The following is a 56,552-nucleotide window of genomic DNA, read 5'->3' as shown; positions in this document are numbered from 1 at the left end:
CGAGGGCTTCGACTTCCTGCCCGAGTACAAGGAATGGCCGCTTCCCGCCGAGCCCGACCTGGTCGGCGAGCCCCCGAACCACCCCTCCGCGTTCACCTCCTACCCCGAGCCGGTCGAGGGCGTCACCGAGGTCGCCTCGGGCAGCGGCACCTACGAGATCACCGTCCCGTTCTGGGGCGAGGCCCCCTCCGGCGACGACCCGTACTTCGCTGCGCTGCGCGACGCGTGGGGCGGGACAACGATCAACCTGCGCCAGGCGGACGGCAACACGTACGCGGACACCTCCGTCCAGTGGCTCAACGCCAACGAGTACGGCGACGGCATGCTCCTGTTCAACTGGATGCTCGGCTCCCACTCGAACTTCCCCGAGACCGTCGTCAACACCTTCTACGACCTGACCGACATCGTCAAGGGCGACATCTCCGAGCGCTGGCCGCTACTCGCGAGCCTCCCGACCACCTCGTGGGCGCAGTCGGTGTGGTCGAAGGACCCGGCCGACCCCGAGACCGCGCGCATCTACGGCATCCCCACGACCTTCAACGGCGGCATCGGCAACGGCATCCTCGCCCGCACCGACCTCCTGGAGGAGGCCGGCATCGCCATGCCGACCACGGTGGAGGAACTCCTCGACGCCGCGCGCGCCTGGTCCGACGACGCGAACGGCCGCTGGGCCTTCCCCGGCATCGACTGGATCCTGCCGCAGCAGTTCGGCCTCGTCGGCTACGACGGCTGGTCCTGGGACGCCGAGCAGGAGAAGCTCGTCCACGACTCCGAGCGGCCCGAGTTCACCGAGCTCATGGAGTTCCGCCGCACCCTGTGGGACGAGAAGCTCATCCACCCCGACGCGCCCACCGGCACGCTCGACGGCAACGCCCTCCACGCGGCCGGTCAGGCCCTGTTCGCGCAGGTCAACCTCGTCCGCTGGTACGAGTACACGAACCTCGTCAAGACCGGCCAGGCCGAGGGCACGGTCGCGCCCCTCCCGCTGCTCGGCGCGAAGGGCCGCACCCCGGTCGCCACGGCGAACGCCTCTGTCGACGGCTGGACGTTCCTCAACAAGGACCTCTCCAAGGAGCAGGTCGAGGAGCTCCTCGACGTCGCCAACTGGTGCTCGGCGCCGTTCGGCACCAAGGAGTTCGAGCTCATGGAGTACGGCGTCGAAGGCGTCGACTTCGACTACGACGCCAACGGCACGCCCGTCCACACCGAGCACGGCGCGAAGGTCGTCCAAGCACCCGTCAACCTCAAGATGTTCTCCGGCAAGGTGCAGCGCTTCCTCACCGGCGACCCCGCCGTGGTCCAGGCGCACTTCGAGTGGAACGCCGCGGCCCAGCAGTACATCGTGCCGAACCTCTTCGAGGGCGTCCGCGTCGACGCCCCGGCCGCCGCGAAGTCCGCCGCGCAGACCTTCACCGACCAGCAGAACGACATCGCCTACGGCCGCGCCGAGCTCTCCACGCTCCCCGACGTCGTCGCGACGTTCCTGGAGAACGGCGGCGAGGAGGCCCGCACGTTCTACACCGAGGTCTACAAGAGCATCAACGAGTAGTCGCGCCGCTCCGGTCCGCCTGCTGGCCGGAGCGGCGGGGAAGCCCCGGGTCTCATCTCCCGGGACGGCCGCGAGTGCGATGTGAGGGTCGGGGGGTCGATTCGCTGTCGTACTGCTCGCGGCCAGGGCCTTCCGGTCGGGCATGGCAGCTGCACACTGCGCCCGGTGTCGGGAGGCCCGCTTTGCTTGACCCGCTCAACATAAAAGGTCCGATGATTCTTGCGGTTCGCAACCGGCTCGGCGATACTTGCACCCATGTCCCGCACGGACGATGTCGTCAACGGCATCAAACACATGATCCTCAACGGCGAGCTCCGACCCGGCGAGCGCCTGCCGGTGGAGAAGGAGCTCGCCGAGACCCTCGGCGTCTCCCGCGGCTCGCTCCGCGAAGGCGTCCGGGCGCTGTCGATCCTCGGCATCCTCAACTCGCGGCAGGGCGACGGCACCTACGTCACCGACCTCGACGTCTCGCAGCTCCTCGCCCCCATGGGCTTCGTCGTCGACCTCCAGGGCGACGGCCAAGCCCGCGAGGTGCACGCCATCCGCCGCCTCCTCGAGAGCGAGGCGGCCCGGCTGGCCGCCACCCGGATCACCGACGAAGCGCTCGAAGAGGCCAGGCTCCTCCTCGACGAGGCCGGGCGCCTCCTCGACGAGACGCCCGAGCAGCACGAGCGCATCATCGAGATCGACATCGCCTTCCACCGCATCATCGCCGCGCACACCGGCAACTCCGTGCTCACCGGCATGATCGAGGCGTTCGCCAGCCGCACCGTGCGGGCGCGGTTGTGGCGCAGCCTCCGCGAGGAGGGCATCGACCGGCGCACGCACGGCGAGCACTTCGCGATCTGGCGGGCCCTGTACTACCGCGAGCCCGACAACGCCCGCATCCGCATGGCCAACCACCTGCTCGGCGTCGAGGACTCCCTGCCGTTCCTCCCCGGCGAGGACGAAGAGCCTCCGGCGAGCTAACGCTGCACGCCGGCCTCGAGGACGGCCATGGCCGCGTTGTGCCCGGGGATGCCGCTCACGCCGCCGCCGCGGACCGCGCCCGCGCCGCACAGGAAGACGTTGGCGTGGCCGGTCTCCACACCCCAGCGGCCCGCGGCCTCGGCGGTCTTGAACGGCCAGGACAGGTCGCGGTGGAAGATGTTCCCGCCGGGCAGGCGCAGGTCCCGTTCGAGGTCGACCGGGGTCTTCGCCTCGATGCACGGCTCTCCGTTCGCGTCCTCGGCCAGGCAGTCGGCGAGCGGCTCGTCCAGGTAGCGGTCGAGCTGCGCGACCGTGGCCGCGAGCAGGCCCGGCTTCTCGTCCCCGCTGCCGTCGAACAGCCTTGCGGGCGTGTGGAGCCCGAAGAGCGTCAGCGTCTGGTAGCCCTGGCGCACCAGGTCGTCGCCGAGGATCGACGGGTCGGAGAGGGAGTGGCAGTAGATCTCCGAAGGCGGCTGCGACGGCAGCCGCCCCGAGGCCGCCTCGGTGTACGCGGATTCGAGCTGCTCGAAGGACTCCGAGACGTGGAAGGTCCCGGCGAAGGCCTCGCGCGGGTCGACGCCGGTGTCGCGCAGGCGCGGGAGGCGCTTGAGGAGCATGTTGACCTTGAGCTGGGCGCCTTCAGCGAGCGCCGGGCGCTCCTCCCCCAGCAGTTCGGCCAGCGCCTCGGGCGAGGCGTTGACCAGGACGTGTGCGGCTTCGACGGTGCCGGTCCCCTGCTCGTTCGCGTAGCTCACCGAGGCGCGGGTGCCGTCCGTCGCGATCCTTGAGACTTCATGGCCGGTGAGGATCTCTGCGCCCGCTTGCCTTGCGGCCCTGGCGAGTTCGTCGGTGAGGGTGCCCATGCCGCCGACCGGCACGTCCCAGTCGCCGGTGCCGCCGCCGATGACGTGGTAGAGGAAGCAGCGGTTCTGCCGCAGGTCTTCGGCCCAGGCGGAGGTGAAGGTGCCGATGAGTCCGTCGGTGAGGACGACGCCACGCACGAGGTCGTCGGCGAAGGTCTGCTCGATGGTCTCGCCGAGGGGCTGCTGGAAGAACATGCCCCAGGTCTGGTCGTCGCCGACGCGGTCACGCAGCTCGTGCTCTGTGGGCAGCGGTTCGGTGAGGGTGGGGAACACGCGTTCGGCGACGTGGGCGGCCCTCGCATAGAAGCCCTGCCACGCCTCGAATTCGCGCTCCGATCCGGTGAGCCGCGCGAACGACTCCCGGGTCCGTTCCGCGTCCCGCGTGACGAGCAGGCCCGTCGAGCGCCCGCCCCGCTCGGTCGGCGTGTACGAGGAGACGCTGCGCTTCCGCACCTCGAACCGGAGCCCGAGATCCTGGACGATCTTCCTCGGCAGGAGGCTCACGAGGTAGGAGTAGCGCGAGAGCCGGGCGTCGACTCCGGGGAACGCGGGTGCGGAGATCGCGGCGCCTCCGGTGTGCCCCAACCGTTCCAGGACGAGGACGCGCTTCCCGGCGCGGGCGAGGTAGGCCGCGGAGACGAGCCCGTTGTGCCCGCCGCCGACGATGACGGCGTCGTATGTCTGGTGCTGAGGCATGTCCATTCCTAACACGAGACCGTCGCGTCGTGGCCGAACCGTGATCTGGGTGTGGCCGGGTTGTTTCCGGGTGGCCGTAGATTCTCGGTTAATCGATTAACAACTTCTCGGGAATGCGCCTCGGCATTCCGGTTAATCGATTAACTCAGGAAGGGAGTCAACGGTGACCAAGCCCCGATTGGCCGATGTCGCGCAGGCGGCCGGCGTGTCCACTGCGACGGCTTCGATGGCGCTCAACGAGACCGGAGGCCGCCGGATCGGCCCCGAGACCCGGGAGCGGGTGCGCGCGGCCGCGGCGGAGCTGGGGTACCGGCCGAACTCGGTGGCGCGGGGGCTGCGGACCAGGCGGACCCAGATGATCGGGTTCGTCGGGGACGACGTGGCGACGACTCCCTTTGCGGGCCAGATGATCCGGGGCGCGCACGACGCGGCCCGCGAGGCCGGGTTCCTGCTGCTCATGGTCGACACCTCGGGCGATCCGGCCGAGACCGAAGAGGCGATCGGGGCGCTGCAGGAGCGCCAGATCGACGGCATCCTCCTGGCCACGATGTACCACCAGGTGGTGGAGGTGCCGAGCGCGATCGGCTCCACCCCCTGCGTCCTGCTCGACGCCCGCACGATCGACGGCTCGGCCTCCTCGGTCGTGCCCGACGAGCGCGGCGGCGCGCTCGGCGTCCTCGGCGAGCTGACCGCGGCCGGGCACACCCGGATCGGGCACGTCACCACCCGCGAGCAGGTCCAGGCCCGCGACATCAGGCTCGCGACCTGGCGCGAGGAGCTGCGCGGCAGAGGGATCGACCCCGAACCGCTGCTCGTCCAGGTCGAGCACGCCACCACGCAGCTCGGCTACGAAGGCGCGCTCGAACTGCTCGCGCGCCCCGACCGGCCGACCGCCGTCTTCTGCTTCAACGACCGGATGGCCATGGGCGTCTACCGCGCCGCCGCCGAACTCGGCCTCGCCATCCCCACCGATCTGTCGGTCGTCTCCTACGACGACCAGGAGCTCATCGCACCGGCACTGCATCCCGGGCTCACCTCGGCCGCCCTCCCCCACTACGAGATGGGGCGCTGGGCGGTCGTGGAGCTGCTGCGCCGCCTCGACGACCCCGAGGCCGCGCCCGTCCAGCAACTCATGCCCTGCCCGGTGGCGAGGCGACAGTCCGTCGCCGCGCCGCGATAACCCTTCTGCCCGAATCACATTGGAGTGAGCACCATGCAACGACGCCACCTCATCAAACTCGCCGCCGCCTCGGGCGGCGCGGCCCTCGCCGGTCCCGCCCTGGCCGCGTGCACCACCGCCTCGGGGTCCTCCGACGGCGAGCTGCTCCTCTGGAGCCACAACGCCGGGAGCCCCCTCGAGATCGAGGTCACCGAGGAGATCATCAAGGCCTTCAACGGGTCCCATGACGACCTGAAGGCCGCGCTCGAACCGTTCCCGCAGGACGTCTACAACGACTCCGTCAACGCCGCCGCCCTCTCCGGCGACCTCCCCGACCTGCTCACTGTGGACGGACCGAACGTCCCGAACTGGGCCTGGGCCGGGCACCTCCAGCCCCTGGACGTGTCCAAGGAGATCACCGACAAGTTCCTGCCCTCGACCCTCGGGGTCTTCCAGGACCAGCTGTACTCCGTCGGCCACTGGGAGGCCACCTGCTCGGTCTTCGCCCGCCAGTCGGTGCTGGAGACCGCCGGCGTCCGCATCCCCACGATCGAGTCCCCTTGGACCCGTGAGGAGTTCGACGACGCGCTGGCGGCGGTGACCGGCAAGGCCGGGTACCAGTACGCGATCGACTTCTCCACCGCCGACACCGGCGAGTGGTACCCGTACGCGTACTCGCCGTTCCTGCAGAGCTTCGGCGGCGACCTCATCGACCGCGAGACCTACCTCAAGTCCGACGGCGTCCTCAACGGACCCGAAGCGCTCGCCTGGGGCCAGTGGTTCCAGGGGATCTTCACCGCGGGCCTGGCCAACCCCGAGTCCCCCGGCGGAGCCGAGGACTTCATGCAGGGCAAGGCCGCCATGGCCTTCCACGGCAACTGGGGCGCGCTGGCCGCCATCGACCTGTACGACGACATGCTGTTCCTCCCGCCGCCGGACTTCGGCACCGGCCCCAAGATCGGCGGCGGCTCCTGGCAGTGGGCGGTCACCGCCACGGCCGACAAGGCCGGGGCGAACTCCTGGCTGGAGACCGCGCTCTCGGACGAGTACGTCGCCGAGTACGCCAACCGCACCGGCCTCATCCCCGCCACCGACGCCGCCGCCGAGCTCACCGAGCACTACGGCACCGACGGTCAGCTGCGCATGATGGTCGACTACTCCAAGGCCTACGCGACCCTGCGCCCCGAGACGCCCGCGTACACCGTCATCGCCTCCGTGTTCGGCCAGTACACCGGCGACATCATCCACGGCGGCGACATCCAGACCGCCCTGGACGCGGCCGTCGCCGAGATCGACGCGGACATCGACGCGAACTCCGGGTACGGGTTCTAGCGATGGTCGCACTCGAGGAAAGGGCCGCCGCGCAGGCGGCGGCCCCGCCGCCCGAGCGGAAGCGGAAGCGCCGCAGCCACTCCCGCTCCGAACAGCGCGCAGGCGCCGCGTTCGCGGTCCCCGGGATCGTGCTCCTGCTCGTGTTCGTCATCGGACCGGCGCTCGTGTCGCTGGTCCTGGCCTTCACCAACGCCAGGCTCATCTCCCCTACGCCGCCCGAGTTCGTCGGCCTGGAGAACTTCCAGCGCGCCTTCACCGAGGACGCCACGTTCCACCGCTCGCTGCTGAACACGTTCCTGTTCGCGTGCATCGTGGTCCCACTCCAAGGCGGGCTCGGGCTCGTCCTCGCGCTCCTGGTGAACCAGAAGCTGGCCGGGCGCAACGTCTTCCGCACCATCTTCTTCCTGCCCGTCATCACCTCCATGGTGGTCGTCAGCCTCCTGTGGCGCTTCCTCTACCAGGAGGACGGCCTCATCAACGCCTCGCTGTCGATGCTCACCGGCGGCGCTTGGGCCGGGCAGGCCTGGCTCGCCGACCCGTCGACGGCCATGGGCGCCATCGTGGTCATGAGCGTCTGGCAGGGCGTCGGCTTCCACATGATCATCTGGCTCGCCGGGCTCCAGACCATCCCCGAGGAGGTCTACGAGGCCGGGGCACTCGACGGCTGCACGCCGCGCCAGCGCTTCTGGCACCTGACGCTGCCGCTGCTCAAGCCGACGTTCGTGTTCGTGCTCATCACCATCACGATCGCCGCGATGAGCCTGTTCGTGCAGGTGAACATCATGACGAACGGCGGCCCGGTGGGCTCGACGAGCACCATCGTGCTCCAGATCGTCCAGAAGGGATTCCAGCAGCAGCAGATGGGCTACGGCGCGGCGCTCTCGCTCATCTTCTTCTGCATCGTGCTGACGCTGGCGCTCGTGCAGCGCCGCCTGACGAGGGACAAGGACTGTTGACTTCCTCCACTCTCCGAAGAGAGGGGATTCCACCTATCGCTAGGAGGAGTTTCCTGCTTCATCGACAGCTGCCCGCGCGCCTATCGGCGTTTGGGTCTGACACCGTCTCCACAGGCTGCAACGGCCAGCCCGGCCGCCAGAATGTTCTTGGCCGCGTTCACGTCACGATCCTCGACATGCCCGCACCTGGGACAGGCGAAGGTCCGGGCCGAAAGCAGCATCTTGTTCTTCAGTGCACCGCAGGCCGAGCACGTCCTCGACGATGGGAAGAACCGGTCGACGACGACCAGGGCTCGTCCGTACCATTCGGCTTTGTACTCCAGCAATCGCCGAAACGTACTCCAGGAAGCATCCGCTATCGCGCGGGCGAGTGTGTGGTTCCCCAGCATCCCCCGCACGTGCAAGTCCTCGACGCAGATCGTTTGGTTTTCGCGAACCAGTCGAGTCGTGAGCTTGTGCAGGACATCGTGACGCCGGTCGGTCACACGCGCGTGTGCACGGGCCAGCCGAACCTGGGCCTTGCGGTAGTTGGCAGAGCCTTTCTGCTTGCGCGACAGGTCTTGCTGTCGCTGCTTGATGCGGGCGCGGTCTCGGCGCTCGTGTCGCGGTTTAGTGACCTGTTCACCGGTCGACATGGTGAAGAGCGTGGTGAGCCCGGCGTCGATACCGACCGCATCGTCCCGCTCGGGCAGGGCGGGGATGTCTTGTTCGATCAGGAGAGACACGAACCAGCGTCCAGCCGCGTCACGTGTCACGGTCACCGTCGAAGGATCAGCACCATGCGGGAGATCCCGCGACCAGCGGATCATCAGTGGCGCATCGTGTTTGGCGAGTTTCAGTTCGCCGCCCCTGAAGGTGAACCCGGACTTGGTGTACTCCGCCGAACCAGCAAGGTGCCGCTTCCGCTTGAAACGCGGGTAGGCAGTGCGCCCTTCGAAGAACCCGGTATAGGCCTTCTGAAGATGCCTAAGTGCCTGCTGCAGCGGGACCGAGGAGACCTCGTTGAGGAACGCAAGATCGGAGCGGCGTTTCCAGACGGTGAGCAGCGCCGAGGTCTGGACGTAGTTGACCCGCTCCTTGCGCCGATACCAGGCTTTCTGGCGTGCATCGAGGGCCTTGTTGTAGACCAGGCGGGCACACCCGAAAGTCCGAGCCAGGTTCGCGGCCTGGGCCGGAGTCGGATAGCAGCGGAACCGGAACGCCCGGTGCCTCGCCACAACGTTCACGACTCAAATTCTAATCATCTAGTAGCTCAGCCAAGAGGAGGGCGCGCCGCATGACCACCATCTCAGGGGGCCGGAAGCGATGGACGTACGCGCCCATGACCGTGCTCGCGGCGTTCTTCCTCTTCCCGATCGTGTTCATGCTCGCCGCGAGCCTCAAGACCGACCACCAGATCTTCGCGGACATGGACTCCTTCAAGGCGTTCCTGCCAGTCGGGGACCTCTCGCTCGACAACTACGCGTCCGTGTTCGACCGGGTCCCGTTCTGGCGGTTCCTCGGGAACACCCTGTTCGTGACGTTCATGGTCACCGCCTTCGGCCTGGTCGTGAACTCCATGTGCGGCTACGCGCTCGCCCGGATGCGCTGGAAGGGCCGGGGCCTGGTCTTCGGCTTGGTCATCGCCACGCTCATCCTGCCGTTCGACACCACGATCGTGCCGATGGTGTACCTCGTGGCGAACCTGCCGTGGATCGGCTTCGACGGGCTCACGCCCGTCCTGGAGTTCGGGTGGCTCAACACCTACCGGGTGCAGATCATCCCGTTCATCGTGAACGCGTTCTCGATCTTCCTGTTCGCCCAGTACTTCAAGAGCCTCCCCAAGGGACTCGAGGAGGCCGCCGCGATCGACGGGGCCGGGTGGCTGCGCACCTACTGGCGCATCATCGTGCCCCTCTCGAAGCCCGTGTTCGCCACGGTCGCGATCCTCACCGTGGTCACCTCCCCGGCGACCTGGAACGCGTACCTGTGGCCGCTCATGACCGTCCAGAGCGAGGAGCTGCGCCCCGTCATGGTCGGCGTCCAGTACTTCTTCCAGCTCGACACCGCCTGGGGCGAGGTGATGGCGTACATCGCGATGATCACCGTCCCGATGGTGATCGTCTTCCTCGTCTTCCAGCGCGCGTTCATCCAGTCCATCGCCTCAGCGGGCATGAAGGACTGAACACTCCCCCACTAGTTAGGAAACCGATGCTCAAGCTCGCCGACCACTGGGTCTGGGACTCCTGGTACGCGATCGACGACGACGGGCGGCACCACGTGTTCTTCCTGCGCGCCTCCCGTGCGCTGCAGGAAGAGGGCCGCCGCCACCACCGGGCCACGATCGGCCACGCCGTCTCCCGCGACCTCAAGGACTGGACGCTCCTGCCCGACGCGCTCGTCTTCGCCGACGCCCCCGCCTGGGACGACCAGGCCACCTGGACCGGCTCTGTCGTGCGCGAGGACTCCGGCCGCTGGCGCATGTTCTACACCGGCGTCTCCCGCGCCGAGGGCGGGAACGTGCAGCGCATCGGCTCGGCCGTCTCCGACGACCTCCTCGTCTGGCACCGCACCCCCGGGCCGCAGGTCGAAGCCGACCCGGCCCTCTACGAGCGGCTCAACGACGACTGGCACGACGAGGCCTGCCGCGACCCGTGGATCGTCCGCGCCGACGACGGCTGGCACATGCTCTTCACCGCGAGGGTCGAAGGGCCCGAGCACACCCGCGAACGCGGCGTCGTCGGACACGCGCGCTCTGCAGACCTCGAGACGTGGGAGGTCCTGCCGCCGCTGAGCCGCCCCGACGCGCTCGGCTTCGGCCAGATCGAGGTCACCCAGCTGCACCGCGTGGACGGCCAGTGGCTGCTGCTCTTCTGCTGCGGCAAGGGCGAAGCGGCCGACGCGCGCCGCGCGCTCGGCGAGACCGGCGACAACTACGTGGTCCCGGTGGACGACCCTTCGAGCGGCTTCGACGGCGTCGCTTTCGACATCGCCAAGGCACGGCCGTTCGAGCATGAGAGCCTGTACGCGGCGAGACTGCACGATGTGGACGGCCAGACCGTCATCATCGGCTTCCGCAACATCGAGGACGGCGAGTTCGTGGGCGAGCTCGTGGACCCGATCCCGGTCCGCTGGGACGGAGAGAGGCTGGTGCGCAGATGATCGGTGTCATCGGGGAGGCCCTGATCGACCTCAAGGTCGACCACGAGGACGCCCGGCATCCGGTCGCGCACCCCGGCGGCAGCCCGATGAACGTGGCGGTCACCTTGGGGCGCTTGGGTTCCGAGGTCGTGTTCCTGGGGCGGCTCTCCGGTGACGCGTTCGGGAAGCTCCTGCGCACGCACCTCGCCGAGTCCGATGTGAACCTGCGTTGGATCGTCGACGCGGCCGAGCCCACGAGCCTCGCGATCGTCTCGGTCGCGCCGAGCGGCTCGGCGGAGTACGCGTTCCACGTCGAAGGCACCGCCGACTGGCAGTGGACCGACGCCGAGCTGCCGCACAACCCGGGCCTCGACGCGGTCCACGCCGGGTCGCTCGCGCTGGCCGTCGACCCTGGAGGGCCGGTCGTCGAGCAGTGGCTCGCCGGGCTCGGCGCCACGATCAGCCTCGACCCGAACGTCCGCCCGGCGCTGCTGGGCGACCGCGAGGCCTACCGGGAGCGCCTGGAGCGCTGGCTCGGCTTCGCCTCGATCGTGAAGGTCTCGGACGAGGACCTGGAGTGGATCTGGCCCGGCGCCGACCCGGAGGCGATCGCTGCCGAGTGGATCGCCAAGGGCCGCAAGCTGGTCGTGGTCACACGCGGCGGCGAAGGCTCGCTCGTGTGGGCGGGCGGCGAGGCGTTCGCGGTGCCCGCCGCGCCCGTCGACATGGTCGACACTGTCGGCGCGGGCGACTCCTTCAGCGGCGCGCTCCTCGACTGGCTCGACCGGAACGGGCGGCTGAAGCCCACCGACCTCGACCGGCTCACCGCCGCCGAGGCGCGGGACGCGGTCGCGTTCGCCTCGAAGGTGGCGGCGGTGACCTGTTCGCGCGCCGGAGCCAATCCGCCTTACCGCTCCGAATTGTAGCCAAGGGCATGCTGAGGGCCGTTCCGCGAATTGCGGAGCGGCCCTTTCGAATTAACCAAAATTAACTCGATATATTGATGGATTTAACTTCGATTAACTCTTTACGATGGCGTTCATCAATTGCACGAACCCCGGATCCTTGGAGCAACGATGCTGCAGACCTCACGAAGGAACCTCTTCCGCGCAGCCGCCACTGGAGGCGCGATCAGCCTGGTCGGACTCCCGGCGGCGGCGCAGGACGCCACCTATCGGCCCGTCTACCACTTCTCGGTCCCCGACCACTGGAAGAACGACCCGCAGCGGCCGATCTACGTCGACGGCAAGACGTACTACTACTACCTCTACAACAAGGACTACCCGAACCTCGGCACCGGCACGTCATGGCGACTGGCCTCGTCGACCGACAATGTCGCATTCACCGACCTCGGCACCGCTATTCCGAAGGAGACGAACCCGAACGGCTCGATCTGGTCGGGCTGCATGGTCGTCGACGAGCAGAACACGGCCGGATTCGGCGCCGGCGCGATCATCGCGATCGCCACCCAGGAGGACCGCTTCGCGACGGCCCCGAACCGCCAGGCGCAGTTCCTCTTCTACTCCACGGACGGCGGCCGCACCTTCGCCCGCCACGAGCCCGCCGTCCTCCCCAACCCCGGGGTCGTGGACTTCCGCGACCCGAAGGTCGTCTGGGACGCCGCCCGCTCGCAGTGGGTCATGGCGCTCGCCGAGAACGACAAGATCGGCTTCTACCGCTCCGCGAACCTCAAGAGCTGGACCTATACCGAAGGGTTCATCCGCGGCGGCATGGGCGTCTTCGAATGCCCCGACCTGTTCTACCTGGAGTCCGCCACCGGCCCCGGCCGCTGGGTGCTCGGCGCCAGCGCCAACACGAAGGGCTCGGGCGGGCCCGCGACCTACGCGTACTGGATCGGGAACTGGAACGGCACCACGTTCGTGCCCGACAACCCGGACCCGAAATGGCTCGACCACGGCTGGGACTGGTACGGCGCGGTCACCTGGGAGCGCCGCACCGGCGCGGTCCTCGATCCGCGCACCCGCTACGCGATCGGCTGGATGAACCACTGGGACTACTTCGGCACGACGCCGTCGTGGGACGCGGACGGGTTCAACGGCACCGACTCGATCGTGCGCGAGATCAAGCTGCACTGGTACAGCGCGACGGAGCCGGTGCTCCTGTCGACGCCTGTCCGCACGCTGTCCGGCCGCGCCTCGCGGACGGTGAGCCTCGGTGACATCACTGTGGACGGCACCGTGCCGCTGGACTACCGCGGCCGCGCCTACGAGGTCCGGACCAGGGTCACCTGGAACCAGCTGAACAACGTCGGGATGCAGCTGCGGTTGTCGGCGGACGGCTCGCGCCATGCCGACGCGGGTGTCTACCTGGCGGGCGGCTACGCGTACCTGAACCGGGGCTACACGGGGAACCCGGACTCGACGGGCCGGTGGCTGGAGAGCCGCACCCCGTTCGACTCCGCCAGGAAGGAGGCGACGCTGCGGATCCTGGTCGACAACCTCTCTGTGGAGGTGTTCGTGGACGACGGCCGCTACGTGCACTCGAGCCTCGTGTACGCCCAGCCGGGCGACGACCGCCTGGCGCTGTACACGGACGGCGGCGCGGCGGTGTTCAACGACGTCACGGTCACCGAGTTCGCCCAGATCTGAGCATTGGGGGCGCGCTCCACTTTCCCACCACAATGGCTCCACGCCGCCGAGCGAGACTGGTTCCGCTCCGCGCGGCAGTACCGCACCGCCGCTCCCCCCGGGCGGCGGTGCGGATCCCACTCGATGGGCCAGGAAGGGAAGACCCCATGCCAAGAACCGGTGCGAAACGCCTGAGTCTCAGGGCGATCTGCATCGCCGTCGTCACGTTCACCACGGTCGCCGTGACGGCGGGCGTCGCTTGGGCGGCCTACACGGACAACATGTACCCCACGCAGTATTTGACGGTGGGCTGCTTCAGCATCAACAGCCCGACCGGGCCGGGCTTCTGCCAGACGGACAACTCGGATCTCACGTACTACATGGACAGCAGCGGCACGAACATGCTCGAAGCCGTCGACCGCGCCGTCGTCAACAACGTCATGAACAACATCTACGAGCCGACCGACCTCAGCGTCACCTACGACTCGACCCCCTCGTTCTCCGGCAGCGCCGAGACCGACATCGTCTTCGAGGAGAGCGCCGTCGGCTTGTCCTCCACGATGGACGGCGGCACCTTCTGCAACAACTCCGCCTCGTCGATCAAGTGCGACCAGCAGTACATCCGCATCCGCGGCGGCGGGCACTACGAGCAGGGCCTCACCTGCCACGAGACCGGTCACGCCGTCGGTCTGACCCACGGCCAGGACGCGTCGCCGAAGAAGAGCAACTCCGACGAGAAGCTCGGGTGCATGGAGAAGCCGACCGACGCCGACGAAGTGCTCCAGGCCAACAACATCGAGAACATCAACGCCACTTACTGAGGAGGGCCCATGAGAAACCGCATCCGCATCGCGGCCGCCGCAGGCATCATCGCGGCCGCCTCCGTCACCGGCATCGTCATCGCGTCGATCGCCGCGCCCGCAGGGGGTTCCGATCCGCAAGGGGTCGCCGAAGCCCAGCCTGAGGTCATGCTGGGCGACGGCAGCGACCACCTTCCGAGCCTCACTGCGGCCGACTGGGTCACCTACGCCGACCACGTCGTCGTGGTCGAAGCCGTGGAGGAGCAGGCGATCGCGCCGACCGCAGAGGAGCTCGAACGCGGCGAAGGCGTCATCGGCCGTATCATCTCGCTCACGGTCGAGGACGTGCTGTGGTCGAGGGAAGGCGCCACGCAGGCGGCACCGGCCACCTGGGAGTACTCGGGCCTCGGCTGGTACTTCGTCGACGGCGACCTCGACAATGCCGTCGAGATGGCGTTCCTCGAGCTGCCCCGGATCGAGGTCGGCCACCAGTACGTGATGGCCATCCGCTGGGAGAAGGCCGTCTGCGACGAAGACGGCGAGTACACCCGGGCCCAGTGGCGCGGCCTCGGCGAGGGCTCGGAGATCCCCTACGACGGCGGCACTCTCGGCAACGGCGAGTCCGAAGGCACCATGCAGAGCGCCGCGGCCTTCGCGGCCGAGGCGGAGGACGAGGTCGACCAGGGCGTCGAAGAGGTCCTGGCAGGCGACACCGCTGACGCGCTCGTCAGCGCGCTGAACAGCGCCGTCCCGGACACCGCGGCGCAAGCCGAGCTGACCACCATGGACGCCGAGACCTCCTGCGTCTAGGAGTCGGCGACGACACGAGAGCGGCGGGAGCCATGCCCGGCTCCCGCCGCTCTCCATGGTCGTGCCGCTGCGAGTCCGTGGGTGAATATCGACCAGTGGACGGTGACTCTGACCCACGCGGAAACCGCCGCCGGTCTTTAGGCTCACGGCATGGCAACCACGCTTCGCCCCCGGCCGCTGCCCTGGAGCTGCGCATGAAGTTCTTCCCGCTCTCGCGCGTGCGCCTGCTGGAGAGCCCGTTCTCGCGTGCGGTGCGCACGGACCTGGATTACGTCCTGTCCTGGGAGCCCGATCGCCTGCTGGCCCCGTTCCTGCGCGAAGCCGGGCTCGAACCCCGCGCTGAGAACTACGGCAGCTGGGAGAGCACCGTCCTCGCCGGGCACATCGGCGGCCACTGCCTCTCCGCGCTCGCGCTCCTCGCGGCCGCGACCGGTGAGGCGGAGCCGCGCAGGCGGCTCGACTACATGGTCGCCGAGCTCGACCGCGCCCAGACCCACTGGGGCACCGGCTATCTCGGCGGCGTCACCAAGGGCGCGGCCTTGTTCGAGGACCTGCGCGGCGGCGGCATCGAGGCGGCGCGCGAACTCGGCCGCCACTGGGCGCCCTGGTACAGCGTGCACAAGACCTTCGCCGGCCTGATCGACGCGCACCGCCTCCTCGGCCACGAACAGGCGCTCGAGGTGGTCACCCGCCTCGCCGACTGGTGGCTGGACATCGCCGAGGGGATCGACGACGAAGCCTTCGAGGCGATGCTCGACACCGAGTTCGGCGGCATGAACGAGGCCTTCGCCGATCTCGCCGCGATCACCGGGCGCCGTGCGTACGCGGACATGGCCGTGCGGTTCTCCCACCGGGCGATCCTGGACCCGCTCCTCAAGGGCCGCGACGAGTTGACCGGTCTGCACGCCAACACGCAGATCCCCAAAGCCGTCGGTTACGCGGCCACGGCGGCCGTCCGCGGCGACGAAGCGCTGCTCGCCGCGGCCGAGTGCTTCTGGCGCGAGGTCGTGGAGCACCGCACGGTCGCCAACGGCGGCAACAGCGTCCGCGAGCACTTCCACGCCCGGGACGACTTCACGTTGATGATCGAGGACCGCACGGGCCCCGAGACCTGCAACACCTACAACATGCTCAAGCTGACGAAGGCGCTCGCCGAGTCCGCGTTCGATCCGTCCCAACTGGACTATGCGGAGCGGGCGGTCTACAACCACCAGTTGGCCTCCCAGCACCCCGAGCACGGCGGCCTGGTCTACTTCACCCCCATGCGGCCGCGCCACTACCGCGTCTACTCCCAGCTCGAAAGCTCCATGTGGTGCTGCGTGGGCACCGGCATCGAGATGCAGGCGAAGTACGGCGAGTTCGTCTTCGGCGAACACGACGGCGCCCTCGCGGTCAACCTGTACACCCCCGCCGTCCTCGACGCGCCCGAGTTCGGCGGCCGCTTCCGCCTGGAGACCGGCTTCCCCGCCGACGAGCATGTGCGCCTGACCGTGGACATCGAAGGGCCGCGCACCTTCCCGCTGCGACTGCGCGTGCCCGCCGGATGCGACGGCCCCGTCGACCTCACGGTCAACGGCAGACCGGTCGAGGCCGGACCAGTTCCGGGCGCGGTCGTGCTCGAACGGGAATGGCGGTCCGGCGACGTGCTCGCCTTCCGCCTCCCGCTGCGCGTGCGGGCCGAGCGCCTGCCCGACGGCTCCCCGTGGCAGGCGTACTTCGCCGGACCCGTCCTCCTCGCGTCCAAAGAGGGCACGGCGCATCTCACGGGACTGCGCGCCGACGACGCCGGGTGGTCGCAGATCGGCCACGGAGCCCTGGTCGGCGTCGCCGACCTCCCGATCATCGCGGATTCGGCCGCCGAGGACGTCCTCAGCCGCGAGGCACCACTGCGCTACCGCCTCCGATTCGCCGATCCCGCAGGCGAAGCCGAGCTGGTGCCGCTCTACGAGGTGCACGACAGCCGCTACACGGTCTACTGGCCCGTCGCCGCACCTGACAAGGTCGCCCGGCGCCGCGACACGCTGGTCGAGGCCGACCGCGGGCCCCTCGCCCTCGACGCCGCGACCGTTGACGCAGTCGCCTTCGGCGAACAGCAGCCCGAAACCGACCACGGCTTCCGCGGCGAAGCGACACTCGTCGCCGTCGACGCCCAGGGCCGCCGCGCCCGCACCACCACCGCCCGCATGTCGGTCGTGCTCAACGATCCCGAAAGGGCCGGGCGCGTGCTGCGCATCGGCTTCCGTCACGCGGGAGGATCCACCGGCATCACCGTGCACCTCGAAGGCATACGCATCGCCGAGGAGACTTGGGAAGACCGACACGGCGACACCGAGCTCGACTTCGGCCTGCTGCAGACGTCCCCCGCCTGCACCCTCGAAATCGCCGCGCCTGACGGCAAGGCGACACCCGGCATCACCACCGTGCGCCTCCTCCGCTGAGACGCACCGGACGAACCGGAGGTTCGACACACGCGCCATCGCCCGAATCGGCCCTCAGGCTTCCGTACAGGGGCGGGCTCGGCGTCGCGCGCGGCCAGGATCCCGTCGCGCTCCTCGTATGCGCTGGTCCGCAGGCACCGGGCTGGGGACGTGCGGCCTTTTCGGCTTCAGTCCCCTCCCGGCGCGCCAGTTGACTGCGGGTCCTCCCCTGCACCGATAGAATCGGGCGCTGGCAGCGCGCCGAGTTTGGCGCGGACCTTCTCGGCGTCGGGGTGGCCGACGTGTTCGAGGACCGCCAGCGCACGCCGCCAAGTCCGCTGGGCCGCAGCGACATCGCCGCTCGCGTGCTGGGCGTCGCCCAGGTTGACGAAGGTCTCTGCCTCGCCTTGGCTGTGGCCGAGGTCCCGGTAGAGGGCGAGGGACCGCCGGTAGAAGACGATGGCCTCGGCCTGCCGCCCGAGGCAGTGGTGGGTGTAGCCGAGGCTGTCGAGCGCGGCCGCCTGGCCGTGGCGGTCCCCGATCGCCTCCAGGAGTTCCACGGCCTGAGCACAGTAGCCCAGCGCCCCGAGGTGATTGCCGGACTGGGAGTGGGCCCACCCGATCGCGTTGAGCGCGTTGGCCTGCCCGACGCGGTGCTCTGACGCCCGGTACAGGTCGAGCGCGCGCTCAGCGCCTTCGAGCGCTTCGGCGGACCGCCCCTGCCGCATCCAGAGGCGGCCGTGCATGAGGTGGGCGTGGGCTTCGCCCGCGCGGTCGTTCATGCCCTGACACAGGAGCAGCGAGCGGTCGAGCAGCGCATGCGCGTCTTCACTGCGGCCGAGCTGGCTGTACGCCTCTGCGAGCAGGCGGCACAGGCGGGCTTCGGCATCGGAGTCGTCGAGCCTTCGGGCGGCCTCCATGGCGGTCTGCCAGATGTCGACCTGGTCCTGCCACGGGCCACGGTCGAGGTGGTCGCGGAGGGTGTAGGCCAATTGCCAGCAATGGCTGTCGAAACCGTGCTCGATCGCGTGATGGACGGCCGCCGCCAGCGCCGCCCCCTCGGACGCGAACCACGCCATCGCGGCCATGCCGTCGGCGAACGCGACGGGCGCGACGCCTGAGGCCATAGTGGAGAGTCGGAGAGGGTCCCGGGTCGGGTCCACCAGACGGCTGGCGGCGTGGGCGGTCTGGAGGTAGAAGTCCAGTAGCCGGCGGGTCGCCGCTTCGATGTCGTCACGGGTGTCGAGGGAGTCGGCCAGGTCGGCCGAGTACGCGCGCAGGAGGTCGTGGAAGGCGAAACGCCCGGGGGTCGGCTCGGTGAGCAGGTTGCCGCTCGTCAGTTCGGCGAGGAGCCGACTCGCAGCGGGAGCCGTGGTCCCGGCGACCGCTGCGGCCGCCTCGGGGGTGATGTCCGGTCCCGGATGCGCACTGAGGAGCCGGAACAGCCGGGCCGCGTCGACTGTGAGTGCCTGGTAGGACCAGGAGAAGACCGTGCGGAGGTCGACCGAGGGATCGGGGTCGGCGAACGCGTCGAGGCGGTCGCGCGCGTCGTGGAGCGTCGCGGCGAGGGACGCGAGCGAGAAGTCCGGCCGGGTCGCGGCGCGGGCGGCCACGATCGCCAGCGCGAGCGGGAGCCCGTCGCAGGCTTCGGCGATCCGATCGGCGGCTTCGGGTTCGGCGCTCGTTCGCCCGTCTCGGATGCGGCGCTCCAGGAACCGCGCGGACTCATCGGCGTCGAGGCCCGCCAGGGCGACCGGCCGGGCGCCGTGGGCGATCAGTCCGGAGATGATGTTGCGACTGGTGACCAGGACCAGGTTCGAAGCCGTGCCGGGCAGTAGCGAACGGACCTGGTCGAAGTCGCGGGCGTTGTCGAGGACCACCAGGATCTGCTTGTCGGCCACCAGACTGCGGTACAGGGCGGCTTGGGCGTCCAGGTCGCTCGGCATTTCGCTCGGCGGTGTGCGCAGTGCTTCGAGGAAGCCCCGGACGGCCTCGCCCGGGGCCACCGGCTGCCCGACCGGGTCGAAACCTCGGAGGTTCAGGTACAGCTGCCCGTCCGGGAACCGGTCGGCGACCTGGTGCGCCCAGTGGACGGCGAGCGCGGTCTTCCCGATCCCGGCGGGACCTGAGATGACGGCGACCCTCGCCGATCCGGTCGAGTCGGCGGGGGTGGTGAGCAGATCGTCCAATGCGGACTGCTGCGTTTCCCTCCCGGTGAAGTGGGCGACGGAGGACGGCAGCTGTCTGGGGACGGTCTGCACTGAGACGACCCCTCCGCCGGTTGCGTTCTGCTCCGGGGCCTTGAGGCGGGGGTCGTATCGCAGGATCTGCTGGTGCAGCTCTTCGATCGGAGGTGAGGGCTTGATGCCCAGTTCGGCGTCGAGCAGGCGGTAGAGGCGCTGGTGAGCGGAGAGCGCTTCGGCCTGCCGCCCGGCGCGGTAGAGGCCGAGCATGAGCAGTCGCCAGAGTCCTTCGCGGAGCGGATGGGTCGTTGTGAGCGCTTCCAGTTCGGCGACGGTGGTCGTGGAAGCGCCTGAGTCGAGGTCTACGGCTAGACATTGTTCGAGGACTTCGAGGCGCAGTTCGTCGAGCAGCCTGGCCTTGTCGCGCACGGCGGGAGCGTCGATGTCGACGAACGAGGCGGCACCGCGCCAGAGGCCGAGGCCTTCACGGAGCATGGCGAGGCCTTCGCCTGAGCTGTTGTCCTGCAGCGCCTGTCGGGCTTTCGCGGCGATGATCTCGAAGCGGTTCGAGTCGACCGCGTCGTCTGCGGCTTCCAGTGAGTAGCCCTTGCTCCGGCCGCGAAGCACTGGACTGTCCGCCTTGCCGCGCAGGCGCTTTCGGAGCTGGTACACGTACGAGCGGAGTGTCGCGTCGGCGGCATTGGGCGGGTGTTCGCCCCAGAGTTGATCGATCAGCCAGTCGTGCCGGACCGGCCGGTTCAGGTTCAGTAGGAGGAGCGCCAGCAGCGTGCGGGGCTTGGCGGCGCCCAGGGGCTCGGGCTGACCGTTCACCAGCAGTTGCACCGGCCCCAGCACCCGAAATTCCTGCGCATTGGCGGACAAGTCGACTCCCTGCGTGTGGATGCGAGCAGAGCAAGCGGTTCACTCTGGAGACAGACGCCTTGGCACGCACCCTGGTTGCACCGCCGAATGCATCAGAGCCGGGCGCGATGCACCCGGCCCCTGATGTTGCGTTCGCGGGCGTCTAAGTCGCGACCTGCCGCGCGCAAGAGACCGGTGAAGTCTGCCGTCTTCAGGTCGAAGAGCGGGGAGGCGTCACCGAGCTTGCTGTCTCTCACCTGGAAGTCAGCCGCGATGGCCCGGGCCTCGACGCATTGGGAGTCTTGCTGACCGCCACTCCGGCTGGACTTGCGCCACCCAGTCTGCCTCATATCTTGAACTCCTTAATTGACCTTGCCTGGCCTTCCGAGGCGTCAAGACCCGTCCGGTAGTACCGCACGGATTCGGCCTCCTCGAAGTATAGGTAGGCGTCCGGAGCCTCAACATAGACGATTTCGGCGTCGCCGTCGCTAGCGAAGGTGAGCAGGGTGAACGGCAGGTACAGCAGCGCAGACCCGCTCGAATACGGCAGGTACTTCACCGAGACGTGATCGAGCGTGTCAGCCTCGACCAGACGGTCGATCTGGGCCGCATCGCAGTCCGCTCGCAGGATCGCCTCGCTAAGCAGGAACTTGAACCTGCGGCCGCCACTGTTCTGCCAGAGCGGGGCTTGATTCCGCTTCCGCTTCTCGACCTGCTGATTGATGTCCGCGTCCGTGAAGTCCGGGTTGCGCGAGAAAATCATCCGCATGGTGCGCTCGGTCTGGAGGTAGCCGGGGACGAAGTTGACTTCGTACTGGTACACCTCACTGGAGTGGAGTTCGAGTTCTCGGTATGCGTCGTAGCCGAAGACGCTCCTTCCGCGCGGCTGGGTCCAGGTTGTGGCTTCCCGGAGTTCCCAGAGTCGCTGGAGCTCGAATTTCTCCTCCGCAGGGACCTTGTACAGGTCGCACAGGGCACCGATGATCGGGTAGGTCAGCCCGGTCGCCTCTCCGCCTTCCAACCGCTGGAGCGACCTTGTGGATCCGACGATCGCAGTGATCCCCGCGTGGCGCATGGGCAGACCTGACTGGAGCCTTCTCATTCGGAGTCTGCGCCCGATCAACTTGCGGCGCATCGATGTCTGGCGTGGTGGATTCGTTGCCATGCACTCAGTAAAGCAACCATCACCGAATCCACAACCCCCATCGCGAAGCAGTTCAGTGTGGCGTTCCGCGCAGGCCAACCAGCCGTGGCCAAGCGCCACACGCCCAGCGCCACGGCCACCTGCCACAGCGCACAGATACCCATCTACCTGCAGTTTCACCCTTGATCCAAGCTGCCCACCTGCCTAACCTTCGAAATGTCGCAAGAAGTGGCCACACGAACCATCCGAAGTGGAGGCATCTGTCATGAGCGATCGATATCGAAGCGGTGCAAGCCGAACCGACTCACTCGAACGGGGGTGGTTCCGGGATGACTACCGCTCCTACAGAGTCCGGGCTTCAAGCGCCGACGCACCGGACTCGTTCCAAGTCCTGACCGGCGAGCAGGAAGACATCGTGCTGATCGTCTCCGGGTTGAACTCCGGCGACCTGAAAGCCACGTGGGGCCCGTTCTGGCGCTCGTTCAAACCGACCTGGAAGATCTGGGTCGAGGAGTCGGCGTTCCGGGTGTTCCACAGCGGCCACGCCACCGTGCCCTCCGCGCCGCCGATGGTGAAGTTCTGCGATGGCTAGGACCGCCATGCCGCCCATGCCCGCCGAGGAACCCGGCGACCGTCCGTTTCGCCGCTCGGACGAGCAGCTCGCCAAGTACGGCTATCTCGGCGGCTTCACTCGCTACACCGCGCGCTTCTCCGTCTACGAACTCGGGCCGAGCCTCAACGGCTTCCCGGACTTCCCGAACCGGTTCCTGGTCGATGTCGACGACGGCGCGGGCCCGCGCGAGTGCTGCCGGTTCACCGACGCCGCCGATGACGAACCGGTCTGGAACGGCGCGTGGAACGGTGACGAGTGGTGCCCGTGGATCCTGGAGCAGTCCCGGGCCCTCATGCCCGACCTCGGGAGCGAGTGAAGACTGCGGCCCCGACCGGTGCCGGTCGGGGCCGCTCAGCGGGAATGAACGCGTTGTCCCGCTGGTCTATGGGGCCGTCAGGCTAGGCCTGAGGGTCGTGGCTCTCGCGGTTCGCGAGGACTTCGGCCATGTGCGTCTGCGCCCAATTCCTGAGCCCGCGAGTCATGTGGTGGAGCGAGAGCCCGAGGTCGGTCAGCTCGTAGGTGACAGTGACGGGGACGGTCGGCGTCACGGTCCGGGTGAGCAGGCCGTCGTGTTCCAGCGACCGCAGTGTCTGGGTCAGCATCTTCTGGCTGACCCCGGCCAGGAGACGGGCGATCTCGGAGTAGCGCATCGCCTTCGGGGCGTTCGCGTTCGCCCCAGGCTGGCCGGGGTGGGCGTCGCCGCCCAGCGCGCACAGGACCAGGACCACCCACTTGTCCGAGATCCGGTCGAGCAGCTGGCGGCTGGGGCATCCCGCCAGGAACGCGTTGTACTCCACCTTGGCCTGAGCCCGCTTCTGGGCCGCCTTCATCGTCGCCACTGCCGACGCCTCTCTCCGATAGGCGGGTTAGGCACTGCAAAGTGCCTACTTCCCGACAGGAAGTTTGGCTCCAATACTGATGCGGGGAGGCGGCAGTCGCCACCTCCGAAGGCGCGCAACGAAAGGCGACACGATGAGCACCACTTCCCTCTCGCTTCCAGGCGGCACCTGGACCCTTGGCGACCTGGAGGTCACCCGGTTCGGCTACGGGGCCATGCAGCTGGCCGGTCCGTGGGTCATGGGTCCGCCGGCCGATCGCAAAGAGGCGCTGGCCGTGCTGCGCGAAGCGGTCGACCTCGGGATCACCCACATCGACACCAGTGACGCCTACGGTCCGCGATTCACCAACGAGCTGATCCATGAGGCGCTGCACCCCTACTCCGACTCGCTGCGCATCGTGACCAAGGTCGGCGCGACCCGCGACGAACAGGGCGGCTGGCCCACGGCCCGGCGGCCCGAGGATCTGCGCCGCCAGGTGCACGACAACCTCAGATCCCTCCGGCTCGAGGCGCTCGACCTCGTCAACCTGCGGCTCGGCAATGCCGAAGGGCCCCAGCCCGGCTCGCTCGCCGAGTCGTTCGAGGCGCTCGTGGAGCTCCGGCAGGAGGGCCTGATCCGCCATCTCGGGGTCAGCAACGCCACCGAGGAGCAGGTCGTCGAGGCGCAGCGCATCGCGCCGATCGTGTGCGTCCAGAACATGTACAACCTCGCCCATCGCCACGACGACGAGCTCGTCGACCGGCTCGCCGCCGAAGGGGTCGCGTACGTGCCGTTCTTCCCGCTCGGCGGCTTCACTCCCCTGCAGTCCTCGGCGCTCGCGGCGGTCGCCGCCCGGCTGGAGGCGGCGCCGATGTCCGTCGCGCTGGCGTGGCTGCTGCGGCGGTCGCCGAACATGCTGCTCATTCCCGGCACGTCGTCGGTCGCGCACCTGCGCGAAAACATCGCCGGTTCGGGGCTCTCCCTCTCCATGGAGGACTTGGCGGAGCTGGACGGCATCGGGCGCTCGAACACTGTCTAGACCTCGATGTGGGAGCCGGTGATGACCGTGCGGTCGCGGGGCAGGCGGAAGTGCTCGGCCGCGTCGGCGGTGATGCGCGAGGTGGCGATGAACAGGTGCTTGCGCCAGGCCGCCATCGTCGGCTCCTTACCTGCCCGCAGCTGGATGGTGGAGAGGAAGTAGGCCGCGTGGTCGAGGTCGAGCGCGCGGCCTTCGCAGCGTTCGGGTGTCAAGAGCGCCAGCGCCTTCGGCACGTCCGGTGTCTCGGTGTATCCGAATCGGACTGTGACGTGCAGGATCGAGTCGAGGTCGTAGCCGAGTTCGTCGACCGTGACGCGGTCGGCCTCGGGGATGCGCGGGACGGGTTGGGTTTCGACCGAGACGATCACGATCCGGTCGTGCCGCACGTGGGCGTGTTCGACGTTGGCGCGCAGCGCGAGGGGCGCGGTGTCCTTGCCCCGGTTGAGGAAGACGGCCGTGCCCGGTACACGGGCGGTCTTGGGCTCGCCCGCGCGGAGCTTGTCGATGAAGGCCCGCAGTGAGCCTTCGGCGCGGGTGCGGGCGGCGGTGACGACCGCGCGGCCGCGCTGCCAGGTGACCATCACGGTGAAGGCCGTGATCGCGATGAGCAGCGGGAGCCACGCACCGTGGATGATCTTGGTGGTGTTGGCGGCGAGGAAGGCCAGGTCGATCGCGAGGAGCAGCCCGCCGCCGGTGAACACGAGCCATTTCGGTGTGCCCCAACGTGTGCGGGCGATGTAGAGGAACAGGATCGTGGTGATCGTGATGGTGCCGATGACCGCCATGCCGAACGCGAAGGCGAGCGCGCCCGAGGTCTGGAACGCGAAGACCAGGACCAGGACCGAGACCATCAGCAGCCAGTTGATCCAGGGCACGTACACCTGCCCGTACTGGTACTCCGAGGTGTGGGCGACGCGCAGGCGCGGCAGGTACCCGAGTTCGAAGGCCTGGGTGGCGACGGAGAACGCGCCGGAGATGACCGATTGCGAGGCGATCACCGTGGCGGCGGTCGCCAAGAGCAGCACGGGGATGCGGGCCCAGTCGGGGGCGAGGAGGAAGAACGAGCCGGTGACGTTCGCCGGGTCGTCGAGGATCATCGCGCCCTGGCCCATGTAGTTGAGCAGGACGGCGGGGAAGACGAGGAAGATCCAGGCGCGGGAGATGGGTCCGCGTCCGAAGTGGCCCATGTCGGCGTAGAGGGCTTCGGCGCCGGTGAAGGCGAGGACGACGGCGGCGAGGGCGAAGAACGCGATGGGGAACTCGCTGACCATGAAGTCGATCGCGTAGGCGGGCGAGAGGGCCTTGAGGACGCCGGGGTCGGTGGCGATGCCGCCGATGCCCAGGAACGCGATCATGAGGAACCAGGCGGTCATGACGGGACCGAAGGCGCGGCCGATGATGTGCGTGCCGCGCTTCTGGAACGCGAAGAGCAGCACGATGATCACGGCGGTCGCGGGGACGATGACAGGTTCGAGGCCGGGGTCGATGATCTTGACGCCTTCGACCGCGGAGAGCACCGAGATCGCCGGAGTGATCATCGAGTCGCCGAGGAAGAGGGCGGCGCCGAAGATGCCCAGTCCGGCCAGGGCCAGGGCGGTCTTGCGGCCGCGGGCGCGGTGGCGGCGCAGGAGGGTGATGAGGGCCATGATGCCGCCTTCGCCGTCGTTGTCGGCGCGCATGGCGAGGCCGACGTAGAAGACGGTGACGACGAGCATCAGCGACCAGAAGACGACCGAGATGATGCCGTAGACGTTGTCCGTGGTGACGGGGACGGGGTGCGGGTCGGCCGGATTGAAGACGGTCTGCAGGGTGTAGATCGGGCTGGTGCCGATGTCGCCGAAGACGACGCCGAGGGCGCCGACGACGAGGGCCAGGCGGGCCGTGTGTCGGATGGTCTGGGTGCGGTCCGGGGAGATCGCCTCTTGAGGCGTTCGAGCGGTCACTTGGTTGCTCCTTTCCGGTGCCGGACACTAGCGCCCCGGTCGGGCTCCGTCCGCCGCTTCGGGCCGCTCGGGCCGAATCCGTACGCGATCGTGACGGGCGCGGCCCGGAACTTGACGCCGCGTTGATGCGCGCCTCCCCGGCCCGGCCCGGGGTCGGGCGGCGGCGCCCGTTGACGGGTTCGCTACGCGGATTTGACGTCGCGCAGACGGACATCCGCAGCTCACGGGCCTAGGTTGGAGCCGTTTCATTACCTACGTCTTCAACAGGAGACACGATGACCCACCTGCCCGACGCCGTGACGCGCACCAGCGCCTGCGGCACCGTGACCGTGCACATCGGCCGCGACGGCGCCGCCCGTGTGCGGCTCGCGCCGACCGCCGATCATCTCGGGATGCGCGCACTCGCGGAGCTGGTGACCCGCACGTCCCGTGAGGCCGCCGACGCGGTCCACCGCCGCGCCTCGGACGAGGGCGCGTTCCCGGCTTCCGCTGTGCGCGAACGGTTCCCGCACCTGCCCGGCGGCGTCGACGCCTTCCCGGGCGGCGAGGACTGCACCGGTTCCGCGGTGAGCGCCGACGGCGGTGTCGCGGTGGACGCCACAGTGGAGTATCCGATCGCGCGGGTGCTGCTGACGCCGCGCGCCATGGACTTCGGGCCGGTCGTGCTCGGCGACGAGCTGACCCTCACTGCAGCGAGGGCGGCGGCCGACCTCGACGAGCAGCGCCGCGAGGGGATCCGTCGCCTCGCGATGTCGCTCGGTTCGGTCGGCCGGAGGTTCGCCCTCGAGTGGGAGGACCGCGACCGGGACGACCAGGAGGTCGTGCACCTGCGCGACCAGCTTGACGGACTGACCCGGCGCCGCGGCGCCGGCCGATGACGAGGTTAAGGAGCCACCGTGGAAGACGACATCGAGACCGAGCATAGGAGCGGCCTGGGCAGGCTCGTCGCCGTAGGGGTGACGGGCCTGGCCATGACCGCTGTATTCGGCGTCGGCCTGTGCGCCAACGGCAGTGCCCTCGCCGACGGCTACCGGGCGTCCGGCGGTTCCCTCGGGACGCCGGGCGAAGCGGTGGTCACGTCGGTCGAGGAGGAGCGGGACGGCCAGGTGTGCAAGGGCCGCTTCGCCCCTGAGGACGGCGGCGCCCTCGTCGAGGCCCGCATCGAGGTGCGGGGCGACTGCGTCGAAGGCCAGCAGGTCGAGGCGAACCTGGCCCCGGCGCACACCTCGCTGTTCGTGGGCGACGAGCATCCGCGGGCCTGGGCGCCGGGCGCGCAGGACTGGGGCCTGTTCGTGCCGTTCGTGGTCCTGTTCGCGGTCGTGTGCGCCATGGCGGCGGCCCTGGCGAGCGTGTCGCTCGCCAGGGCCGCCGTCATCGTCTGGGGCCGCTCACGGTTCGGTCGATGACATGCTGCGGGCCGCCGCTGCGGCCCGGTGGTAGGTGGCGAGGGTCGTGGCGGCCAGGGCATTGGGGGCCATGTCGTCGGCGGCGGGACGGAAGTCGATGCCGACGAGCAGGCCCGAGGTGGTCATGGTGACCGCGACCTCGCCTCCTGCCGATTCGACGCGGAAGCTGGTGGCCTCGATGAGGTGGCGGACGCGTTCGGCGCGTTCGTTGAGCGCCCGCATCTGATCGCGGAACTCGCGCATGGACGCGGCGAAGTCGAAGGTCTCGGGTAGCTCGGATCCGTTGTGGTGGTGCACGGGTCGCTCCTTTTTCAGTAGTGCAGGCGGGCGCGGAACTCGGTGAGCCGGGGCCGGTCGCGGGCCGGGATCGCGGTGATGTCGGCGGTGACGGTCAGTTCGGTGTTCTCCCCCGCCACGGTCCGGAACCGCGTGCGGAACTCGGCGGGTTCGACGAGCGTGCCCGCGTCGACCTGCTCCGGGGCGGGTCCAACCTTGACGGCCAGTTCGTGCTCGCCGGGGGCCAGCTGGGTCCACATGCGGGTCCAGCTCGCGTCGAGCGGTACGCCGTCCACTGTGACTTCGGGGACGGGAATCCAAGGGCGGCAGGCAGGAGCCTCGGGTTCGCCGATGCGGACGGTCCGCCAGCGCTGCATCAGGTTCGGCCGGATCCCTCCGCAGAGGGCGGCGAGCGCCTCGTCCGGGTACTGGTCGAGGTCGAATCGCAGGTGCAGGCCGAGCCCGGCCCAGCCGGGGGCGGGCGCGAGGCGGGGTCCGTCCGCGTCCAGGATCTCCAGGGTGCTCCGGTCGGGCGGCGAGGCGACGGTGACCCGCCGGGACCGGGCCTGCCGGGCCAAGGACGCGGCGGAGACGGCGATGCCGCTGCCCAGGCCGACCGCGACCGCGCCCCAGAAGGCGGTCGCGACGAGCGCCGAAGCGGAAGTCTGCGAGGCGACCACGGCCGCGAGGGCGGCGACAACGGCGGCTCCCGTGGCGATGAGCGGGATCCGGACCGGGCGGGCGGCCCGGCGCGGTCCGAACGAGGTGAGTTCGCGGATCCAGGCCCCGGGGAGGCGGTGGAAGTGCGCGGTCGCACCGAGGATGCTCGCGTAGTCGAGCCCGACCTCGTCGCCCGCGTTCAGGTGCACCACGCGGTACCAGCGGGAATGGCTGCTGGTGACCGCGATGAGGTGGCGTCCGGGCGGGAGGTCGAGCGCGACCGTGCCCCAGCCCCAGGCGGCCGGGCGGCCGTCGACGCTGAGGAGCGGGACGAGCGGACGGCTCGCGCGGAGTGAGGGGTGCAGGTCGCGTGAGTCCTGATTGGACCATGCGATCCGCACGACCACGGTGGCGTCCGCGCCGGTCCGCCGAGACGGGTTCACCCGTGTGAAGAACGGGCTCACGTCCGTCCGGCGTTCCGGTCGCGGCCGTCTGCCGGTGCGGACCCGCACGGCCGCATCGGGATGCGGCCGCGCGGCCCAGGCCCGGAACGGCGGGAAGGTCTTGAACCCGCCGAAGCGGCGCAGGCCGGGCAGCACCGGCCACGTCGCGAACACGGCGATCGCGGCCAGTCCCAGCGCGAGCGCTTCGGCGTCGTCGGAGGTCATCGGCGGAGGTCAGCTCCCGGACCAGGAAGGCGCGGGATCCTTCGCCCAGTCGGGCTTCTCGAAGGTGTAGGGCGGTTCCGGCTTGCCGTCGGAGGTCTCGACGTTCGGGATGAAGTCGAGGTTGCCCGGGTCGATGCCGTAGGTGGCCCTGGGGTCGTTCTTCCCGTCGACGGCGCCGTCCTGCGCGCGGTCGTTCAAGTTGAGGCCGAGGTTGTACGCGCCCTGGCCGCCGACGAACAGGTGGTTCAGGCCGGGGGCAACGTGTTTGCCCGCGCTCGGGGCTGCGGCGTTGCGCAGGGCCAGCTGCGCGAAGCCGTTCGCCATGTTGAACGCGGTGGGGCCCACCAGGTCGAGCGGGTTGACGACGTTGCCGGAGACGGCGAGGGTGGCCCAGGAGCCGACCATGCCGCCGCCGATGAACGCGGCGAGCGTGTTGCCGAGGGTCTTCAAAGCGGCGTCGAGCGACTGGAGGACGCCCAGGCCGGTCGCGGCGACGGTCATCGCGGCCGTCCGGACCGCGACGGCGGCCCCGGCGGTGAGCGGGAACGCCTGGAGCGGCCAGTACACGAGGGCCATGCCCATGAGGACGGTGGCCAGCGCGGCGTAGGCGGTGACCATGACCGCGAGGAGCGCGGCGATGGTGAACAGGCCCATGCCGACCTCGACGGCGAACGCGCCGATGGCGAACAGCTGGGCCCGGACCTTCCCGGACTGGTCGGTGAAGGCGTCGCAGTCGTCGCCCTCCCAGGACTCGGCGTCGAAGGCGTCGACCTTGTCGCCGAGGTCGAGCCCGGCCTTGATGTACTTCTCGGCCAGCTGGAGCCAGTACGCGCCGACCATCATGATCTGGCCGGGGTTGCACTGGTTCATGTAGATGATGCGGGCGATCTGGGTGCAGGCGGGCCCGAAGGTGAACGCGGGCAGGACGATCTCGACGGCGGCGGCCGGGGAGGCCATCGCGAACGCGTCCATCATCGGTTGGAATGACGCGGGGTCGGGTGCGCCGATTGACATGCGGTGCTTCCTTTTCCAGTGGGTCTATGCGAAGTCGGCTGCGGCTGCGGCGTCGGCGTCCTCCCAGGAGGTCGCGCAGCCGTCGAGGTTGTCGTTCATGGCGGTGAAGGTCTCCGCGGCGCCTTGGACCATCTCGTTCATGTAGGAGCAGGCGGTCGTGTAGGTCGCGGCGAGCGCGGGGGCCACGGAGGTGTAGAGGGCCTGGTCGATGCCGCGCAGGTTCGGGAGGATCGCGTTGGCCTCCTCCAGGACCGGGGTGACGTCGCGGTCGATCGCGGTGCCGAGGGCGCGGATCGCCTCGGGGTCGGCGTGGGTCATGGTGTCCTCACTGTCGCAGACGCCGCACGGCGTCTTGGTGGTGTCGTTGCAGGTAGGCGGCCTGGCCGGTGATCTTGTCGGCGTAGGCGCGCATCTGGTCCGGGAAGCCTTCGACCTGGTCCTGGGTGAAGGGCAGGCCGAGGGCGTCGATGTGGGCGCTCCGGTGCTTGTCGAGGTCGGCGGCGGCGCGGGCGGCCGTCTCGGTGATGCGTTCGGCGAGGTAGTCGGGGCCTTCCTCGCGGGCGTGAGGGCCGAGGACGACGCGGGCGATCGGGTAGCGGCCGGTCGCTTCGACGGTGACCTGCCCGTCGGGGCTGGTGGCGGTGCCCGTGGCGTCCTCGACCGGCTCGGCGGGGTGAGGATGCTCGAAGCGTTCGAGCAGGGCGATCGCGGCGTCGAGGCCGGCGGTCGGGTACGCGGCGTCGGTGGCGGGCCGGGCCGTGGCCCGCGGGTCGGTGCGGTCGAAAGCGGCGGGTTCGGAAGCGGCACTGTCGAAAATGGCGCTGTCGAGATGGGCGGTGTCGTTGCGGTCGAAGACGTCGGCGTCGTAGGCGGCGCGGCGGCGTTCGACGGTGGCGGCCAGGCCTTCTTCGTGCAGGCCGTCACGCAGGCGGCGCAGCTCGGCGAGCGCGGGAGCGGTCGAGCCGGTGTCCAGGGCGGCAGTGTCGGCGGCGGCGCGGGCGGTGCCCGCGACGAGGTCGGCGAGCTGGCGGACCGGGAGGCGGACCGCCGTGTGGGCGAGCCGCACGGTCGGCGCGGGGCCGCCTTCGATCGTCACGTTGCCGCAGGCGCTGGTGTAGGCGGGCACGGCGGTATCAAGGTCGGACATTGCGACTCCAAACCGAAGCGAGGAACATCGTTCGCCGACCAGACTTCCCGGCACACCAGGCGAAACCGTACTCCGAACGGACAGGCGGGCGCACTAGTGCGGGCCGTCAAGGCCTCGTCAAGCATTCGGGGGCTCACGTATGGGGGCCGTCAAGTGCCCTAGGCAAGCCTCTTCCGGCGGCGTTCACTCGGTCAGGCCGACGCACCCCGGTCGGCGGCGCGGCGCCCGCCGCGCCCTCCCAATTCGCTGAGAAGAAGGAAACAATGCCCGATCTCGCCTATCTGGCGCTGACGGTGGTCTGCTTCATCGTCCTCGCTCTGGTCGTCAAGGCGGTGGAGAAGCTGTGAGCGCCGTGAACGCCATCGGCCTCGTCCTGGCCGTCCTCATCGGCGCCTACCTCGTGTGGGCCCTGCTGAAACCGGAGCGCTTCTGATGAGCCCGACCGCAGCGGGGGTCCTCCTCGTCGCCGCGATGATCGCGGCGCTCGCCTTGAGCTTCAAGCCGCTCGGCGACTACATGTACCGGGTCGTCACCCGTGAAGAGCACCGCAAGGTCGAGCGCGGGATCTACCGCGTGATCGGCGTGCGCCCCGGCACCGAGCAGCACTGGGCCGGGTACGCCCGCAGCGTGCTGGCGTTCTCGGCCGTGAGCGTCCTGGTGCTGTTCCTGTTCCAGCGCGTCCAGGGCTGGCTGCCGCTGGACAACGGGTTCATCGGCGTCGAGCCGGCGCTGGCGTGGAACACCGCCGTCAGCTTCACCACGAACACGAACTGGCAGGCCTACTCGGGCGAGTCCACTATGGGCATCCTGATCCAGGCGGCCGGGCTCGCGGTGCAGAACTTCGTGTCGGCCGCCGTGGGCATCGCCGTCGCGGTCGTCCTGGTGCGCGGTTTCGCAAGGAAGGCAACGGACAAGCTCGGGAACTTCTGGGTCGACCTGACCCGCATCGTGCTGTGGATCCTCGTGCCGATCAGCTTCGTCGCCGCGATCGTGCTGGTCGCGGGCGGTGTGGTCCAGAACCTCACCGACTTCACGACCACCGCCGACGGCCAGACGATCACCGGCGGCCTCGTCGCGAGCCAGGAGGCGATCAAGAACCTCGGCACGAACGGCGGCGGCTACTACAACGCCAACGCCGCCCACCCGTTCGAGAACCCCACGACGTGGACGAACTTCCTGATCATCTACCTGCTGCTGGCCATCCCGTTCTCGCTGCCGCGCACGTTCGGGCGGATCGTGCGGGATAACCGGCAGGGCTACGCGATCGTCTCGGTCATGGGCGTCATCGCCCTCGTCTCGACCTCGCTCGTCATCACATTCGAGACCATCGGCGGCGGCACCGTGCCGCAGGCGATCGGCGCGGCCATGGAAGGCAAGGAAGTGCGCTTCGGCATCGCCGACTCAGGGCTGTTCGCCGCCGCGACCACGCTGACCTCGACTGGTTCGGTGAACTCGTTCCACGACTCGTTCACGTCCTTCGGCGGCGGCGTCCTCATGCTCAACATGATGCTCGGCGAGGTCGCCCCCGGCGGCGTCGGCGCGGGCCTCTACGGGCTGCTCGTGCTCGCCGTGATCACCGTGTTCATCGCGGGCCTCATGGTCGGCCGCACCCCGGAGTACCTGGGCAAGAAGATCGGCGCCCGCGAGATCAAGCTCGCGAGCCTGTACTTCCTCGTGACGCCCGCGCTGCTGCTCATCGGCGTCGCGGCCTCGCTGGCGGTGCCGGTGAACCTCGACTCCATGCAGGACTCGGGCCCGCACGGCCTCTCGGAGCTCTTGTACGCCTTCGCATCGGCGTCGAACAACAACGGTTCGGCGTTCGGCGGATTCGGCGCGAACACGCCGTGGTTCAACACCGCGCTGGGCCTGTGCATGCTGTTCGGCCGGTTCCTGCCGATCATCCTGGTGCTCGCCCTCGCCGGGTCGCTCGCGAAGCAGTCGCCGGTCCCCGCCACCGCGGGCACGCTGCCCACCCACAAGCCCCTGTTCGTCGGCATGGTCGTCGGCGTGACGATCATCCTCGTCGCGCTCACCTTCCTGCCCGTCCTCGCCCTCGGCCCGCTGGCCGACGGGCTGCACTAGGAGTCGTCAGCAATGGCATCTGCAAAGCCCCGGAACGGGCTCCTCGACCCGATGCAGTGGTGGAAGGCCACCCCGGCGGCGTTCCGCAAGCTCGATCCCCGCGTCATGTGGCGCAACCCGGTCATGTTCATCGTCGAGATCGGCGCGGCCTTCACCACGGTGATCGCCGCCCTCGACCCGAGCGTGTTCGCCTGGACGATCACGGTGTGGCTGTGGCTGACCGTGCTCTTCGCGAACGCCGCCGAGGCGATCGCCGAAGGCCGCGGCAAGGCCCAGGCCGACTCGCTGCGCAAGGCCAAGACCGACACGGTCGCCCGCAAGCTCGAGAAGCAGGACCCCGACATCACGTCGCCGAAGGTGGCGACGGTCGAGGTCCCCGCGCCCGAGCTCAAGCGCGGCGACTACGTCCTCGTCGAAGCGGGGCAGACGATCCCGGGCGACGGCGACGTCGTCACCGGTATCGCCAGTGTGGACGAATCGGCGATCACCGGCGAGTCCGCGCCCGTCATCCGCGAGTCCGGCGGCGACCGCTGCGCGGTCATGGGCGGCACGAAGGTCCTCTCGGACTGGATCGTCGTCCGCATCACCGCCGAACCCGGCAAGTCCTTCCTCGACCGCATGATCGCGCTCGTCGAAGGCTCCGAGCGGCGCAAGACGCCGAACGAGATCGCCCTGAACATCCTGCTCGCGGCCATGACGATCATCTTCGTGCTCGCCGTGGTCACGATGCAGCCAGTGGCGATCTTCTCCAAGGACTACATGGCAGCGGCCCCGGACTCGGCGGTCCTGAACCAGGACGGCGTGACCGGAATCGTCCTGATCTCGCTGCTCGTCTGCCTGATCCCGACCACCATCGGCGCGCTCCTGAGCGCCATCGGCATCGCCGGGATGGACCGGCTCGTGCAGCGCAACGTCCTCGCCATGTCCGGCCGCGCCGTCGAGGCCGCCGGAGACGTGGACACGCTGCTGCTCGACAAGACCGGCACGATCACGTACGGCAACCGCCGCGCTGGCTCGTTCCTGGCGGTGCCGGGCATCGCCGGGAGCCACCTCGCCGACGCGGCGCAGCTCTCCAGCCTCGCGGACGAGACGCCCGAGGGCCGCTCGATCGTGGTGTACGCCAAGGAGGGCTACGGTCTTCGCGAGCGGGACGCCGGGGAGCTCGCCCACGCCGAGTGGATCGAATTCACCGCGCAGACCCGTATGTCCGGTGTGGACATCGAGGAGCACGGTTCGGTGCACCGCATCCGCAAGGGCGCGGCCGCCGCCGTCATCGAATGGGTCAAGGCCGAAGGCGGCGACCCGAACCCGCGCGTCGACGAACTCGTCGACCAGGTCTCGCGCGAAGGCGGCACGCCGCTGGTCGTCGCCGAGCACCAGGAGGGCGAGACGCCCCGCGTCCTCGGCGTCATCTACCTCAAGGACGTCGTCAAGGAGGGCATGGCCGAACGCTTTAGTCGCCTGCGCGCCATGGGCATCCGCACAGTGATGGTCACCGGCGACAACCCGCGCACTGCGAAGGCCATCGCGGCCGAGGCGGGAGTGGACGACTTCCTCGCCGAGGCCAAGCCCGAGGACAAGATGGCGCTCATCAAGCGCGAGCAGGAGTCGGGCCGCATGGTCGCCATGACCGGCGACGGCACCAACGACGCTCCGGCGCTGGCCGCCGCCGACGTCGGCGTCGCGATGAACACCGGCACCTCGGCGGCCAAAGAGGCCGGGAACATGGTCGACCTCGACTCCGACCCGACCAAGCTCATCGAGATCGTCGCCATCGGCAAGCAGCTGCTCATGACACGCGGCGCGCTGACGACCTTCTCGATCGCCAACGACATCGCCAAGTACTTCGCGATCATCCCGGCGATCTTCGCCGTGATCTACCCCGGGCTCGACGCGCTCAACGTCATGCGCCTCGCCAGCCCGGAGTCCGCGATCGTCTCGGCGGTGATCTTCAACGCGATCATCATCATCGCGCTCGTCCCGCTGGCGCTCAAGGGCGTCGCCTACAAGCCGGGTTCGGCCTCGTCGCTGCTGCGGCGCAACCTCCTGGTGTACGGCCTGGGCGGCATCGTCACGCCGTTCATCGGCATCAAACTCATCGACCTCGCGGTCGCGCTCATTCCTGGGATGGCATAGCAATGGCACGTCTCCCCCGCTGGATCTTCCAGCACCTCGTGGCGGTCAGGGCACTGCTCGTCCTGACCCTGGTCACCGGCATCCTGTACCCGCTCGGGGTCCTCGCGGTCGCGCAGCTCCCGGGCCTGAACGACAAGGCCGAGGGCTCGCTCATCACCGATCGGGAAGGCAACGTCGTCGGCTCCTCGCTCATCGGGCAGTCCTACACGGACGCGGACGGCGAAGCGCTCCTGGCGTACTTCCAGTCCCGCCCGTCGATGGCCGCCGGCGACAACGGCGACTACGACCCGCTCGTGACCGGCGCTTCCAACCTCGGCCCCGAGAACGTCGTGGACACGCTGCCCGACCCGGCCCTCGGCTGGGACGGCGACGAGAACGCCGCGAAGAGCCTGCTCACGCAGGTGTGCGAGCGGTCGGTCCAGATCGGTGAGCGCGAAGGCGTGGACGGCTCCCGACCGTACTGCACCGACGCGGGGCTCGGCGCGGTCCTGGGCGTCTTCTACTCCGAGGGCACCTCGGGCGACGTCACCCGCGTGGTCAGCCTCAACGAGCAGTGCGGCACGGTCGACGCGCCGTTCCTCGCCGAGTACGAAGGCGTGCAGGTCGAATGCGCCGAATACGGCGAGGACTACGCCGCCGCGATCATCACGCCGATCGAGGGCGACGCCTCCGGCGAGCCCGAGGTCCCGGCCGACGCGGTCACCGCGTCCGGCTCGGGCCTGGACCCGCACATCAGCCCCGAGTACGCCGAGCTGCAGGCGGCCCGCATCGCGGCCGAGCGCGGCATGGACGAGTCCGAGGTCGCGGACCTCATCGAGGAGCACACCAGCGGCCGGTTCCTCGGCTTCATCGGCCAGCCCGCAGTGAACGTCGTGGAGCTCAACCTCGCGCTCGACGAGCAGTACCCGGTCGCTTAGGGCCGGAACGAAGGGCCGGAGGAGGCGGGATCTCCTCCGGCCCTTCGCTCACCTCAGGCCCGGAACCACTTCTGGGCGGCGTTGCCGTTGCAGACGACGATCTGGAGGTTGGTGCCGTCGGCCGCATTGGCCCAGGGCACGTCCAGGCACTTGCTCGCCTGTGGATTCACGAGGTCGTTCGCCCCGGAAAAGACCCACTGCTGCGCCCCGGACCCGTTGCACGTCCACAACCGCACCGGCGTGCCGTCGGCCGTCGAGCCGTTCGCCACGTCGAGGCACTTGCCGAGGGCGCGGAGCGTCCCGTCGCCGGGCGCGGTCCAGCGCTGCGCGTTGGTGCCGTTGCAGGTGTAGAGCTGCACGGGCGTGCCGTCGGCGGTGCCCGAGGCCTCCACGTCGAGGCACTTACCGGCGAGCCCGGTGATCGCCCCGGCCGAGCTGGTCGATCCGGAGTAGACGCGCACGTAGTCGATCTTCATCTGCTGCGGGAACTGCGTGGAGGCGTCGGGGTAGCCGGGCCAGTTCCCGCCCACCGCGACGTTGAGGATCATGAAGAACGGGTGGTCGAACACCCACTCGTCGCCGCCGATGTCGGCCGTGGTCTTGGTCTGGTAGTTCACGCCGTCGACCGACCAGGTGATCGCGTTCGGCGTCCAGTCGACGGCGAACGTGTGGAAGCCGTTCGCGAAGGGCTGCCCGATCGTGTAGGCGCCGCCGACGCCCGCGCCGCCGGAGTAGCCGGGGCCGTGGAGGGTGCCGTGGACGGTGTTCGGCTCGAAGCCGACGTTCTCCATGATGTCGATCTCGCCGCTCTGCGGCCAGCCGACCTGGCCGAGGTCGTCGCCGAGCATCCAGAACGCGGGCCAGATGCCCTGGCCGCGCGGGATCTGGATGCGGGCCTCGAAGCGGCCGTACGCCTGGGTAAACGTGCCCGAGGTGAGCAGCCGCGCGGAGGTGTACTGGCAGGCGCCGTACCAGCACTGGTAGTTCGCGGGGTTCTCTCGGCGGGCGGTGATGACCATGTTGCCGCTGCCGTCGTGGGCGGCGTTGGCGGTGCTGTTCGTGTAGTACTGGTGCTCGTTGTTGCCCCAGCCGGAGCCGCCGATGTCGTAGCGCCACTTGGCGGCGTTCGGGGCGGTGCCGGCGGCGGCGTTGAACTCGTCGCTCCAGGTCAGGGCCTGGGCCTGGACGGTGTCGGCTTGGACGGCCGGGGCCTCGGTCTCGGCGGCGGTGGCGATCCCGGCGGTGAGGGCGGAGGCGGCCGCCACGGTTGCGGCGGCGAGTGCGATGAGGCGGCGGGTCTTGCTGCCGCGCTTGCGGATCGGTACGGGATTGCTCGGTCTCACGGAAGCGTCCTCTCGTTCCGAGGGAGAGCGCCTTTCGCGCGCGCACTTCGAGAGAGCGCTCTCTCTAAATATTCCTTCCTTTTTAGCATCGGGATAGATCCATGTCAATGGGATGACTTCGGGCGCGAGGCCTGGCGCGGCCCGGCCGTGATCATCTTGACGGTTTCCTGATGGCCGATGCCCCCGTTCAAGGAAATGATGGTCCCGTGCCACGTGGACAGCTCCGTATCTACCTCGGCGCCGCTCCCGGCGTCGGCAAGACCTTCGCCGCGCTCGAAGAAGCCCACCGCAGGGCCGAGCGCGGCACCGACGTGGTCGTCGGCTTCGTCGAGACCCACGGGCGCGAGCGCACCGCCGACCTCGTCAACGGCCTCGAGACCGTCCCCCGCCACACCGTCGCGTACCGGGGCAGCGCGTTCGAGGAGTTCGACCTCGACGCGGTCCTGGCCCGCGCCCCGCAGGTCGCCCTCGTCGACGAACTCGCCCACACCAACGTCCCCGGCTCGCGCAACACCAAGCGCTGGGAGGACATCGACGAACTCCTCGACGCCGGGATCGACGTCATCTCCACGGTGAACGTGCAGCACCTCGAATCGCTGAACGACGTGGTCGCCCAGATCACCGGCGTGCCCCAGCGCGAGACCGTCCCCGACGAGGTCGTGCGCCGCGCCGACCAGGTCGAACTCGCCGACATCACCCCCGAGGCGCTGCGCCGGAGAATGCTCCACGGCAACGTCTACCCCGCCGAGAAGATCGACGCGGCGCTCGCCAACTACTTCCGGGTCGGGAACCTCACCGCGCTGCGCGAGATCGCGCTGCTGTGGCTCGCCGACAAGGTCGAGGACCAGCTGGAGCAGTACCGCGAAGACCAGCACATCACGGCCACATGGGAATCGAAGGAACGCGTCGTGGTCGCGCTGTCGGGCGGCGACGAGGGCGACACGCTCATCCGCCGCGCCGCGCGCATCGCGGCCCGCTCGGGCGGGGCCGACCTCAAGGCCGTCTACATCGCGTCCGGCGACGGCCTCACCAGCGCCCGCGCCGCACGGAACCTCGCCCGGCAGCGGCTCCTCGTCGAAGACCTCGGCGGCTCGTACCACCAGGTCATCGGCGACTCGATCCCCGATGCGCTGCTGGAGTTCGCGGTCGGCGTCAACGCGACGCAGCTCGTGCTCGGGGCCTCCCGGCGCGGCCGGTTCGCGCAGATGCTCTCGCGCGGCGTCGGGGTCACGACCACCGCGAAGTCAGGACCGATCGACGTGCACCTCGTGACCCACGAGCGGGTCGCGAGCGTCAAACACGGCCGCGCGGCGCGCGGCCTCATCGGCACCGGCCGCAGGCGGCTCGGCATCGCCTTGGCGCTCTTCGGCATCCCCGCGCTCGTGGCGGCGCTGAACCCGTTCCACGGGGAGCTCTCGCTCACCACGATGATCCTCATCGTCCTCACGGCGGTCATGGGCCTGACCCTCACCGGCGGCATGTGGCCCGCGCTGCTGGCAGCGCTGCTGGGGTTCGTGCTGCTCAACTTCTTCTTCACCGAGCCGTACTACTCGTTCAAGATCGACGACCAGGAGCAGGTCATCGCGCTGGTCATCTTCGTGGCGCTCGCGCTCGGCGGGGCGGCCGTCGTGAACGTCTCCGCCTCCAGGGCCCGGCTCGCCGCGCGCGCCAGCGCCGAGGCGCAGACCCTGGCGACCCTCGCGGGCGACGTGCTCCGGGGCCGCAACCGGGTCGCGGACCTGCTGGAGCAGCTGCGGGTGACGTTCGCGCTGGACTCGGTGACGCTGCTGGAGCGGATCGAGCCGGGCGCGGGCCCGGCCGAGCGGCAGGACGCGAGGCTGTGGCGGTGCGTGGCCAGCGCGGGCGAGCCTTGCGCGAGTCCCGGTGCGGCCGAGAACGACCTGCCGATCAACGACGACCTGGCGCTGGCGCTGCGGGGGCACACGCTGGCGGCGGGCGACCGGCGGATCGCGCAGGCGTTCGCGATGCACGCCGCCGCCGCGCTGGAGCGCGAACGCCTTGAGCGGCAGGCGGAGGCGGTGCAGCGGTTGACGGACACGGACAAGCTGCGGACGGCGCTGCTGGCGGCGGTGTCGCACGACCTGCGGTCGCCGCTGGCGTCGGTGCGGGTGGCGGTGAGCAGTCTGAAGTCGGAGGAGTCGCTGTTCACGGCTGAGGAGCGGTCGGAGCTGCTGGAGACGGCGGAGGCGTCGCTGGCGAAGCTGACGGGTCTGGTGGACAACCTGCTCGACATGTCGCGGCTCCAGGCCGGGGTGCTGGGCGCGCATCCGGTGCCGATCGCGCTCGACGAGGCGGTGCCGTACGCGTTGGACGAGCTGGGCGAGGTCGCGGCGGGGGTGCGGCTCGACATCGCCGGGGAACTGCCGCAGGTCGCGGCCGATCCCGGTCTGCTGCAGCGCATCCTGGTGAACGTCGTGTCGAACGCGCTGCGGTACAGCCCGGAGGACCGGCCGCCGGTGCTGCGCGCGGGCGTGTACGGCGACCAGGTGGAGTTGCGTCTCATCGACTACGGCCCAGGGGTTCCCGACGAGGACCGGGAGGCGATGTTCACGCCGTTCCAGCGGCTCGGCGACCGGGACAACACGAGCGGCGTCGGGCTCGGGCTGGCGTTGTCGCGGGGTCTGGCGGAGGCGATGGGCGGGACGCTGCTGTCTGAGGCGACGCCGGGCGGTGGGCTCACTATGGTGCTGACGCTGCCGCAGGCGTAAGAAAAGCGTCAAGATTCGGCGCGGCGGCTGCGGGTCGGCGGGAAGTTCCCCTGGTGGGGGGCGTCGTGTCGCGGGTGCCCGGCGTGTCGCGCGGATATCCTGCTCGCGGCGGCGCGGTCCCGCGCCGAGATCTCCGATCAGCTGAAGGCCTTTCCGTGCAACCTGTCCTGCGTGCTGTTCTCAACGGATTCGTGCGGCGGCCCGTGCGGATCGTCCCGGTGGCGTTCGCGGCGGCGATCCTGGCCGCTTCCGGGCTGCTGATGCTGCCTGCGGCGCAGGCCGATCCAGGGGACACGCGCTTTGTCGACGCGCTCTTTACCGGGACCTCTGCGATCTCGGTCACGGGACTGGTCACTGTGGACACGCCGACGCACTGGAGCGGTTTCGGCGAGGCGGTCATCCTCGTGTGCATGCAGCTCGGCGGCCTCGGCGTCATGACGACGGCGGCATTCCTGGGCATGCTGGTGAGCCGCAGGCTCCGGCTCCGGTCGAAGCTGATGACGCAGGCGGAGCTGCATCCGTCGATCAGCCTCGGCGACGTGCGGAGCGTGCTGCGGTTCGCGGCGACGTACACGTTCATCGTCGAGGCGCTGACGGCCGTGGTGCTGGCGCTGCGGTTCGGCCTGGGCTACGGGTTCGGGCCGGGCGAGGCGGTGTGGCACGGGGTGTTCCACAGCGTCGCGGCGTTCAACAACGCCGGGTTCGCGCTGTTCAGCGATTCGATCATCGGGTTCGCGACCGACCCGTGGATCAGCCTGCCGCTGGCGTTCGGGACGATCCTCGGCGGGCTCGGCATCCCGGTGGTCTACGAGCTCTCGCGGCGGCGCAGGAGTCCCCGCAAGTGGTCGATGCACACCAAGATGACGCTGTCGGGCACGGCGGTGCTGCTCGTCGGCGGCTGGTTCACGCTGCTGGCCCTGGAGTGGTCGAACCCGGGGACGTTCGGGCAGTTCGCCTGGCACGACCGGTTCCTGCCCGCGTTCTTCCAGTCGGCGGTGCTGCGCACGAGCGGGTTCAACTCGATCGACGTGGGGCAGCTGGGCGACGACTCGCTGCTGGTGTCGATGGTGCTCATGTTCATCGGCGGCGGCGCGGCGTCGACCGCCGGGGGCATCAAGGTCACCACGTTCTTCCTGCTGATGTGGGTGATCTGGGCCGAGATCCGCGGCGAGCAGGACGCCTCGGTGTTCCGCCGCCGCCTGCCGACGGCGGTGATCCGCGAGGCGCTCACGGTCGCGCTCGTCTATCTGGCGTTCAACGTCGCGGCCGTGATGCTCATGCAGCGGTTCGAGCCGGATGTCACCTTGGCGCCCATCATGTTCGAGGTCGTGTCGGCGGCGGCCACGGTCGGCCAGTCGACGGGGATCACCTACGACCTCGGCGACCCGTCGAAGTGGCTGCTCGCCGTCGTCATGTTCGGCGGGCGCATCGGCCCGGTCCTGTTCGCGACCTCGCTGGCGATGGCGACGCGCAAGCGGATGTACCGCTACCCGGAGACGCGGCCGCTCGTCGGGTTATCGACCGGGACCTCTGGGGAGTGCGGGGCGATCTCGTGCTGGCCGAAGCGGGTCCACACGGCGCGCTGGATGAAGAGCGTGACGATCCCGGCGAGGATCATCCCGGCGAGGTTGACGCCGAGCTGGATGAACGACGCGCCGACCTCCTCCCAGTGGGAGAGCGCGATGGCCACGGCGATGTTCCCGGCGGCGGGCACGGTGGTGACCGAGATGAAGACGCCGACGAGCGCGGAGGACTTGCGGGCGGTCATGGAGAGGATGCCCGCGATCCCGGCGAGGACGGCGACCACGAAGGACCACCGGTCGGGGTGGATGATGAAGCTGGTCAGCGGGCGGTCGTCGAGCATGGCCGGTTCGATCCAGCCCATGAGGCGGCTGGCGTACGCGCAGGCGAGGGTGACGGCGATGGCCGCCGCGAAGCCGAGGGCGAGGGTGCGGGCCGCGGCCCCGATGAGGCGCACGTTGCGTTGCAGCACACCGAAGCACATGGCGGCGACGGGTCCGAAGTCCGGGCCGAGGACCATCGCGCCGACGATGAGGATGGGCTGGTCGAGGAGCGCGCCGATCGCCGCGATCTGCACCGACAGCGCCAGGAACGCGAAGAACGACCAGGTCATGCGGGCTTCGGCGGCGGTGCGGGCGGACAGCTCCTCCCAGACGACGGCGTCCTCGGGGTCGCCGGGGGCGGCGTGCTCGGCCTGCTCGGCGGCGGTGGAGATAGACAGGTCGACCTGCTCGACGGTGATGCCGCCGGTGTCCTTAAGTCCCAGTTCGCGCAGGTCGGCGAGGATGGCGTTCGCGCCTTCCCGGGCGACGTCGAACTCGACGACGTCGCCTTCGGGATCGAAGGCGGCTCCGGGGAACCGGATCACGTTGACGACCGCCGGGCAGTCGGCGGCGATGCGCAGGACTTCGGGGGTGGAGGCGGCGGGGCTGATCACGCGGACATGCAACACGAGGAGCATTCTCTCCCACTCGCGCCAGTGCCGGGTCTACCGGGCCCAGCGGCGCAGGTACCGCCTGGGGGCGGCCTGCCACCGGGCCCGGACGACCATGGCCGCCACGCGGAACCGCCACATGCGGCTACTCGCTGAAGACGCGGACCGTGGCATCGCTCGAGTCGATGTCGACGGTGACCTCGTCGAGGTGGTTGACGAGTTCTTCGAGCTCGTCGGGCTTGAGCTGGCCGAGGTCGAAGTTCACGCCGTTCTTGGCCATCGCGGAGTTGGCCTCTTCGATGGCGCGCGGCGGGATGAGGGCGGTGAGCCGGACCCCGGCGCGCAGCAGGGCGATGGGGACGCGGACGTTGACGTTCGTGGGCTCGCCCTCGTCCTGGGCCTTGATGACGACCCGCAGGTACTTGGCCTTGCCCTTGGGGCGGGCCGGGTTCGGGGCGTCCTCGGGCTCGATCGCGGCGAGGAGGCGTTCGGCCTCGTCGGCGGTGATCTTGCCTTCGGCCAGCATGTCGAGGATGGCTTTGCGCTGTTCGTTCATGGCGGTTTCCTTGTCTCAGCGGATGATCACGAGCACGGCGGTGCGTCCGTGCTCGAAGTCGAAGCGGGCGCCGGACATGGCGGCGATGAGCCGTCCGATGCCGGCGAAGGTCGCGAGGACCTTCATGTCGAAGATCAGGCAGGCGATGACGCCGCCGATCACGGCGAGGAGCAGGAGCGGGGAGAGCACGATCGCGACGAGGAGCACGGGGATCCAGAGCCGGACGGTGCGGTGGCGGGGACGCTGGACCCGCACGGTGACGAGTTGGGGGATCACGTGGGGCCCTCCAGTTCGGCGAGTGCCTGCTCGGCGGTGATCTCGCCGCGCTTGAGGCGGTCGATGACCTCGGCGCGGGAGGGCGCCGGGTCGGTCTCGATGAAGTCGAGGGCCTGGCCGATCCGGTTGAGCCGGGACTTGATCGTGGGGTAGCTGACGCCGAAGGTCCGCTCCATCTCCTTGATGGAGCCGTGGCACCGCACGAAGGCGGTGACGAAGACCTGGTCTTCGGCGCTGAGTTGCGCGAGCTGCGGCAGCTCGAACGCGCCTTCGACCGCGATGCCGCTCTCTGCGAGCCGCACCCGTTCGACGGTGAACCGCTGGCCTCGGGTGAGGTTCGTCAGCTCCTGCCAGTCCATTGCCTCGTCTGTCATATATCAAGTTGTACTCGAGTAGATCTTAATTTTCAAGAGTTTGAGATTGATTTTTTTAATCTGAGGATAGACGGCCGGTTGAACCGATTCAACAACCGGGGCCGGATCGGCCCGTTCCGCAGGTCATTTCAAGCGAGTGCGTCCCGGTATTGACGGGAGGTTGATCGTTAACTATGGTGGCAACCACAGTTGAATCCTTTCAATCGAACGCGAGCACGGTGCCGCCCGGCGAGGCGCCGAAGGCCGCGGTCGGCCCTGGGGAATCGAACTGTTCGCATACATCGATGGAGATGGCAGGAGTGCGCATGACGACCTGGGCCACCCCCGGCGGGCCGTCCGCGACCGAGCGGGCCGCCACGCGCCTGGACCGCTGGTACGGCTGGGCCGACGCGGCCGCGTACGTCGGCCTGCTCAACCTCCTCATCATCGCCTTCACCCTCGCCGGCGGGGTCGTCCTCGGCTGGGCCCCGGCCCTCGCCGCGGCGGCCTCGTGCAGCCGCACCCGGCTGCGCGGCGACACGCAGCGGCTCGTGCGCGCCTTCGCGACCCGGTGGCGCCGCGACTTCCTCCACGCCAACCTGCTCGTTGCGCCCACGGCCGCCGCCCTCACCGGGCTCGGCCTCGGACTCCTCACCGCGGACGGCCCTCGCGCGCTCCAGATCGGACTGTGGGCGGCCGCCGCCGCCTGCGTCGCGCACCTCGTGCTCGTCCTCAACATGGACGCCCACTACGAGCTGCGCCGCGTCCAGTGCGCCCTGCTGGCCTGGACGTTCCTCGTGCGCTTCCCCGGCGCGCCGCTGCTCCTCATCGCGACCACCGCGCTCACGACCGCGCTCTGCGCGTTCGTCCCCGGCCTGGTGCCGGTAGTCGCCGTCGGGACGTGGACGCACCTGTGCACCGCGCTCTGCCTCTCCTTCTTCGCCGCGAACGACCGGAACGTCGCGGCCTGATCCCAACGGCGGCACCGGCACCGCCACAACGACCGAAGCGATCCCCTTCCGAAAGGACCCCCGATGCAACGCAAGCTCGCAAGAAAGCGCATACCGATCGCGGTGGCCGCCATCGGCGCCCTCGCCCTCGCCTCGTGCTCCGACGGCGGCGGAGGCAGCGACGAACCGCTCGAATCCCTCGACATCATGGCGCCGTTCTTCTCCCCCGTCCCGCCCGAGGAGGACGACCCGATCGACAAGGCGCTCAGCGACCTCGCCGGACTCGACCTCAGCGTCCAGTGGGTGCCCAACAGCGACTACGGCGCGAAGACCAACACCGTCCTCGCGGGCGACGACATCCCCGACGTCATGGTCATCCAGGGCAAGGACCAGGCGTTCGTCCAGACCGCCGAAGCGGGCGGGTTCTGGGACCTCACCGAGGCGCTCGGCTCCGGCGACTACCCCAACCTCGTCACCGCCAACCCCGAGGTGCAGGAGGCCGCCAGCGTCAACGGCAAGGTCTACGGCATCTACCGCGCCCGCGACGTCATCCGCCACAGCGTCATCATCCGCCAGGACTGGCTGGACAACCTCGGCCTCGAACTGCCCGAGACCACCGACGACCTCTACGAGATCGCCCGCGCGTTCACCGAGGACGACCCGGACGGCAACGGCCAGAACGACACCTACGGCATGATCAACCCCGCGTGGGGCGGCATCGGCAACGGCAGCCCCTACGACGCCATCGAGGTGTGGCACGGGGCCGGGAACCTCTGGAGCGACCAGGGCGGCGAACTCGTCCCGGCCTTTACCACTCCTGAGTGGACGCAGGCGCTCCAGTACGAGCGCGACCTCGTCCAGAACGGCTACGTCAACCCCGACTACGCCACCATGGACCCCGCCACCTGGAACGAGCCGTTCCTCAACGGCAAGGGCGGCATCATCATCGACGTGCAGTCCCGCGCGGGCGAGCTCACCAAGCTCTTCAAGGAGCAGGACCCCGAGGGCTTCGACCAGTACGTCGCCCTCGCGGGCCAGCTCGCGGGCCCCAACGGCACCTTCGCGATGCCCACCGCCGGGTACTCCGGGTTCCTCGCGATCCCCCGCTCCGGCGTCCAGACCGAAGAGCAGCTCGCGCAGGTCCTCACCGCCCTCAACGAGCTGAACTCGACCGAGGCGCAGAACCTCATGAACCACGGCATCGAAGGCGACAACTACACCGTCGAAGACGGCGGCGTCGTCTTCGACCCGGCCAAGCAGGACTTCACCGACCAGGTGACCGGCGCGTGGGCGCAGCTCGGCATGAACGTCGCCGGGTACAACGCCCACCCGATCAAGCAGGGCTCCGAGTTCGAAGCCGCGCTCTTCCAGCGCCGCCTCGACCTCCAGGCCGAAGACCTGCCGAACGCGGTCTACAACCCGGCGTCCGGCATCGTCTCCCCCACGTACACCACCAGCGGCGCGCAGCTCGACACGATCATCGCCGACGCCCGCATCCAGTACATCGCCGGCCAGATCGACGAGGCCGGGCTGCAGGCCGCCATCGACACGTGGCGCTCCAGCGGCGGCGACGACGTCGTCCAGGAAGTCAACGACCTCCTCTAGAGCAGTACCGATCCCCCTGTGCGGGAACGGCGCCGCGCGGCGCCGTTCCCGCACTCCGAACCCCCCGAGGAGACCGCCGACATGACACTCCTAGCGGCCCGGCGCGAGCCGCCGCCCGCCCCGGCGCGGACGCGCAGCCGCCCCGCGCGCCTCGTGCGCGACATCGCGCGCTACCGCTGGCTGTTCTTCCTGATGCTGCCCGGCCTGCTGTACTTCGCGCTGTTCCGCTTCTGGCCCATGTGGGGCGCGCGGATCGCGTTCAAGAACTACATTCCGTTCCTCGGCATCGACGGCAGCGAATGGGTCGGCCTGGCCCACTTCCGGGAGTTCCTGTCGAACCCCGACTTCGCGCGGCTGCTGGAGAACACGCTCATCGTCGCCGGGCTCAGCCTGTTCATCGCGTTCCCGCTCACCATCGTGCTCGCCCTGCTGCTCAACGAACTGCGGCTCCAGGTGCTCAAGCGGACCGTGCAGACCCTCGTCTACATCCCGCACTTCCTGTCGTGGACCGTGGTCGTCTCCATCACCGCGCTGCTGTTCGCGATCGGGACCGGCCCCTTGTGGACGTTCTTCTCGTGGATCTCCGGCACCGACGCGAACATGCTCGCCGACCCCGACTGGTTCCGGCCGCTCATCCTCATGCAGGAGGTCTGGAAGAACACCGGCTGGGGCACCATCATCTTCCTGGCCGCCCTCGCGGGCGTCGACCAGGAGCAGTACGAGGCCGCGATCATCGACGGCGCCGGGCGCTGGCAGCGGGTCTGGCACATCACGATCCCCTCGATCATGCCCACGATCGTCGTCCTGCTCATCCTCCACACCGGGCAGATCCTCAACACCGGGTTCGAGCAGATCTACCTGATGTCCAACTCCCTCAACCGGACCGTGGCCGACGTGTTCGACACCTACGTGTACTTCGCGGGCATCGAGCAGGGCGCGTACAGCTACGCCACGGCCGTGGGCCTGTTCAAGGCCATCGTCGGGCTCGTGCTCATCTTCGGCACCAACTGGCTCGCCAAGCGCTTCAACCAGCAGGGGATCTTCTGATGTCCGCCACCTCCACGCACAAGCGGTTCAACACCCGCGCCGGACGGGCCTTCGACGTCCTCAACGTCGCCCTGCTCACCGGCGTCGGCCTGCTCGCCGTCCTGCCGTTCGTGTACGTGCTCGCCGGATCGTTCGCCACCGAACTGGAGATCACGACCCGGCCGTTCTTCCTGTGGCCCAACGACTTCACGACGACCTCGTACGAGTCGATCCTGTCTTCGGACGTGATCCTGCGGGCGTTCGTCACCACCGTGGTGGTCACCGTCGTGGGCACGCTGATCCAGCTCGCGCTCACGGTGCTCATGGCCTACCCGCTGTCGAAAGTAGACCTTCCCGGACGGCGGACCGTGCTCAGCCTGGTCGTCTTCACCATGGTCTTCAGCGCCGGGCTCATCCCCACGTTCCTCGTCGTCAAGGACCTCGGCCTCCTCGACTCGTACTGGGCGCTCGTCCTGCCCGCCGCGATCAACCCGTTCAGCCTCATCATCATCAAGAACTTCTTCCAGCAGCTCCCCAACGAGCTCGAGGAGTCCGCAAAGATCGACGGGGCGAACGAACTCCAGATCCTGCGGCACGTCGTCGTCCCGCTGTCGAAACCCGTGCTCGCGACGTTCGCCCTGTTCTACGCCGTCGGCATCTGGAACGACTACCTCTCGCCGCTCCTCTACCTCAGCGACACGGGCAAGTGGACGCTCCAGATGATCCTGCGGCAGGTCACCGCCGCCGCGTCCCTCTCGGCCGACGAACTCAACTCCGACGTGCCGCCGCCCGCCCAGGGCATCAAGTTCGCCGTCGTCATCATCGCCACCATCCCCGTGCTCCTGGCGTATCCGTTCCTCCAGAAGCACTTCGCAAAAGGCATGCTCATCGGAAGCGTGAAAGGCTGACCATGATCCACCTCGCAGGCGACTCCACCCTCGCCCCCACCGACGACGGCGCGACCTCCGGCCACGCGGAGCTGCCGCTCCTCGGCTGGGGCGACGAACTCGCCGCGTTCCTCACCGAGCCGGTCGTCAACCGCGCCTTCGGCGGCGCGACCACGCGCAGCTTCCGCGAACAGGGCAACTGGAAGCTCGTCACCGACGCGCTCCAGCCCGGCGACACCGTCGTCTTCGGATTCGGCCACAACGACCAGAAGGAACCCGAGACCCTCGCCGCCGAAGGCGGCTACCGGGAGCGGCTCACCGCCTTCATCGAAGAGGTCCGCGCCGCCGGCGCGCGGCCCGTGCTCACCACCAGCGTCGAACGGCGCATGTTCGACGCCGAAGGGGCCCTGCGGTACTCGCACGGCCCGTACCCGGCCGAGGTCCGCCGTCTCGGGCACGACCTCGACGTCCCGGTCATCGACCTCAATGTGTTCACCCGCTGGCTCTACACGTGGCTCGGCGAAGGCGAATCGGCATCGCTCTTCGTCCACGGCGCCGCCGCCGACCGGGACATCGAGGTCAGCGCCGACCTCAAGAAGGACAACACCCACTACACGACCGCCGGAGCCGCCGCCGTGGCCCGCTTCGTCGCCCAGGCGCTCCTGGCACTCAATGGCGAAGGCAGCGGCGACGTCCCGGCGGGACTGGAGATGGTCCGCAAGTGACCCCGTACCGCAACCCGCTCGCCGCGCCTTCGGACCTCGACGGCTGGATCGCCGAAGGCCCCGTCGGCGCGGCGCACCGGGACGGCGGCCTGGTGCTCGCCAGCACCGCGAACGAGACCGCGCTGGCCGCCGCCGGGCGCGGCGACCACGCGCACTTCACGTACTGGTGCCCGGAGGTCTTCCCGGCGGACGTCGAGATCTCCTGGGACTTCAAGCCGATCGGCGGCGAAGGCCTCGCGATGCTCTTCTTCGCCGCCACGGGGACCGGCGGGCGCGACCTCCTCGACCCGTCGCTCGCGCCGCGCACCGGCTACTACCCGCAGTACCACTCGGGTGACATCGCGACCTTGCACGTCTCGTACCTGCGCCGCAAGTGGCCGACCGAGCGCCGGTTCCGCACGTGCAACCTCCGCAAGAGCCCCGGCTTCCAGCTCGTCGCACAGGGCGCGGACCCGCTGCCCGGGCCGGAGGACGCCGACGGGCACTACCGGGTCAGCGTCCGCAAGCTCGGCGCTGAGGTGCGCTTCGCGATCGACGAGCTGGAGCTGTTCGCCTTTCATGACCCGGAGCCGCTGGGAGCCGGAAGGATCGGCTTCCGCCAGATGTCACCGCTCAAGGCCCACTACCGCAACCTGGAAGTCAAGGAGCTGTCGTGACCACTGTCGACATTCCTCTGCGCTGGCTCGACGACGCCGCGCCAGACCTCACCCTCGGCGGCGTCACCTGCGGCGTGCCACTGGTGGCGGGAGCCGTCACCGACCCGGGCCGATTGGCGGTCCTCAACGAAGCGGGCAATACGGTGCCCGCCCAGACCTGGCCGCTCGCGACCTGGCCGGACGGCAGCGTGAAGTGGGCAGGAATCGCCCTCGCCGCCGACCACGAACCCGCCAACGGATACCGAGTCGTCAACGCCGCCAATACTTCCGATGCGGCTTTCGCCTCCGCCTCGACTGCAGTGTCACACCCCTCGGGCACCATTGATTCGGGGGCAGCTCAATCGCAACACGCCCGACCCCGGGTGACGGTGACCGCCGACGCCGCTGGCACCGCCCACACCGGCCTCACCGTCGACACCGGCGCCTGCCGCGTCCTCATTCCCGGCACCGGCCCCGACCTCATCGGCTCCATCGAGATCCAAGGCACCGAGGTCGCCTCATCCGGCCGCCTCGTCTCCAGCCGCCAGTCCCGCCCCGAGCCCGCCGCGCCCGACCGGATCGAGGCCACCGGCCACGTCACCGGCCGCGCCGTCGAACAGGCCGGCCCGCTGCGCGCCGTCGTGCGCCTCACCGGCATCCACCGCGACACGACCGGCCGCGAATGGCTGCCGTTCACCGTGCGCCTGATCTTCGCCGCCGGGGCCCCGACCTTCCGGCTCGTGCACTCCTTCGTCTGGGACGGCGACCCCGAGCGCGACTTCCTCACCTCGCTCGGCCTCGCCTTCACCGTGCCGCTCCGCGCGGCCCCGCACGACCGGCACGTCCGCATCGCCGGAGCCGAAGGCGGCTTCCTGCGCGAAGCCGTGCGCGGCCTCACCGGCCTCCGCCGCGACCCCGGACCCGAAGTGCGCGCCGCGCAGCTCGACGGCAGGGCCACACCGCCGCCGCCCGAGTGGGCCGCAGACGTCGAACGCCTCTCCAAGTGGATCCCCACCTGGGCCGACTACTCACTGCGCCAGCTGAACGCCAACGGCTTCACCCTCCACAAGCGAACGACTGCCGACCGGCCGTGGATCGACATCGCCCAGGGCACCCGCTCGGACGGCCTCGCGTACCTCGGCGACCCCTCCGGCGGACTCGCCGTCGGCCTCACCGGCTTCTGGCAGTCGCACCCGACCGGCCTCGACATCCGCTCGGCCGACACCGAAGCCGCCACCCTCACCAGCTGGCTCTGGTCCCCCGACGCCGCCCCCATGGACCTGCGGTTCTACCACGACGGCCTCGGCCAGGAGGACTACGCCGACCAGCTCGACGCCCTCGAGATCACCTACGAGGACTACGAACCCGGCTTCGGCACCGCCCACGGCATCGGCCGCACCCACGAACTCACCGTGACACCGTTCGCCGCGACACCGCCCGTCGAGGAACTGGCCCGCATCGCACGCGGCACCGCCGTCCGGCCGCAGCTCGTGCCCGCACCCGAAGCGCTGCACGCCGCCCGCGTCCTCGGCGACTGGGACCTCCCCGACCGCACCGGCGGACGCGCCGCCCTCGAAGACCGGCTCGACTTCCTCCTCGACTTCTATGTGGACCAAGTCGACCAGCGCTCCTGGTACGGGTTCTGGAACTTCGGCGACGTCATGCACGCCTACGACGCCGACCGCCACACCTGGCGCTACGACATCGGCGGCTACGCGTGGGACAACTCCGAGCTCTCCCCCGACCTGTGGCTCTGGACCTCGTTCCTGCGCACCGGCAGAGCCGACGTCTTCCGCCTCGCCGAGCGCATGACCCGCCACACCGGGGACGTGGACGTCTACCACGCCGGCCCCTGGCGAGGCCTGGGCACCCGCCACAATGTGCAGCACTGGGGTTGCAGCGCAAAGCAACTGCGCATCTCGACACCCGCCTACCGCCGCTGCCACTACTTCCTCACCGGGGACGAGCACACCCGCGACCTGATGCTGGAGCTGCGCGACTCCGACGCCACGTTCCTCGCCCTCGACCCCACCCGCAAGGTCCGCGCCGACGCCGCCACCTACAAGCCCGAGCGCCGCGCGCTCGCCGTGGGCCTCGGCACCGACTGGAGCGCGCTGGCCGCGACCTGGTTGGCGGACTGGGAGATCACCGGCAATGAGCACTCGCTCGACCGTCTCATAGGGACGATGCGCGACATCGGCTCGCTCCCCCGCGGCTTCTTTACCGGCGAGGCGCTCTACGACCTCGACACGGGCCGCTTCGACACGGCCCGCGACCGCGTCAACGTCTCGCACCTCTCGGCCGTGTTCGGCCTGGTCGAGGTCTGCAGCGAACTCGTGGCGCTCATCGACGCCGGGCAGGTCGACGCGCCTGGATTCCGCGAGGCCTGGCTCCAGTACTGTCGCCTCTACCTCGCCTCGCCGGAAGAGCAGCGGGCCGAGCTCGGCGAAGCGCCCTCGGGCATCCACCTCGAGCAGGCCCACTCCCGGCTCACGGCCTACGCCGCCGACCGGACCGGCAGCGCCACCCTCGCCGACCACGCCTGGCGGGCCTACTTCGCCGGAGGCGAGTTCATGGGAGAGGAGGCGTTCCAGGCGGTCCGCATCCTCCCGCCCCATGTGCTCTCCCCAGTGGACGAAGCCCGCACCCTCTCCACCAACGACGCCGCCCAGTGCGGCCTCGCCACGATCCAGAACCTCGCCCTCATCGGCCACAGGCTCGCCGAGTCCGGATAGCGAGCGGCCCGCCGCGAGCGCCAGGTGCGGTGCTCGCGGCGGGCCGGGTTCGCGCCGGTCAGACGCCGGTCAGCTCGTTCGCCGGGCTGGGAAGCTCCGCCTCGGCGGCGACCGTGCCGGAGGCGAGGTCGACGGCGAAGATCTTCGAGGTCGCCGGCTCGGTCACGTAGACCGTGCCGCCGCGCACGAAGACCGTCGGACGGGCCTCCTGCCACTCGATCGGCTCCTCCCACGCGCCGACGACCGGGATCGACTGTGTGACCGCCGCTCCGGCCATGTCGATGACGTGGAGCGCGCCGTCGGTGCCGAGCACCAGGCCCTCGCCCTGCGGGCCGCGGGCCAGCGAGCGGAAGCTGTAGCTGGTGCCCAGGTCGAGCAGCGTCATCTCGGCAGTCTCGGTGTTGATGATCGAGATCCGTTCGGGGCGTTCCAGTTCGGCCTCAGGGTCGACCTTGTAGTCGCCGAGGACGTACGGCGAGTCCTCGTGCCCGCGCGTGTTGCCGGTGCGGCCGTACTCGTCGGCGCTGGCGATCTTGGTGAACGCCCCGTCGCGGTAGACCAGGACGCCGTTCTCGCAGCCGAGGACGATCGTCTCGTTCGCGGCGGCCGACTCCCCGTGCACGCCCGGGCATTCCTCGCTGCGGGCGATCTCGTTGCGTTCGGCGTCGAGCACCAGTGCGCCGCTGCGGGTCTCCTCGTTGCCGAGGGTCACCACCAGCTCGCCGTTCGCCAGCTCGACCGCGACGCCGTGGTGCGGTTCGGCGGTGGTGTAGGTCTCGGCCTCGGGCAGGCCGTCGCCGAGGTCCTGCGGGTCGAAGAGCGTGACTTCGCCGCTGCCGTCGGCGAAGAGCACGGTCGTGCCCGCGTGGTCGACCACGTGGCCGGGTTCGGCGGCGGCGAACTCGTCTTCGGAGAGTGCCGCGGCGGTCGCGTCCAGGACGCGGAAGCCGGTCGAAGTCGAGACGAGGACGTGCTGCCCGTCGCCCGCGGCGTTGATCCGGTTGAAGCCCTCCAAGGGGATGTCCTGCTTGACTTCGAGGGTGTTGCCGTCGAGTACGTAGAGGCCGCCGTCGTACGTGACGACCACGGGGTCGGCGACCTCGATGGCCGGTCGGTCGTCTTCGGAGGACTCCTCGGCCGGCCCGCCGCATGCGGCGAGTACGAGGCCGGTGGCGAGGAGGGTGGGCACCCATAGTGTGCGGGTTCTCATGTGCATCCTTATTTCTCGGGGATTGACGGGAAGGGCGTCGGTCATTGCGGCGCGAGCGCTTCGGCGATCGCCTCGGCGTTGCTCGCGGCCATCTCGAGGTAGGTCCCGGCGCCTTGGCCGGGCTCGGAGAGCGATTCGGTGAACAGCGGGATGATCGCGATGTCGAGGCCGGTCTCCTCGGCCATGGCCTCGATGAGCCGTTCGGGCTGCGAGGAGTCCGCGAACACCACGGGCACGCCGGAGGCGGCGACGGCGTCGGCCAGGGACTTCAGGTCGGAGCTGCTGGGCGAGGCCAGCGTGGTCCCGCTCGGGATGACCGCGCCGATGACCTCGAAGTCGTAGCGCTGCGCCAGGTAGCCGAAGACGTGGTGGTTGGTGACGAGCTTGCGGTGCTCGGCGGGGATGCGGCCGAACTGCTCGGCAGTGGTCGCGTGCACCTGGTCGACCTGCGCCCGGTAGGCCTCGGCGCTGGCCCTGACCTCGTCGGCGTCGATGCCCGGGACGTGCTCGACCACCTGCTCGGCGATGATGTCGACGGCCTCGCCGACACGCACGGGGTCCGTCCAGAAGTGAGGGTCGGGCTGCCCGGCGGACTCGTCGGAGGTGTAGTCGATCGGGTCGACCAGCTCGCCCACGGCGAGGTCGGGCACGCCTGCGGCGACGGCCGCCTCGACGTGGCTGAGCACGCCCTCTTCGAGTCCGAGGCCGTTGTGCACCAGGAGCGCCGCCTGTTCGAGGGAGGCCGCCTGCTGAGCGGAGACGCCGAAGGAGTGCGGGTCGGCCCCGGCCTCCATGAGCACCGTGACCTCGGTCTGGTCGCCGACGACGTTGCGGACGAGGTCGCCGAGGATGTTGGTGGTGACGACGATGCCGGACCGATCGGAACCGCTTGCGGTGCAGGCGGAGGCGACGGCGAGGAGTGGGAGCGACACCAGTGCGCGTCGCGTGAGTGCGGCTACCATCCGGTCTCCACCATGGTGTCGGGCCGGAAGTCGAGGTCGAAGGTGCGGGCCAGGCGCAGGTCGTCGCGGTAGTCGATCTCGTGGACGGCCGTGCCGGTCGGGTCGTTGACGTAGGCGCGGGCCGTGTCGACCTGGATCGTCGGCGTGTCGCCTTCGCTGATCTGCATCAGCTCGGTCTGCGCGAGTTCGCCGCCCGTGGCGGGGTCGTAGGAGCGCAGCACGCCGTCTTGCGCGAGCACGAGGACCGGCGCGTCCTCGCCGGTCGCGGCGAGCGCGACCGGTTCGGGGGTGTCGAGCGCGGTCCATTGGCGCGCTTTGACATCGAGGACGAGCACGCCGCCGGATGCGGCGCGCGCGGCGAGCACCGGGGTGCCGGGGCGGTGGTGGAAGCCGCCTTCGACGCCGTCGCCTTCGGGGTACGGGATCTTCTCCGCCGTCAGCTCGCCTTCGCCGGTGATGAGCAGCGCGCCGTCGTCGCACGCGAAGACCGCGCCGCGGCTGGTGACCGCGGGCGAACGGGCCCCGGCGCAGGGCTCGGCCAGCTCGGTCTCGGCCGTGCCGTCGCGGCCGAGCACCTGGACAGCGCCGTCGGCGACGGCGAGGAGCCGCTTGTCGTACGGGAGCGCGACCTCCGCGGTGAGGTCGGCGGTCGGCTCGATCTCGCCCGCTTCGAGGGCTGCGCGGTCGAGCGGCATAGCGCCGTCTGCGCCGTTCATGACCGTGACGGCCGGGTCGCCGACCGGGGCGAAGCCGGTGCCGTCGAGTTCGCCGAGGTCGCTCGGGTCGGTCTTGTAATAGTGCACGTGGTCGCCGTGGTCGACGGTCCAGACGCCGCTGTCGACGACATGCGTTCCGGTTGCGCCCGTGAGGTAGACGAAGCGGCCGTCGGAGGCCGCCTGCTGCGGCGCGTCGACTCGGGCGAGCGCGGCGGGCTCCTCGGTGACCGGGTCGAAGAGGTAGACGTCCCCTGTGGAGGCTTCGGCGATGACGAGCCGCCATTGCGCTTCAGCGGCCTCTTCGGCGCCTTCGACGTAGCCGTGCGGGGTGGGCGAGGGCTCGGCGGCCGGTTCGTCGGCTCCGGCGGAGCAGCCCGCGAGGAGCGCGCATCCGCTGAGCGCGGCCACCGCTCGGGTTCTGGTGGACCGGGGCATTCAGTGTCCTTTCAGGGGGGGAGGGTCGGAACGGGAACCGGTCGCGCGCCAGCGCGGCCAGTGCGGAGGCGAAGAAGCAGGCGACGGCGAGCGCGGCGATGGTGGCTCCGGCGGCCGTCCCGTAGTGCCAGGAGATGAGGAGTCCGCCTGCGGTCGCGGCGGCGCCGAGGAGGGTCGCGCCGGCCATGATCACGGGGATCCGGTTGGCCCACAGGGTCATCGCCGCTGGCGGGGCGATGAGGAGGCCGAAGACGAGGAGGGTGCCGACGACGTGGAAGGACGCGGTGATGGCGAGGGTGAGGAGGGCGATCATGAGGGCTTGGGCGAGGCCGGGGCGCATGCCGAGGGTGGCGGCTTTGCGGCGGTCGAAGGCGAGGGCGGTGAAGGCCCGGTGGCAGGCGACGGTGAGGGCGAGTGCGACTGCGAGCGCGGCGGCGAGGACGAGGAGGTCGGCCGGTTTGACGGCGAGGACGTCGCCGAAGAGGAAGGCGGTGAGGTCGACGGCGAAGGACTGGGAGCGGGAGACGATGATGACGCCCACTGCGAGCATGCCGACGAAGAGGAGGCCGATGCCGGTGTCGTGGGTGAGGCGGCGGTTGCGGGTGAGGGCGGTGACGCCGAGGGCCATGGCGAGGGCGCTGAGGGCAGCGCCGATGAGGAGGTTGCCGCCGAGGAGTGCGGCGACGGCGACGCCGGGCATCATGCCGTGCGACATGGCGTCGCTCATGAAGGCCATGCCGCGCAGGACGACCCAGGTTCCGGCGAGTCCGCATATGGCCGAGACGAGC

General features: G+C 69.6%; 50 protein-coding genes and 1 pseudogene (2 of these 51 running past the window's edge). 30 read left to right on the top strand and 21 right to left on the bottom strand.

Annotated features, from left to right (window positions below; translation table 11 throughout):
* Together ACGGCP_RS14160 and ACGGCP_RS14155 are read left to right on the top strand one after the other, a co-directional pair.
* Window positions 1–1,549 carry the 3' portion of a hypothetical protein gene (locus ACGGCP_RS14160; protein WP_392965821.1) on the top strand. Its footprint begins 116 nt before the window's first position, so only the last 1,549 of its 1,665 coding nucleotides appear in the window; its start codon lies off the left edge, out of view; the stop codon is at window positions 1,547–1,549.
* Window positions 1,550–1,804: 255 nt separating this feature from the next.
* Window positions 1,805–2,518 (top strand): FadR/GntR family transcriptional regulator, encoded by a 714-nt coding sequence (locus ACGGCP_RS14155; protein WP_392965818.1) that lies wholly within the window; start codon window positions 1,805–1,807, stop codon window positions 2,516–2,518.
* Here the strand turns inward: ACGGCP_RS14155 and ACGGCP_RS14150 are convergent.
* Complete coding sequence (locus tag ACGGCP_RS14150) at window positions 2,515–4,077, bottom strand: phytoene desaturase family protein (protein WP_392965815.1); 1,563 nt, start codon at window positions 4,075–4,077, stop codon at window positions 2,515–2,517. The genes ACGGCP_RS14155 and ACGGCP_RS14150 overlap by 4 nt on opposite strands.
* A 163-nt stretch (window positions 4,078–4,240) precedes the next feature.
* Between ACGGCP_RS14150 and ACGGCP_RS14145 the strand changes: the two genes are divergently transcribed.
* Genes ACGGCP_RS14145 through ACGGCP_RS14135 form a run of 3 tightly spaced genes read left to right on the top strand, consistent with a single transcriptional unit; the run spans window position 4,241 to window position 7,524 of the window.
* Entirely contained in the window at window positions 4,241–5,257 is a 1,017-nt protein-coding gene (locus tag ACGGCP_RS14145) for a LacI family DNA-binding transcriptional regulator (protein WP_392965812.1), read from the top strand.
* 33 nt (window positions 5,258–5,290) lie between these two features.
* Window positions 5,291–6,568 carry an extracellular solute-binding protein gene (locus ACGGCP_RS14140; protein ID WP_392965809.1) on the top strand — a complete coding sequence of 426 codons (1,278 nt, stop codon included), beginning with the start codon at window positions 5,291–5,293 and terminating at the stop codon, window positions 6,566–6,568.
* 2 nt (window positions 6,569–6,570) lie between these two features.
* Window positions 6,571–7,524 (top strand): carbohydrate ABC transporter permease, encoded by a 954-nt coding sequence (locus ACGGCP_RS14135; RefSeq protein WP_392965806.1) that lies wholly within the window; start codon window positions 6,571–6,573, stop codon window positions 7,522–7,524.
* Between the two features lie 80 nt (window positions 7,525–7,604).
* On the opposite strand, the gene ACGGCP_RS14130 is transcribed toward ACGGCP_RS14135, so the two are convergent.
* The gene (locus tag ACGGCP_RS14130; RefSeq protein ID WP_392965804.1) at window positions 7,605–8,750 is read right to left on the bottom strand and encodes an RNA-guided endonuclease InsQ/TnpB family protein; all 1,146 of its coding nucleotides are present in this window, start codon (window positions 8,748–8,750) and stop codon (window positions 7,605–7,607) included.
* 50 nt (window positions 8,751–8,800) lie between these two features.
* Between ACGGCP_RS14130 and ACGGCP_RS14125 the strand changes: the two genes are divergently transcribed.
* The 7 genes from ACGGCP_RS14125 (at window position 8,801) to ACGGCP_RS14095 (ending at window position 17,280) form a co-directional block, all read left to right on the top strand.
* Window positions 8,801–9,688 carry a carbohydrate ABC transporter permease gene (locus ACGGCP_RS14125; RefSeq protein WP_392965801.1) on the top strand — a complete coding sequence of 296 codons (888 nt, stop codon included), beginning with the start codon at window positions 8,801–8,803 and terminating at the stop codon, window positions 9,686–9,688.
* 26 nt (window positions 9,689–9,714) lie between these two features.
* Window positions 9,715–10,665 carry a glycosyl hydrolase family 32 gene (locus tag ACGGCP_RS14120; RefSeq protein ID WP_392965798.1) on the top strand — a complete coding sequence of 317 codons (951 nt, stop codon included), beginning with the start codon at window positions 9,715–9,717 and terminating at the stop codon, window positions 10,663–10,665.
* Window positions 10,662–11,570: a carbohydrate kinase gene (locus tag ACGGCP_RS14115; protein ID WP_392965795.1), complete on the top strand. Its 909-nt coding sequence runs from the start codon at window positions 10,662–10,664 to the stop codon at window positions 11,568–11,570. Before ACGGCP_RS14120 ends, ACGGCP_RS14115 begins: the two co-directional genes overlap by 4 nt.
* Before the next feature lie 150 nt (window positions 11,571–11,720).
* Window positions 11,721–13,253, top strand: a complete 1,533-nt coding sequence (locus ACGGCP_RS14110; protein WP_392965792.1) for a glycoside hydrolase family 32 protein — start codon at window positions 11,721–11,723, stop codon at window positions 13,251–13,253.
* Window positions 13,254–13,399: 146 nt separating this feature from the next.
* Entirely contained in the window at window positions 13,400–14,053 is a 654-nt protein-coding gene (locus tag ACGGCP_RS14105; protein WP_392965789.1) for a hypothetical protein, read from the top strand.
* Window positions 14,054–14,062: 9 nt separating this feature from the next.
* Complete coding sequence (locus tag ACGGCP_RS14100; RefSeq protein WP_392965786.1) at window positions 14,063–14,842, top strand: hypothetical protein; 780 nt, start codon at window positions 14,063–14,065, stop codon at window positions 14,840–14,842.
* A 194-nt stretch (window positions 14,843–15,036) separates the two neighbouring features.
* Window positions 15,037–17,280 carry a beta-L-arabinofuranosidase domain-containing protein gene (locus ACGGCP_RS14095; protein ID WP_392965783.1) on the top strand — a complete coding sequence of 748 codons (2,244 nt, stop codon included), beginning with the start codon at window positions 15,037–15,039 and terminating at the stop codon, window positions 17,278–17,280.
* Between the two features lie 167 nt (window positions 17,281–17,447).
* Here the strand turns inward: ACGGCP_RS14095 and ACGGCP_RS14090 are convergent, their stop codons facing one another.
* The 3 genes from ACGGCP_RS14090 to ACGGCP_RS14080 all read right to left on the bottom strand — a co-directional run bounded on the left by ACGGCP_RS14090 (window position 17,448) and on the right by ACGGCP_RS14080 (window position 21,405).
* Window positions 17,448–20,324 (bottom strand): BTAD domain-containing putative transcriptional regulator, encoded by a 2,877-nt coding sequence (locus tag ACGGCP_RS14090; protein WP_392965780.1) that lies wholly within the window; start codon window positions 20,322–20,324, stop codon window positions 17,448–17,450.
* Window positions 20,325–20,416: 92 nt separating this feature from the next.
* Window positions 20,417–20,653, bottom strand: a complete 237-nt coding sequence (locus ACGGCP_RS14085) for a DUF397 domain-containing protein (RefSeq protein WP_392965777.1) — start codon at window positions 20,651–20,653, stop codon at window positions 20,417–20,419.
* Window positions 20,650–21,405 carry a DUF5753 domain-containing protein gene (locus ACGGCP_RS14080; protein WP_392965775.1) on the bottom strand — a complete coding sequence of 252 codons (756 nt, stop codon included), beginning with the start codon at window positions 21,403–21,405 and terminating at the stop codon, window positions 20,650–20,652. The genes ACGGCP_RS14085 and ACGGCP_RS14080 overlap by 4 nt, the downstream gene beginning before the upstream one ends.
* A 457-nt stretch (window positions 21,406–21,862) precedes the next feature.
* Here ACGGCP_RS14080 and ACGGCP_RS14075 point away from each other — a divergent pair, with 457 nt between their 5' ends.
* Window positions 21,863–22,039, top strand: coding sequence for a hypothetical protein (locus tag ACGGCP_RS14075; protein WP_392965773.1), 177 nt, complete (start codon window positions 21,863–21,865; stop codon window positions 22,037–22,039).
* Window positions 22,032–22,376: a hypothetical protein gene (locus tag ACGGCP_RS14070; protein WP_392965771.1), complete on the top strand. Its 345-nt coding sequence runs from the start codon at window positions 22,032–22,034 to the stop codon at window positions 22,374–22,376. The genes ACGGCP_RS14075 and ACGGCP_RS14070 overlap by 8 nt, the downstream gene beginning before the upstream one ends.
* A gap of 82 nt (window positions 22,377–22,458) precedes the next feature.
* Here ACGGCP_RS14070 and ACGGCP_RS14065 read toward each other — a convergent pair whose 3' ends face one another.
* Entirely contained in the window at window positions 22,459–22,890 is a 432-nt protein-coding gene (locus tag ACGGCP_RS14065; RefSeq protein WP_392966314.1) for a winged helix-turn-helix transcriptional regulator, read from the bottom strand.
* A 142-nt stretch (window positions 22,891–23,032) separates the two neighbouring features.
* On the opposite strand from ACGGCP_RS14065, the gene ACGGCP_RS14060 reads away from it, so the two are divergent.
* Entirely contained in the window at window positions 23,033–23,917 is an 885-nt protein-coding gene (locus ACGGCP_RS14060; protein ID WP_392965768.1) for an aldo/keto reductase family oxidoreductase, read from the top strand.
* On the opposite strand, the gene ACGGCP_RS14055 is transcribed toward ACGGCP_RS14060, so the two are convergent.
* Window positions 23,914–25,860: a potassium transporter Kup gene (locus ACGGCP_RS14055; protein ID WP_392965766.1), complete on the bottom strand. Its 1,947-nt coding sequence runs from the start codon at window positions 25,858–25,860 to the stop codon at window positions 23,914–23,916. The genes ACGGCP_RS14060 and ACGGCP_RS14055 overlap by 4 nt on opposite strands.
* Window positions 25,861–26,135: 275 nt before the next feature.
* Here ACGGCP_RS14055 and ACGGCP_RS14050 point away from each other — a divergent pair, with 275 nt between their 5' ends.
* Both ACGGCP_RS14050 and ACGGCP_RS14045 read left to right on the top strand, forming a co-directional pair.
* Window positions 26,136–26,738, top strand: a complete 603-nt coding sequence (locus ACGGCP_RS14050; RefSeq protein ID WP_392965763.1) for a hypothetical protein — start codon at window positions 26,136–26,138, stop codon at window positions 26,736–26,738.
* A gap of 18 nt (window positions 26,739–26,756) precedes the next feature.
* Window positions 26,757–27,266, top strand: coding sequence for a hypothetical protein (locus ACGGCP_RS14045; protein WP_392965761.1), 510 nt, complete (start codon window positions 26,757–26,759; stop codon window positions 27,264–27,266).
* Here ACGGCP_RS14045 and ACGGCP_RS14040 read toward each other — a convergent pair.
* From ACGGCP_RS14040 to ACGGCP_RS14020, 5 genes are read right to left on the bottom strand one after another with little or no spacing between them, the layout of a single operon-like run.
* Window positions 27,249–27,563, bottom strand: coding sequence for a YbaB/EbfC family nucleoid-associated protein (locus tag ACGGCP_RS14040; protein WP_392965758.1), 315 nt, complete (start codon window positions 27,561–27,563; stop codon window positions 27,249–27,251). The genes ACGGCP_RS14045 and ACGGCP_RS14040 overlap by 18 nt on opposite strands.
* 14 nt (window positions 27,564–27,577) lie before the next feature.
* Window positions 27,578–28,870, bottom strand: coding sequence for a hypothetical protein (locus tag ACGGCP_RS14035; protein ID WP_392965755.1), 1,293 nt, complete (start codon window positions 28,868–28,870; stop codon window positions 27,578–27,580).
* 9 nt (window positions 28,871–28,879) lie between these two features.
* Complete coding sequence (locus tag ACGGCP_RS14030) at window positions 28,880–29,884, bottom strand: hypothetical protein (RefSeq protein ID WP_392965752.1); 1,005 nt, start codon at window positions 29,882–29,884, stop codon at window positions 28,880–28,882.
* A 24-nt stretch (window positions 29,885–29,908) separates the two neighbouring features.
* Complete coding sequence (locus ACGGCP_RS14025) at window positions 29,909–30,202, bottom strand: hypothetical protein (protein WP_392965749.1); 294 nt, start codon at window positions 30,200–30,202, stop codon at window positions 29,909–29,911.
* 7 nt (window positions 30,203–30,209) lie between these two features.
* Complete coding sequence (locus ACGGCP_RS14020; protein ID WP_392965746.1) at window positions 30,210–31,031, bottom strand: YbaB/EbfC family nucleoid-associated protein; 822 nt, start codon at window positions 31,029–31,031, stop codon at window positions 30,210–30,212.
* A 343-nt stretch (window positions 31,032–31,374) separates the two neighbouring features.
* On the opposite strand from ACGGCP_RS14020, the gene kdpF reads away from it, so the two are divergent.
* Genes kdpF through ACGGCP_RS14000 form a run of 4 tightly spaced genes read left to right on the top strand, consistent with a single transcriptional unit; the run spans window position 31,375 to window position 36,166 of the window.
* Window positions 31,375–31,464, top strand: coding sequence for a K(+)-transporting ATPase subunit F (gene kdpF / locus ACGGCP_RS14015; protein WP_392965743.1), 90 nt, complete (start codon window positions 31,375–31,377; stop codon window positions 31,462–31,464).
* Window positions 31,464–33,113 carry a potassium-transporting ATPase subunit KdpA gene (gene kdpA / locus ACGGCP_RS14010; protein WP_392965740.1) on the top strand — a complete coding sequence of 550 codons (1,650 nt, stop codon included), beginning with the start codon at window positions 31,464–31,466 and terminating at the stop codon, window positions 33,111–33,113. The genes kdpF and kdpA overlap by 1 nt, the downstream gene beginning before the upstream one ends.
* Before the next feature lie 12 nt (window positions 33,114–33,125).
* Window positions 33,126–35,249, top strand: a complete 2,124-nt coding sequence (kdpB, locus tag ACGGCP_RS14005) for a potassium-transporting ATPase subunit KdpB (protein ID WP_392965738.1) — start codon at window positions 33,126–33,128, stop codon at window positions 35,247–35,249.
* A gap of 2 nt (window positions 35,250–35,251) precedes the next feature.
* Window positions 35,252–36,166, top strand: coding sequence for a potassium-transporting ATPase subunit C (locus ACGGCP_RS14000; RefSeq protein ID WP_392965735.1), 915 nt, complete (start codon window positions 35,252–35,254; stop codon window positions 36,164–36,166).
* 53 nt (window positions 36,167–36,219) lie between these two features.
* On the opposite strand, the gene ACGGCP_RS13995 is transcribed toward ACGGCP_RS14000, so the two are convergent.
* Entirely contained in the window at window positions 36,220–37,485 is a 1,266-nt protein-coding gene (locus tag ACGGCP_RS13995) for a ricin-type beta-trefoil lectin domain protein (protein WP_392966310.1), read from the bottom strand.
* Between the two features lie 230 nt (window positions 37,486–37,715).
* Here ACGGCP_RS13995 and ACGGCP_RS13990 point away from each other — a divergent pair, with 230 nt between their 5' ends.
* Window positions 37,716–40,238: a DUF4118 domain-containing protein gene (locus ACGGCP_RS13990; protein ID WP_392965732.1), complete on the top strand. Its 2,523-nt coding sequence runs from the start codon at window positions 37,716–37,718 to the stop codon at window positions 40,236–40,238.
* 260 nt (window positions 40,239–40,498) lie between these two features.
* Window positions 40,499–41,611 (top strand): annotated as a pseudogene (locus ACGGCP_RS13985) (TrkH family potassium uptake protein); the annotation flags it as partial.
* A gap of 113 nt (window positions 41,612–41,724) precedes the next feature.
* Here ACGGCP_RS13985 and ACGGCP_RS13980 read toward each other — a convergent pair.
* From ACGGCP_RS13980 to ACGGCP_RS13965, 4 genes are all read right to left on the bottom strand, one after another.
* Entirely contained in the window at window positions 41,725–42,711 is a 987-nt protein-coding gene (locus tag ACGGCP_RS13980) for a DUF389 domain-containing protein (protein WP_392965729.1), read from the bottom strand.
* Window positions 42,712–42,838: 127 nt separating this feature from the next.
* Complete coding sequence (locus ACGGCP_RS13975; RefSeq protein WP_392965726.1) at window positions 42,839–43,249, bottom strand: hypothetical protein; 411 nt, start codon at window positions 43,247–43,249, stop codon at window positions 42,839–42,841.
* Between the two features lie 15 nt (window positions 43,250–43,264).
* Window positions 43,265–43,525 (bottom strand): hypothetical protein, encoded by a 261-nt coding sequence (locus tag ACGGCP_RS13970; RefSeq protein WP_392965723.1) that lies wholly within the window; start codon window positions 43,523–43,525, stop codon window positions 43,265–43,267.
* A complete protein-coding gene (locus ACGGCP_RS13965) occupies window positions 43,522–43,884 on the bottom strand; it encodes a DUF2089 domain-containing protein (protein ID WP_392966307.1) in 363 nt (120 codons plus the stop codon). Before ACGGCP_RS13965 ends, ACGGCP_RS13970 begins: the two co-directional genes overlap by 4 nt.
* A 320-nt stretch (window positions 43,885–44,204) precedes the next feature.
* Here ACGGCP_RS13965 and ACGGCP_RS13960 point away from each other — a divergent pair, with 320 nt between their 5' ends.
* The 7 genes from ACGGCP_RS13960 (at window position 44,205) to ACGGCP_RS13930 (ending at window position 52,441) form a co-directional block, all read left to right on the top strand.
* Window positions 44,205–44,849 (top strand): DUF624 domain-containing protein, encoded by a 645-nt coding sequence (locus ACGGCP_RS13960; RefSeq protein ID WP_392965720.1) that lies wholly within the window; start codon window positions 44,205–44,207, stop codon window positions 44,847–44,849.
* Between the two features lie 63 nt (window positions 44,850–44,912).
* Window positions 44,913–46,433 carry an extracellular solute-binding protein gene (locus ACGGCP_RS13955; protein ID WP_392965717.1) on the top strand — a complete coding sequence of 507 codons (1,521 nt, stop codon included), beginning with the start codon at window positions 44,913–44,915 and terminating at the stop codon, window positions 46,431–46,433.
* A gap of 81 nt (window positions 46,434–46,514) precedes the next feature.
* A complete protein-coding gene (locus ACGGCP_RS13950; RefSeq protein WP_392965715.1) occupies window positions 46,515–47,480 on the top strand; it encodes an ABC transporter permease in 966 nt (321 codons plus the stop codon).
* Window positions 47,480–48,367, top strand: coding sequence for a carbohydrate ABC transporter permease (locus ACGGCP_RS13945; protein ID WP_392965713.1), 888 nt, complete (start codon window positions 47,480–47,482; stop codon window positions 48,365–48,367). Before ACGGCP_RS13950 ends, ACGGCP_RS13945 begins: the two co-directional genes overlap by 1 nt.
* 2 nt (window positions 48,368–48,369) lie before the next feature.
* Entirely contained in the window at window positions 48,370–49,071 is a 702-nt protein-coding gene (locus ACGGCP_RS13940) for a rhamnogalacturonan acetylesterase (protein ID WP_392965710.1), read from the top strand.
* A complete protein-coding gene (locus ACGGCP_RS13935; protein WP_392965707.1) occupies window positions 49,068–49,727 on the top strand; it encodes a DUF1961 family protein in 660 nt (219 codons plus the stop codon). Before ACGGCP_RS13940 ends, ACGGCP_RS13935 begins: the two co-directional genes overlap by 4 nt.
* Complete coding sequence (locus ACGGCP_RS13930) at window positions 49,724–52,441, top strand: Tat pathway signal sequence domain protein (protein WP_392965706.1); 2,718 nt, start codon at window positions 49,724–49,726, stop codon at window positions 52,439–52,441. Before ACGGCP_RS13935 ends, ACGGCP_RS13930 begins: the two co-directional genes overlap by 4 nt.
* A gap of 58 nt (window positions 52,442–52,499) precedes the next feature.
* On the opposite strand, the gene aztD is transcribed toward ACGGCP_RS13930, so the two are convergent.
* The 4 genes in view from aztD to aztB are tightly spaced (at most 41 nt apart) and all read right to left on the bottom strand, a layout consistent with a single transcriptional unit that may run on beyond the window.
* Window positions 52,500–53,651, bottom strand: a complete 1,152-nt coding sequence (aztD, locus tag ACGGCP_RS13925) for a zinc metallochaperone AztD (RefSeq protein ID WP_392965703.1) — start codon at window positions 53,649–53,651, stop codon at window positions 52,500–52,502.
* Window positions 53,652–53,692: 41 nt separating this feature from the next.
* Entirely contained in the window at window positions 53,693–54,613 is a 921-nt protein-coding gene (gene aztC / locus ACGGCP_RS13920) for a zinc ABC transporter substrate-binding protein AztC (protein ID WP_392965700.1), read from the bottom strand.
* Entirely contained in the window at window positions 54,607–55,737 is a 1,131-nt protein-coding gene (locus ACGGCP_RS13915; protein ID WP_392965697.1) for a hypothetical protein, read from the bottom strand. Before ACGGCP_RS13915 ends, aztC begins: the two co-directional genes overlap by 7 nt.
* On the bottom strand, window positions 55,619–56,552 hold the 3' portion of the coding sequence (gene aztB / locus ACGGCP_RS13910) for a zinc ABC transporter permease AztB (protein ID WP_392965695.1). Its footprint extends 62 nt past the window's final position; the window shows 934 of its 996 coding nt (coding positions 63–996); its start codon lies beyond the right edge, outside the window; it ends in the stop codon at window positions 55,619–55,621. Before aztB ends, ACGGCP_RS13915 begins: the two co-directional genes overlap by 119 nt.

The organism is Glycomyces sp. NPDC048151, from assembly GCF_043202775.1.
Taxonomy (GTDB): Bacteria; Actinomycetota; Actinomycetes; order Mycobacteriales; family Micromonosporaceae; genus Glycomyces.
Note: the sequence above shows the minus strand (reverse complement) of the source record. Positions and strands in the feature narration are given on the sequence as shown.

What these genes read in the sequence shown, in the direction of transcription:
- ACGGCP_RS13950 (WP_392965715.1), top strand. Translation starts at nt 46,515, where the DNA reads ATGACACTCCTAGCGGCCCGGCGCGAGCCGCCGCCCGCCCCGGCGCGG.
- ACGGCP_RS14150 (WP_392965815.1), bottom strand. Translation starts at nt 4,077, where the DNA reads ATGCCTCAGCACCAGACATACGACGCCGTCATCGTCGGCGGCGGGCAC.
- ACGGCP_RS14060 (WP_392965768.1), top strand. Translation starts at nt 23,033, where the DNA reads ATGAGCACCACTTCCCTCTCGCTTCCAGGCGGCACCTGGACCCTTGGC.
- ACGGCP_RS14140 (WP_392965809.1), top strand. Translation starts at nt 5,291, where the DNA reads ATGCAACGACGCCACCTCATCAAACTCGCCGCCGCCTCGGGCGGCGCG.
- ACGGCP_RS14035 (WP_392965755.1), bottom strand. Translation starts at nt 28,870, where the DNA reads ATGACCTCCGACGACGCCGAAGCGCTCGCGCTGGGACTGGCCGCGATC.
- ACGGCP_RS14065 (WP_392966314.1), bottom strand. Translation starts at nt 22,890, where the DNA reads ATGAAGGCGGCCCAGAAGCGGGCTCAGGCCAAGGTGGAGTACAACGCG.
- ACGGCP_RS14105 (WP_392965789.1), top strand. Translation starts at nt 13,400, where the DNA reads ATGCCAAGAACCGGTGCGAAACGCCTGAGTCTCAGGGCGATCTGCATC.
- aztD (WP_392965703.1), bottom strand. Translation starts at nt 53,651, where the DNA reads ATGAGAACCCGCACACTATGGGTGCCCACCCTCCTCGCCACCGGCCTC.
- ACGGCP_RS13955 (WP_392965717.1), top strand. Translation starts at nt 44,913, where the DNA reads ATGCAACGCAAGCTCGCAAGAAAGCGCATACCGATCGCGGTGGCCGCC.
- ACGGCP_RS14080 (WP_392965775.1), bottom strand. Translation starts at nt 21,405, where the DNA reads ATGAGAAGGCTCCAGTCAGGTCTGCCCATGCGCCACGCGGGGATCACT.
- kdpA (WP_392965740.1), top strand. Translation starts at nt 31,464, where the DNA reads ATGAGCCCGACCGCAGCGGGGGTCCTCCTCGTCGCCGCGATGATCGCG.
- ACGGCP_RS13945 (WP_392965713.1), top strand. Translation starts at nt 47,480, where the DNA reads ATGTCCGCCACCTCCACGCACAAGCGGTTCAACACCCGCGCCGGACGG.
- ACGGCP_RS13965 (WP_392966307.1), bottom strand. Translation starts at nt 43,884, where the DNA reads ATGGACTGGCAGGAGCTGACGAACCTCACCCGAGGCCAGCGGTTCACC.
- ACGGCP_RS14115 (WP_392965795.1), top strand. Translation starts at nt 10,662, where the DNA reads ATGATCGGTGTCATCGGGGAGGCCCTGATCGACCTCAAGGTCGACCAC.
- ACGGCP_RS14155 (WP_392965818.1), top strand. Translation starts at nt 1,805, where the DNA reads ATGTCCCGCACGGACGATGTCGTCAACGGCATCAAACACATGATCCTC.
- ACGGCP_RS14020 (WP_392965746.1), bottom strand. Translation starts at nt 31,031, where the DNA reads ATGTCCGACCTTGATACCGCCGTGCCCGCCTACACCAGCGCCTGCGGC.
- ACGGCP_RS14100 (WP_392965786.1), top strand. Translation starts at nt 14,063, where the DNA reads ATGAGAAACCGCATCCGCATCGCGGCCGCCGCAGGCATCATCGCGGCC.
- ACGGCP_RS13975 (WP_392965726.1), bottom strand. Translation starts at nt 43,249, where the DNA reads ATGAACGAACAGCGCAAAGCCATCCTCGACATGCTGGCCGAAGGCAAG.
- ACGGCP_RS14000 (WP_392965735.1), top strand. Translation starts at nt 35,252, where the DNA reads ATGGCACGTCTCCCCCGCTGGATCTTCCAGCACCTCGTGGCGGTCAGG.
- ACGGCP_RS14050 (WP_392965763.1), top strand. Translation starts at nt 26,136, where the DNA reads ATGACCCACCTGCCCGACGCCGTGACGCGCACCAGCGCCTGCGGCACC.
- ACGGCP_RS14085 (WP_392965777.1), bottom strand. Translation starts at nt 20,653, where the DNA reads ATGAGGCAGACTGGGTGGCGCAAGTCCAGCCGGAGTGGCGGTCAGCAA.
- ACGGCP_RS13940 (WP_392965710.1), top strand. Translation starts at nt 48,370, where the DNA reads ATGATCCACCTCGCAGGCGACTCCACCCTCGCCCCCACCGACGACGGC.
- ACGGCP_RS14070 (WP_392965771.1), top strand. Translation starts at nt 22,032, where the DNA reads ATGGCTAGGACCGCCATGCCGCCCATGCCCGCCGAGGAACCCGGCGAC.
- ACGGCP_RS14120 (WP_392965798.1), top strand. Translation starts at nt 9,715, where the DNA reads ATGCTCAAGCTCGCCGACCACTGGGTCTGGGACTCCTGGTACGCGATC.
- ACGGCP_RS14110 (WP_392965792.1), top strand. Translation starts at nt 11,721, where the DNA reads ATGCTGCAGACCTCACGAAGGAACCTCTTCCGCGCAGCCGCCACTGGA.
- aztC (WP_392965700.1), bottom strand. Translation starts at nt 54,613, where the DNA reads ATGGTAGCCGCACTCACGCGACGCGCACTGGTGTCGCTCCCACTCCTC.
- ACGGCP_RS14135 (WP_392965806.1), top strand. Translation starts at nt 6,571, where the DNA reads ATGGTCGCACTCGAGGAAAGGGCCGCCGCGCAGGCGGCGGCCCCGCCG.
- ACGGCP_RS13960 (WP_392965720.1), top strand. Translation starts at nt 44,205, where the DNA reads ATGACGACCTGGGCCACCCCCGGCGGGCCGTCCGCGACCGAGCGGGCC.
- ACGGCP_RS14125 (WP_392965801.1), top strand. Translation starts at nt 8,801, where the DNA reads ATGACCACCATCTCAGGGGGCCGGAAGCGATGGACGTACGCGCCCATG.
- ACGGCP_RS14095 (WP_392965783.1), top strand. Translation starts at nt 15,037, where the DNA reads ATGAAGTTCTTCCCGCTCTCGCGCGTGCGCCTGCTGGAGAGCCCGTTC.
- ACGGCP_RS14025 (WP_392965749.1), bottom strand. Translation starts at nt 30,202, where the DNA reads ATGACCCACGCCGACCCCGAGGCGATCCGCGCCCTCGGCACCGCGATC.
- kdpB (WP_392965738.1), top strand. Translation starts at nt 33,126, where the DNA reads ATGGCATCTGCAAAGCCCCGGAACGGGCTCCTCGACCCGATGCAGTGG.
- ACGGCP_RS14030 (WP_392965752.1), bottom strand. Translation starts at nt 29,884, where the DNA reads ATGTCAATCGGCGCACCCGACCCCGCGTCATTCCAACCGATGATGGAC.